Below are 56,036 nucleotides of genomic sequence, written 5' to 3' on the forward strand. Positions count from 1 at the left end.
GGTGGCGGCGGCCGTCGCGGTCGCGAACCTGAAGCTGCTGCGCGACGAAGGCATCGTCGAGCGCGTGAAGACCGACACCGGCCCGTACTTCCAGGCGCTGATGCGCGAAACATTCGCGCGTCATCCGATCGTCGGCGAAGTGCACGGCCACGGGATGGTCGCGAGCCTGCAACTGGCCGAAGCGCCGGCCGAACGCCGCCGCTTCGCGAACGGCGGCGACGTCGGCACGATCTGCCGCGACTTCTGCTTCAACGGCAACCTGATCATGCGCGCGACCGGCGACCGAATGCTGCTGTCGCCGCCGCTCGTGATCTCGCGTCAGGAAATCGATGAACTCGTGTCGAAGGCGAAGAAGGCCGTCGATGCAACCGCCCAGCAACTGGGTATTTCGTAACGGCCTTGCCTACGGGCGTGCGGCGGGCGCCGCACGCCGCCACAACCAGGGGAACTCCACCATGCGTGCCTGTATTCTTCGCCAAGCCTGCTCCGTCGCCGCCCTCGCCGCCGCGGCCGCGCTCACGTCGGTCGCCAGCCCGTCGGCGCATGCCGACGAGCTGAACGTCTACAACTGGTCCGACTACATCGCGCCGGACACGATCCCGAACTTCCAGAAGCAGACGGGCATTCACGTCAAGTACGACAACTACGACAGCGACGACACGCTTCAGGCGAAGCTGCTGGCCGGCAGCTCCGGCTACGACATCGTCGTGCCGACGTCGAACTACATGGCCAAGCAGATCCAGGCCGGCGTGTACCAGAAGCTCGACAAGTCGAAGATTCCGAACCTCGCGAACCTCGACCCGCTGCTGATGAAGATGATCGCCGACGCCGATCCTGGCAACCAGTACGGCGTACCCTGGGCGTACGGCACGGACGGCATCGGCTACAACGCCCAGGCGGTGAAGAAGGTGCTCGGCGACAAGGCGCCCGTCGACAGCTGGGCGCTGGTGTTCGATCCGGCCAACATGGAGAAGCTGAAGAGCTGCGGCGTGTCGTTCCTCGACCAGGCCGTCGACGTGTTCGCCGCCACGCTGCAATACATGGGCAAGGATCCGAACAGCAAGAACCCGGGCGATTACCAGGCTGCATTCGAAGTCCTGAAGAAAGTCCGCCCGTACATCACCCAGTTCAACTCGTCCGGCTACATCAACGACCTCGCGAACAACGACGTGTGCGTCGTGCTCGGCTGGTCCGGCGACGTCGGCATCGCACACCGTCGTTCGGCCGAAGCGAAGCGCTCGTACGACATCAAGTTCGCGAACCCGAAGGAAGGCGGGCTGCTGTGGTTCGACGTGATGGTGATCCCGAAGGATGCGCCGCACCCGGAAGCCGCGATGAAGTGGATCAACTACGTGTCCGATCCGAAGGTCAACGCGGCGATCACCAACACGGTGTTCTACCCGACCGCGAACAAGGCCGCGCATCAATTCGTCACGCCGGCCGTCGCGCAGGACCCGACCGTCTACCCGCCCGAAGACGTGCTGAAGAAGATGGTGCTGATGAAGCCGATGCCGGCCGACATCCTGCGCCTCGAGAACCGTCTGTGGGCTCAGTTGAAGACGGGCCACTGATCGCCGTGCATCGCGGCGGCGCAGGCATCGCGGTACGCCTGCCCGCCTGACATTCGCGGACCTCCGTCCGCCCGCGCGCCGCGCGCGCTGTTCCATCCGGCACGAGCCGTCGTCCGCGAGTCGCGTTGCGCGCCTTGCGCGGGGACGCTCACGCCTGCAATCCGTGAAGAACGAATGGTGACTCCCATGCAATCGATACCCTCTTCCGCTGCCGCACGACAGACCCAACCGGCCACGGCGCCCCGTACGCAAAACGACGCGTTCGTGCGCATCGAAAACGTCGTGAAGAAATTCGGCGACAGCACGGCCGTCGACAACGTGAACCTGACGATCGCGAAGAACGAGCTGTTCGCGCTGCTCGGCAGCTCGGGCTGCGGCAAGTCCACGCTGCTGCGCATGCTTGCCGGGCTGGAAACGGCCACCTCCGGCAAGATCTTCGTCGACGGCGAGGATCTCGCGTCGCTGCCGCCGTACCGCCGCCCCGTCAACATGATGTTCCAGTCGTACGCGCTGTTCCCGCACATGACGGTCGAATCGAACGTCGCATTCGGGCTGAAGCAGGAAGGCACGCCGAAGCACGAGATCAGGGAGCGCGTGGCCGACGCGCTCGCGCTCGTGCAGATGAGCAAGTACGCGAAGCGCAAGCCGCATCAGCTCTCGGGCGGCCAGCAGCAGCGCGTCGCGCTGGCCCGCTCGCTCGTGAAGCGCCCGAAGCTGCTGCTGCTCGACGAGCCGATGTCCGCGCTCGACAAGAAGATTCGCCAGAGGACCCAGCTCGAACTCGTGAACATCATCGAGAAGGTCGACGTGACCTGCGTGATGGTCACGCACGACCAGGAAGAGGCGATGACGATGGCGAGCCGCCTCGCGGTGATGAGCGAAGGCAAGATCGTGCAGATCGGCTCGCCCGGCGAAGTCTACGAATACCCGAACAGCCGCTTCTCGGCCGAATTCATCGGCTCGACCAACCTGTTCGAGGGCCGCGTCGTCGAGGACGAGCCCGATCACATCTTCGTCGAAAGCGACGACCTCGAAGCCCGCATGTACGTGAGCCACGGCGTGACCGGCCCGCTCGGGATGCCGGTCGGCATCTCGGTGCGCCCGGAGCGCGTGCACGTGTCGCGCGAGAAGCCGGGCTCGAAGCACAACTGGGCGCGCGGCGTCGTCACCGACATCGCGTACATGGGCAGCTATTCGCTGTACCACGTGCGTCTGCCGAGCGGCAAGACGGTGGTGTCGAACCTGTCGAGCTCGCACCTGATGAACGACGGCGCGCCGGCATGGAACGACGACGTGTTCGTGTCGTGGTCGCCGGCCAGCGGCGTCGTGCTGACGCAGTGAGGACGCCGCGATGAGAACCTCCGCTTCCACGCCTTCCGCGCCGGTGTCGACCGGCGCGCCCGCCGCCACGCCGGCCACCCGGCGCGGCAACCGCTTCGCCGCGCTGTCGCGCTTCCTGCCGTCGGGCCGCAGCGTCGCGATCGGCGTGCCGTTCCTGTGGCTCGCCGTATTCTTCGCGCTGCCGTTCGTGCTGGTGCTGAAGATCAGCTTCGCCGACCAGGTGATGGGCATCCCGCCGTACACGTCGCTCGTCGAGATCAAGGACGGCGTCGTGCACTTCGCGCTGCAACTGTCGCACTACGCGTTCCTGCTGCAGGACGACCTGTACATCGCGACCTATCTCAGCTCGCTGAAGATGGCCGCCGTGTCGACGGTGCTGTGCCTGCTGATCGGCTATCCGATGGCGTACTACATCGCGCGTTCGGAGCCGAACCGCCGCAACGTGCTGATGATGGCCGTGATGCTGCCGTTCTGGACGTCGTTCCTGATCCGCGTGTACGCATGGATCGGCATCCTGAAGGACGACGGCCTCCTGAACCACACGCTGATCGCGCTCGGCATCATCCACACGCCGCTGCGGCTCTATCACAGCGATGCGGGCGTCTACATCGGGATGGTCTATTCGTACCTGCCGTTCATGGTGATGCCGCTCTATGCGCACCTCGTGAAGATGGACCTGACGCTGCTCGAAGCCGCGTACGACCTGGGTGCCAAGCCGTGGGTCGCGTTCACGCGCATCACGCTGCCGCTGTCGAAGAACGGGATCATCGCCGGCAGCCTGCTGGTGTTCATCCCGGCGGTGGGCGAGTACGTGATCCCGGAGCTGCTCGGCGGCGCCGACACGCTGATGATCGGCCGCGTGATGTGGGATGAATTCTTCAACAACATGGACTGGCCGATGGCGTCCGCGGTGACGGTCGCAATGGTGCTGTTGCTGCTGGTGCCGATGGCGCTGTTCCAGTACTACCAGGTCAAGGAACTGGAGGACGCGAAATGATCAAGCCGAGCAAACCGCTGTCGACGGGCGTTCTCGCCTTCGGCTTCCTGTTTCTGTACATCCCGATCGTCAGCCTCGTCGTGTACTCGTTCAACGAGTCGAAGCTGGTGACGGTGTGGTCGGGCTTCTCGCTGAAGTGGTACGCGGCGCTGCTGGACGACGACGAGCTGCTGACCGCCGCCTGGCTGTCGCTGAAGATCGGCCTGTTGACGGCCACCGCGTCGGTCGTGATCGGCACGTGGGCGGGCTTCGTGCTCGCGCGTTTCGGCCGCTTCAAGGGCTTCACGCTGTACACGGGGATGATCAACGCGCCACTGGTGATTCCGGAGGTGATCCAGGGGATCTCGCTGCTCTTGCTGTTCGTCGCGCTGGAACAGATGTTCGGCTGGCCGAAGGGGCGCGGGATGGCGACGATCTGGATCGGCCACGTGATGCTGTGCGTGTCGTACGTGGCGATCATCGTGCAGTCGCGCGTGAAGGAGATGAACAAGTCGCTCGAGGAGGCCGCGCTCGACCTGGGCGCGACGCCGCTGAAGGTGTTCTTCGTGGTGACGCTGCCGCTGATCTCGCAGGCGCTGCTGTCGGGGTGGCTGCTGTCGTTCACGCTGTCGATCGACGATCTGGTGCTGTCGGCGTTCCTGTCCGGGCCGGGGTCGACGACGCTGCCGCTGGTGGTGTTCTCGCGCGTGCGGCTGGGGCTGAACCCGGAGATGAATGCGCTGGCGACGCTGTTCATCACCGCCGTGACGATCGGCGTGATCGTCGTGAACCGGACGATGATCGCGCGCGAGCGGCGCCGGATGGCCGACTTGAAGGCGGCGTTTGCGGCGGCGTGACGGGCCGCCTCCGCTTCGAAGACAACAAGCACTGCAGACAAGCATGACGCGCGGCCTCAGGGGGGCGCGCGATTCGATCCCGATTTGACAGGCGCACGACTAGGAGAATCCGCAATGAAGAAGAAACTGATCTGCCTGCTGGTGGCCGGCGCGTTGCCGGGCATCGCGCTGGCCGGTTCCACCTCCGCCGAAATCAAGGCGCTGCAGGCGCAGGTCGCGGCACTGCAGAAACAGATGAAGGCCATGCAGGCGCAACTCGCCGCGAAGCCGGGCGGCACGGCGGTCGCGACGTCCGGCGCGAGCGGCGGCATGGCCGGCGGCGGCGCCGTCGCGGTCACCGCCGACCCGGGTTCGCCGGATTACGGCAAGGCACGTGCGACACTGACCAACGACGAGGTCAGCGAAATGAAGCAGCAGATCGCGAACCAGCAACTGAAGGTCGACTCGCTGACCGACGCGGCCACCACGGGCCCGCTCGCCGGCCTGTCGGTCACCGGCTACATCGATCCGACCTACATCTACAACCGCGCGGCCGGCACTTCGTCGTTCCTGTTCGCGAACCACGAGAACGCGTACAACTATTTCAACAGCACGTTCGGCGATCTCTACCTCGACATCAAGAAGACGTTCGGCGTCGGCCCGATGGCGCCGTCGGCCGAAATCACGTTGATGCCGAACCGCGGCAACGGCATCACGCTGCTGCAGAACTCGCGCGGCTCGATCACCGACAACCTGCTGAACACGGCGGTCGTCAACGTGCCGATCACCGCGGAAACGACGCTGGTCGCCGGCCTGATCCCGAGCTTCGGCGGCTACGAAGTGCAGCAGTCGAACCAGATGCTCACGCTCACGCACAACCTGCTGTACGATTTCTCCGATCCGGGCAGCTACGTCGGTGTCGGCGCAAACTACACGAAGGGCAACTGGGCGTGGAAGTTCTTCCTCGGCAACGAGCAGTACCGCACGTACGGTTCGGTCACGCAGACGGGCACCAATGCGCTCGGCGACCCGATCACCACCAGCAACAAGGTGCCGACCTTCACCGCGCGTGCGGACTACACGTGGTCGAGCGCGCTCGATCTCGGCGGCTCGTTCAACATCGGCCGCCAGACGCTGTCGAGCGCGATCGACGAGAACGGCGTCGTCCACTACGGCCCGGGCGGCGCGGCGCCGAGCGGCTACGGCTCGTTCTTCTTCGGCGAACTCGATGCGACCTACACGCTCGCCGACGTGCAGTACAACGCCGAAGTCGACTACGGCCGGCAGCAGCATGCGGCGTTCAACGGCGGGCTCGCGCAGTGGTACGGGCTGTCGCTGCTCGCGCACCGCAAGTTCAACGCGCCGGTGGTCGGCCGCATGGGCGTGACGCTGCGCTACGACCTGCTCGCGAACTCGAAGAACGGCGGCGGCGGCGGCGGCATCGCGCTGAACGGCAACGGGATGGACCCGAGCAACGGCTTCGGCGTCGATGCGGACTGCCTCGCGATGTCGAAGGCCGGCGGCGGCCTGGGCTTCGAGTGCAAGGGCGCGGTGCGCCAGGACGTCGCGCTCGACCTGCTGTTCTATCCGACCCAGCAGATCACCGTGAAGGTCGAATATCGGCACGACTGGGCGAACAACAAGGTGTTCCTGCGCAACGACGGCTCGTACGGCAAGTCCAACGATCTGCTCGCGACGCAGTTCATCTATTCGTTCTGATGCAGGACGCGCGGGGCGCCGTGCCGCACGCACGGCGTCCCGCGCCGTATTGCGAATGGCTGCGCGCCGTTGCAGCCTTGTCGAGGGAGTCGGTTTCATGACGCAGTCTTTCACCCGCCGCGCCGATGCGCTCGCGCGCGACTCGTACTACGAAGCCACGGCCACGCGGCCCGTCGCCGACGATCCGATGCTCGACGCGGCGATCGACGTCGAGGTCTGCGTGATCGGCGCCGGCTTCGCGGGCCTGTCGACGGCGCTCGACTGTCGCGCGCACGGGCTGTCCGTCGCCGTGCTCGATGCACACCGGCCCGGCTGGGGCGCATCGGGCCGCAACGGCGGCCAGGCGATCACCGGCTTCGCGAAAGACGAGGTGATCGAGAAACAGCTCGGCGCCGACGGCGCGCGCGCCGCGTGGTCGCTGTCGCTCGACGGCGTCGCGCTGATCGCCGATCGCATCGCGCGCTACGGGATCGATTGCGACTTCACGCGCGGCTACCTGACGGTGGCGACGAAGCCGCGCCGCATCGACGACCTGCGCGCATGGATGAACGCCGCGACGTCGCGCTGGGGCCATCCGTCGCTCGCGTGGCTCGATACCGGCGAGATCCAGGCGCGCATTGCATCGACGCGGTACCTGGCCGGCGTGCACGATCCGCTGTCGGGCCATCTGCATCCGCTCAAGTACTGCCTCGGCCTCGCGGATGCCGCGCGCCGCGAAGGCGTCGCGCTGTACGCGCACACGCCGGCACTCGACGTCGTGCGCGGCGCGCGGCCCGTCGTGCGCACGCCGTCGGGCGAAGTGCGCTGCCGTTTCGTCGTGTCGTGCTGCAACGCCGGGCCCGGCGGCGTGCTGCCCGCCGCCACCGCCGCACGCATCGCGCCGATCGCGTCGTACATCATCGCGACCGAGCCGCTCGGCCGCGCGCGCGCCGACGCGCTGATCGCGCGGCGCGAGGCCGTGTGCGACAACAACTTCTTTCTCGACTACTTCCGGCTGTCGGCCGACCACCGGATGCTGTTCGGCGGCCGCGCGAATTCGGCCGGCGCGTCGCCCGCCGCGCTCGCCGAAGCGATCCGGCAGCGCATGGTCGGCGTGTTCCCGCAGCTCGGCGACGTGCGCGTCGAGCACGCGTGGGGCGGCTTCGTCGACGTCACGCGCAACCGCGCGCCGGACTTCGGCGCGATCGATCCGAACTTCTTCTACGTCCAGGGCTTCAGCGGACACGGCGTCGCGCTCACGGGAATCGCCGGGCGCGCGGTCGCCGGCGCGATCGCGGGCGACACGCGCGCGTTCGACCTGTTCGCCCGTTTGCGCCACCGGCGCTTTCCCGGCAGCGACGCATGGCGGCAACCCGCGCTCGAACTCGGGATGCTGTACCACCGCGTGCGCGAGCTGTTCTGAACCCTCTTGATACGTGTTCCCCATGCAGACATTCGCCAACCAGCCGCACGTCGCGTCGTACTACGCGGCGACCGCCAACGACACGACCCGCCACGCACCGCTCGCCGGCACGACCGACGCCGACGTGTGTGTGATCGGTGCGGGCCTCACGGGCCTGTCCGCCGCGCTCAATCTCGCCGAGCGCGGCCATTCGGTGGTCGTGCTCGAAGCGTCGCGCGTCGGCTGGGCGGCGAGCGGCCGCAACGGCGGCCAGTTGATCGGCGGCTTCGCGTGCGACATCGACACGTTTGCGCAGTTCATGCCGGAAGCCGACGTGAAGCGGATCTGGGACATGGGGCTCGAAACGCTGTCGCTCGTGAAGTCGCGCATCGCGCAACACGACATCGACTGCGCGCTGGTGCCCGGCTACCTGACCGCGGCCAACACCGAACGCGACGCCGATGCGCTGAAACGGTGGCGCGACGAAGCCGCGAAGCGCTTCGGCTACGACCGCTTCCACTTCGTCGAAGCCGACGAACTCGGCGACTACGTGCAGTCGGCCCGCTATTGCGGCGGCCTGTACGACCCCGACAGCGGCCACCTCCATCCGCTCAACTACACGCTCGGCCTCGCGCGGGCGGCCACCGCTGCCGGCGTGCGCATCCACGAGGACAGTTGCGTGACGCGCGTGCGCGACGTGTCCGGCGGCCACGTCGTCGAGACGAGCGGCGGCAACGTGCGGGCGCGCTTCGTGGTGCTCGCCTGCAACACCTACGTCGGCACGCTCGCGCCTGCGCTGGCGAGGAAGATCATGCCGGTCGGCACCTACGTGATCGCCACCGAGCCGCTCGGCGAAGCGCGCGCCGCCGCGCTGATGCCCGCGCGCGCGGCGATCTGCGACAGCCGCTTCGTGCTCGACTATTTCCGGCCGGCGCCCGACACGCGGCTCGTCTGGGGCGGCAAGGTCAGCTATTCGACGCGCGAGCCGCGCGACCTCGCGGCGGCGATGCGCGCCGACATGCTGAAGACGTTCCCGCAGCTCGCGGACGTGAAGGTCGACTATGCGTGGGGCGGCTTCGTCGACATCACGATGAACCGCGCGCCGCATTTCGGCCGCATCGCGCCGACGACGTACTTCGCGCAGGGGTTTTCGGGGCACGGCGTGAACACGACCGCGCTGGCGGGCAAGCTCATCGCCGAGGCGATCGACGGCCAGGCGAGCCGCTTCGACGTGTTCGACAAGATCCGGCATCGCGACTTCCCCGGCGGCGAGGCGCTGCGCACGCCGGCGCTGGTGCTCGCGATGAGCTGGTACCGGCTGCTGGACGCGTTCGGCGTGCATTGAGCGGCGCGCGGCATTGCCGCGCAGAAGCAAAACGGCCGCTCGTTTCGAGCGGCCGTCCGGACGACAGGCGTGGCGTGACGCCGCAGCGCGTCAGTCGGTACCGTACTTCGGCGAGCGCGGCCCGTACAGCAGCCCGTTCGGCGGGCCGGCCGACAGCAGCCGCGTGCTCGTCAGCCCGGCGACGTCATGCGCTTCGTCGGTCAGCGAATGCGCGACCTGCTTGACGGCCGCCTGCACGAGCGCCCCGACGATCCCGAACGTATTGACGCTCATGTTGTTGCCGACTTCCTTGCCGGTCGCCCGGCCCTCGCCCTGCCACAGCACGTCGCCGCTCTTCAGGTCGACGAGCTTTGCCGACGCGGAAACGATCGTCGTGCTGTCGATCAGTTGATAGACGGAGCCGTACTGCGTGACCTTCGAATACAGCGCGGCGTCCGCGCCGAAGATCTCGCGCAGTTTCGCCGGCGACGTAGCCTGGATATCGGTCGCGTTCGTCAGGCCGTTCTGCTTGAACGTCTCGTCCATCACCGCAACGGGCACCACGTAGTAGCCGGACTCGGCGAGCGGCAGCGTCATTTGCGACAGCACGCCGTAGGTTGCGCCGACGTCGGTGGTTTCGTTGACCGGCGGCAGCACGAGAATCGAACGCGGCTGGCTCTTCTTGAACGCCGTGTAGTCGGGACGTTGTACCGGCTGCGCACACGCGCTCAGCAGCGCGGCGATCGACAGTACGGACAGCAGCTTGAATGAAAGTGTCTTGAACATGGCAGGCGTGTCACTGTTTGGCGGAATTCGAATCGGCATTCTTCTGACCGGCAACGGTCTGGCCGGCGGCCGCCGGATTCGCGGTTTTCGATGCACCGGCCTTCTTCTTCATCAGGAAATCCATAAACGCCGTGGATTCCGGGAACAGTTGCTTCTCGGCCTGCAGTTCCTGCTCGGCCTGCTGCTCGTTGCCGACGCTCGCATACAGCATCCCGAGATGCGCATGGAAACCCGGCGGCGGCGTATGGCCCTTCGCGCGGATCTCCTGCAGCGCTTTTTCGAGCGCATCGATCTGCTGCTGCGGCGCTTGCTGCCCCTTGAAGTATTCGTACACCTGCGGCTGATAGCCGGTCCACTGATACAGCGGCGGCGTGGTCGGCGCCGCGCAGCCCGCGAGCAGCAATGCAGCCGCCGTCGCCGGCAGCCAGATTCCCCGTTTCATGGTCTTGTCTCTTCTGGTGGGTGAAATGATTCGTGCGTGTCGTATCGCGCGCGGCATTTACTGCGCCGCCTTCAGCGCGCCGGCGTCGACCTGGTCGACGAGATGGTTCACGGCCTCCTGGATCGCGAGGTCCAGCACCTTGCCGTTGAGCGTCGAGTCGTAGCCGGCCGTGCCGCCGAAGCCGATCACCTCGCGGTTCGACAGGCTGAACTCGCCTGCGCCCTGGCTCGATGCGACGACTTCCGACGTGGTCGTGTCGACGATGTTCAGGTTGACCTTCGCGTACGCGACCTGTGTCTTGCCGCGGCCGAGAATGCCGAACAATTGATGATCGCCGACGTCCTTGCGGCCGAACTCGGTCACGTCGCCCGTCACCACGTAGTTCGCGCCCTTCACGGCCTGCGCCTTCTTCATGAAGCCGGCTTCCTGCTTGATCTCGTCGAGGTTCTCGCGATCGAGCACGTTGAAGCGGCGGCTCTGCTGCAGGCGCGTGACGAGGATCGTCTTCGCCTGTCCGCCGAGGCGGTCGATGCCGTCGGAGAAGATGCCGCGCATGTAGCTCGAGCGGTTGTCGAACTTGCCGACGGCGATCGCGACGGGCTTGCCCGCGTACGGCTTCTGCGCGCTGCTGACGGCCGGCACGTCGAGCGTGCGCGACGATTCGGTCGCGCAGCCGGACAGCGCCGCGACGACCGCTGCCGCCACGAGGACGGTGCGTCGTGTCTGAATGTTCACTGCTGGTCTCCTTGCTGGAAAAGATGCCGCTGCGCGAGGCTCATGCACGCGCTCATCGCCGGTTCGGCGATCGCGGCAAGTCAGGGAAGGGGGCGCGCAACGGGTGCGTTACGGCAAAAGACGGAGGGAAATGCGATGCGCGCCTGGATCGCGCACACGAATGATTTCGTTATTCTGGTTACTGCACTGTTGATTGCGCATGGTCGGCCCCGTATATGATTTTTCGCGATCATATCAAGCCTGTTTATCAAGACGGAGTATCTTGATAATAATTGACGATTTTCGCACTTATATTAAATACGCCGCTTATTCGTGCGCGAAGCGTTGCACGCGTGGGCTCGCGCGGCACGCGACCGGTCTGCGCCGGTCTTCCGTGTCGATATCGCCGGATTGACGATCGATCCGGCGATATCGACACACGTCATTCGCGCCGTCGATCCGAACGGCCGATATCCCGACAATAAGCCGTCCGGCATTCCAGCCGCACACGCGCATACGGTTTCCGCTAATCGGCCACTTTCTGTCGCATCGTCACGAATTCCTCGGCCGCGGTCGGATGAATGCCGATCGTGTCGTCGAACTGCGCCTTCGTCGCGCCCGCGCGGATCGCGATCGCGATGCCCTGGATGATCTCGCCCGCATCGCGGCCGACCATGTGCGCACCGACCACGCGCTGACTGTCGCGCGCGACGACGAGCTTCATCAGCGTGCGCTCGTCGCGGCCCGACAGCGTGTGGCGCAGCGCCTTGAACGACGTGCGGTAGATATCGACGTCGCCGTGCGCGTGCCGCGCATCGGCTTCGCTCAGGCCGACCGTCGCGACCTCCGGCTGGCTGAACACGGCCGACGGCACGTACGCGTGATCGACCGCGACGCGCGATCCGCCGAACAGCGTGCGCGCGAGCAGCCCGGCGTCGCGCGTCGCGACCGGCGTGAGCTGCGGCCGCGACGTGACGTCGCCGATCGCGTGGATCGACGGCACCGACGTCGCCGAATACGCATCGACGGCAATCGCGCCGCGCGCATCGAGCAGGATGCCCGCCTGCTCGAGCCCGAGCCCGTCGACGTTCGGCACGCGGCCCGTCGCATAGAGCACCTGATCGTACGGCCCGTGCCGCACGTCGCCGACGTGCACGAACAGCGTGCCGTCGCTCGCGCGCTCGATCGATCCGATCACCGCGCGTGCATGAATCGCGACGCCCTGCTTGGTCATCTCGTCGGTCAGGAACCGGCGCACGTCGTCGTCGAAACCGCGCAGGATTTGGTCGCCGCGATAGAACACGTCGACGTGGCTGCCGAAGCCGTTGAAGATGCCCGCGAACTCGACCGCGATATAGCCGCCGCCGACCACCGCGATACGCCTGGGCAGCGCCGCGAGCGACAACGCCTCTCGCGACGTGATCGCATGCTCGATGCCGGGCCGCGGCGGCAGCGACGGCCGCGAGCCGGTCGCGATCGCGATGTGGCGCGCGCGGAACGTGCGTGCGCCGATCGCGACCGTGTGCGCATCGACGAGCGTCGCGCGGCCGGCGTGCATCTCGACGCCCGATTGCAGCAGCAGGTTGATGTAGATGTCGCTCAGCCGGTTGATCTCGCGATCCTTCGCGGCGATCAGCGCCGGCCAGTCGAGCTTGCCGGCGCCGAAGGTCCAGCCGAAGCCCTTCGCGTCGTCGACTTCGTGCGGGTAGTGCGATGCGTAGACCAGCAGTTTCTTCGGGATGCAGCCGCGCAGCACGCAGGTGCCGCCGATCTGCTCTTCTTCCGCGATGCCGACGCGTGCGCCGTACGACGCGGACATGCGCGCGAGCCTCACGCCGCCCGAGCCGGCGCCGATGACGAACAGGTCGTAGTCGAAATCCATCGCATCCCCTCATCGCAGTTCGAATGGAGGCACGATAGCAAGATTCGGGAATTCGTGCGGCGCATGGCGCGCGTCGCGCGCCCAATAAAAAACGGCGAGAGACGACGCCTCTCGCCGGTCAAACCGGCCGGCGGTTGTGCCATGCGTCACCGATCGACCGCATGCCCGACCTGCCGATTGCGCGGCACCGGTCGACCCGAGCGCGCGAAGGGCGCACCCGCGGCCGGACCGGCCGCCATGCTCATGCCTGCGACGTGTCGCTGCCGTCCGTCGCCTGCGTATCGTCCGCCGCCTGTTCGGGCTTCTCTTCCTTCTTCTCGAGCATGCCCTCGATCGCCTCGGCGCCCTTGAAACCCGCGACGGCCGCGGCCGCCTTGGTCAGCAGGCCCGCGTCCGGATCCAGCTTTTCCGCGCCTTCGACGGCGGCGATCGCGCCGGCGATTTCACCCACGGTGTTCAGGATACCCATCGTCATCCCCTTTCAAGAAAATCGTGAGCGCATCGTCCCACGAAAGAAACCGGCGGACCGCGTTTGTCATCGCCGGATACACAAGTTACGCACCAGGCCGGCCGCGCGCGCCGAGCGCCATCGGAACGACGCACGCGCACGCCAGACGGCATGCCACGAGCGATGCACGCAGCGTAGCGGAAAGCATGCGCGCGCACTGTAAAAGTATGTTCTGGATTGCCGACGGATCGCTTACGGTGCGGGACTTCCGCAATGGAGCGCCTGCCGAATAGTCGGGTGCGCGTATGAAGGTCGCGCGACGAAAAAAAAGAGGCTCCTCGCGGAGCCTCTTCGATGCGCGCCGGACGAAGCCGGCGCATGCGTTCCGGCGTTCGTCAGAAGATATTGCGCAGGCCGATCGCGATGCCCGTCTGGTTGCTGCGGCCGGGCAGCTCCACGTTCGCCGCGCCGTTCGTCTTGTTGAAGTCGACGGTGCCGTAGATCTCGGTGCGCTTGCTCAGCGCGTACTCGGCGATGCCGACGATCGCATAGCGGTTGCCGCTCGCGAGCGTGCCGTTCGTGGTCATCGCGTTGCGCATGTGGTCGTAGTAGAACGCGCCCGTCAGCGTCAGCGGCGCGCTGACCTGCCAGCTCACGCCCGCGAACGGGCCGTCGTCGATCCGGCCCGTGCCCTTCGCGACCGGAATCGTCTGCTGCGCGAGCAGGCTGTCGACGAAGCCCGTATCGTCCTTCGAGCGCAGGTAGCCCGCGTAGATCTTCGCCTTGCTGAACGCGTACACGACGTTCGCGTGATAGATCGTCTGCTTGCGCGCCGAGTTGTCGCTGTTCTGCTGCGCGCCGGCCGCGATGCTGAGCGGGCCCATCACGTACGACAGCGACACGCCCCACGCATTGCCCTTGCCGAGCGAGCCCGGGATCTGGCCCGAGAAGCCGCCCGCGCCGGTCGATTCGTAGTTGGTGCCGGTCGAGTACATCGCCTTCGCCGTCAGGCCCTCGAACTTGCCCGTGTACTTGATCTGGTTGTCCGCATACAGGCCGGCGCCGAGTGCGACCGGCAGCCATGCGTTTTCAAGGTAGTTGCCGACGGTGAGCGGATCGTAGGTATCCGACAGCAGGTCGAACAGCGGCGTCTTCTGGCGGCCGAGGGTCACCGTGCCGTACGGGCTCTGCAGGCCGACGTACGCCGCGCGGTTGAACAGGCGGCCGCTGTCGGCGAACGCGCCGTTCTGCAGGTTCACGCCGCTCTCGAGGTTGAACACGGCCTTCAGGCCGCCGCCGAGGTCTTCCGTGCCGTAGATGCCGAAGCGGCTGTTCGTGATCGCGCCGTTGGTCATCGACAGCAGGCCGTCGTTCTTAGCGTTGGCGTTGGTCAGGTAACGGATGCTGGCGTCGGCGACGCCCCAGAGCGTGACCGAGCTTTGTGCCGATGCGTACTGGCTGGCGAAGGCCAGCGCCGCGCCCCCTGCGATGACTGCGAGTCGGGTGGTCTGCTTCATGAGCTTTCCTTTTTTAGGTGTCTCCATTCATGACCGGCCGCGTGCGCAGCCGGGTGGCGATCGCGAACGTTCATGGCGGGCGCGATGTGGGCTGAATCATAAGACGAGTCCGAACGCTGAAAGAAATTGAAATACGCGGCAATCGCGCGATTGTCGTCCGGGAACAACGTTTCCCGCGCCAGGTCTCGTTCGCCCGGCGGCGGGACGGGGCGCGGCGGAGTCGGCGGGCACGCGCGGCGCTGTAAGGTTCGATGGTGCGGCGCGCTCACGCGGATCGTGGCGAAATGGTCGGTGTGGTCGGTGTGGTCGGTGTGGTCGGTGTGGTCGGTGTGGTCGGTGTCGTCGGTGTCGTCGGTGTCGTCGGTGCGCTCGGTGCGCTCGGTGCGCTCGGTGCGCTCGGTGCGCTCGGTGCGCTCGGTGCGCTCGGTGCGCTCGGTGCGCTCGGTGCGCTCGGTGCGCTCGGTGCGCTCGGTGCGCTCGGTGCGCTCGGTGCGCTCGGTGCGCTCGGTGCGCTCGGTGCGCTCGGTGCGGCGGCCTGCGGCCAGCCGCTTGCCACGCCTGCCCTGCCCTGCCGTCAGACCGTTTGCGTCGCCCCGTCGCTGCCGTTGCCCGCGCCGCCGTTGCCGCCCGCGTCGCCTGCACCGCCGTTCCCCGCGCGACGCCATGCACGTCGCACGATCTCCGCGAATGCACCGACGAGCAGCAGCACGGCGCCCCACAGCGCGATGTCCGGCGCGAGCCGCGTCACGAGCCCGCCGACCACGGCGCCGGCCAGGAAACAGAAGCTGATCGTCGCGAGCAGCGCCGAATCGTGCAGCGCCCCCGCGTCGTAACGCGGAATCAGCCCGACGAACAGCTTCTGCGCGGCACGCCGCAGGTTGCCGGTCGTCATCACCGACGTGTACGACAGTTCCTCGAGATGGGTGAACGACAGCGTCTGCAGCGTCGCGACAAACGAGATGCCCGGAATCAGCCACGCGCTCGACACGCCGACGAGGCCGCTCGCGGCGACCCCGAGAAACGCGATTTCGACGATCAGGCTCGCGAACGCCGTATGCCGCATCCAGCCGCGCTGCGCGGCGAGGCCGAGCAGGTGCGCGACAAACACCGCGATCACGAAGCCGACGAGCGGCGGCACGTGATGCAGCGCGGCGGCCCATTCGCCGGCCGACAGGTTGATGCCGAGCAGCGCGACGTTGCCGGTCATCGTGTTCGCGAACACGTGGCCGTGGCCGACGTACGTATACGCGTCGAGATAGCCGCCGGACAGCGTCAGCAATGCGGCGACAGTGAGATTGCGGCTGGCGCCGTCGAGATCCATCGATCCTCCGTGGTGGGCGCCGCCCGGCCGCGCGCGGCGGGCGGTGCGAATGTCGGCCGTGCCGGCAGGTGCGCCACCGGCACAGCGCGGCCCGGCTTCGCCGCATGCCGCGCGTCAATATAATGTTTGCCGTCGGGGGACGGGCGAGCGCCGCGCATCGCAGCCGGCCGAAGCGTGCCGACCGCGCGATTCCCGCCGCCGCAAGACCGGCCGAGTATACCGGGCCGACCGGCGCCGGCTGCGCCACGCGCGCCGCGCCGCCTTTCTTCACCGAGCCTTCGAATGACACCCGCGAAGTTCTTCCTGCGCTACACGGTCATCCCGTTCGCCGCGATCGTGCTGGTGGCCGTCTGGACGTTCAACCGCGAATCGGGCGAGATCGATGCGCGCCAGTATGCGGCGCTGGTGGCCGCGTATCCGTCGTTCACGCCGAAGCTGAAGCACGAGGTGGCCGACGCGTTGCGCGGCGGCAGGCTTGCGAAGGCCGATTACGGCACGATCATGCGCGACGAGCTCGACGCGGGGTTCGTGATCGACTGGCCGGCCCCGACGGACGACGTCGGCAGCGAACGCGGCCGACTGCTCGGCCTCGTGAATCGTGACCTGCCCGCATCGCGGTAGCCTGCGGCCACAGCGGGTTGCGGGTTGCGGGTTGCGGGTTGCGGGTTGCGGCGAGCGACACGATAAGCCGCTCACTGCCCGATGCCCGTGAGCCCGATCAGCGCGCCGCCCGCGAGCAGCCACAGCGGATGGATGCGCGTGCGCCATGCCAGCACCGCGCACGCGGCCGTGATGCCCCACTGGATCGCGGTGCGGTTCGACGCCTCGGAAATCAGCACCGCGCTCGCCGCGACGAGCCCGGCCGTCACCGGCATCATCCCCTGCTGCACGTAGCGGCGCCACGGCCGGTCGCGAAAGCGCTCCCACGCATGCAGCACGAGCACGGTGACGATCGACGACGGCCCGAACTTCGCGAGCGACGCGACGAGCAGCCCGGCCCAGCCGGCCACGTGCCAGCCGACCAGCGACACGATCATCATGTTCGGCCCCGGCGCCGCCTGGGCCAGCGCGAACAGCGCGGTGAACTCGTGCGCGCTCATCCAGTGATGCACGTCGACGACCTGCCGCTGCATTTCCGGCAGGATCGTGTTGCCGCCGCCGAACGCGAGCAGCGACAACTGGCTGAAGATCGTCGCGATGGCGATCAGCGTGTCGCTCATGGCCGGCCCTTCCGTTGCGAGTCGGGCGAGTCGGACGTGCCGGGCGCGGCGGCCGGCGCCGGCCGCGGCGTGCCCGCGTCGCGGCGGCGCGACGCGAGCCAGATGCTGACGGGCGTCAACACGAGCATCGTGGTCAGCAGCGGCATGCGCAGCACCGCGATCGCGACGAACGCGACGACCGCAATCGCAGCGGCCGTGCGCGGCGCCCGGAGCAGCGGCTTCGCCACCTTCACGGCCATCGCGACGAGCAGGCCGGCCGCCGCGGCGGCGAGCCCCGCGAACAGGTGCTGCACGCGCGGATCGCTCTGGGTCTTCGCGTACAGCACGCCGAGCGCGACGACGACGAGCGTCGGGCCCGCGATCAGCCCGAGAATGCCGGCGAACGCGCCGGCGACGCCGCGAAAGCGCATGCCGACGGCGACCGACAGATTGATCACGTTGCCGCCGGGGAGGAACTGGCACAGGCCGAGCAGATCGGTGAATTCGTCGGCGGAGAGCCACTTGCGCTCGTCGACGATCGTGCGCCGCGCGAACGGCAACGCGCCGCCGAACGACATCAGGCCGAGCGACAGGAAACCTGTGAACAGCTCGGCGAGGCCGACGCCGCGCGAAGATGCGGCAGGCGGCGGGGAGGCAGGCGGCAAAGCGGATTGCATGGGGCTCCTCATCAAACGATGAATCGAGGTTACCGCCGTTCGGGATTCCGGCAAAACGATTTTATCGGCGCGCCCTTGTGATCTAGAATCACAAGCATGGCACGCGATCTCCCGCCCTTTTCCGCGCTTCGGGCCTTTGAAGCCGCGGCACGACATGAAAGCTTCAGCGCCGCCGGCGACGAGCTGCATGTGACTCACGGTGCCATCAGCCGGCAGATTGCCGGGTTCGAGGCGTGGCTCGGCAAGCCGGTGTTCCACCGCTACGGCAAGCGCGTGAAGCTCACCGACGAAGGCCGCCGCTACCTGGACACCGTGCGCGCGGCGTTCGACAGCATCGCGCACGCGACCGAGCAATTGCGCAACACCGGCGCGGCGCGCGTGCTGCGCATCAACGCGCTGCCGACCTTCGCGATGAAATGGCTGCTGCCGCGGCTGTCGCGGTTCCAGCGCGACGTGCCGAACGTCGAGCTGAAGCTGTCGACGTCGAACGCGCCGCTCGACACGCTGAACGGCTTCGACGTCGCGATCCGCCGCGGCCCCGGCCACTGGCCGAACTGCACGAGCGGCCACTTCCTCGACGAAAGCGTGATTCCGGTGTGCAGTCCGGCACTGCTCAAGCGCGCGCCGATCAGCCGCGCGGACGATCTCGCGCGGCACGTGCTGCTGCATTCGGATACGCGGCCGGAAGGCTGGCGCGACTGGTTCGCGGCGGCCGGCGTCGCGATGAAGGGGCGCAAGCGGCAGTCGTTCGACCACTTCTACCTGGCGCTGCAGGCGGCCGTCGACGGGCTCGGCGTCGCGCTCGGCCCGTTGCCGCTGATCGACGACGAGCTCGCGAGCGGGCGCCTGGTGATGCCGCTCGACGGGCCACGCATCGCGACGCGCAGCTACTGGTGGATCACGCCGGGCGCGCCGGCCGACGATCCGCTCGTCGCGCAATTCTGTGCGTGGCTGCAGGGGCAGTCGAATACCGGCGCATGAAGGCGCGCGGGCGGGCGGCATTGCACCGCCCGCTGTCGAATCACACCACCGGCCCCGGTTCCTTTTCCTTGCGCAGGATCGCGTACAGGATGATCGCGCCGAAGGTCGCGGTGCCGATCCCGCCGAGCCCGAAGCCGCCGATCTTCAGCGAGAAGTCGCCGGCGCCGAGCACCAGCGTGACGGCCGCGACGATCAGGTTACGATTGTCGGAGAAGTCGACCTTGTTGACGACCCAGATCCGCGCGCCCGTCACCGCGATCAGCCCGAACACGACGATCGACACGCCGCCGAGCACGGGGCCGGGAATCGTCTGGATCACCGCGCCGAACTTCGGCGAGAAGCCGAGCCCGATCGCGATCAGCGCGGCGAGCGCGAACACCAGCGTCGAATAGATCCGCGTGACGGCCATCACGCCGATGTTCTCCGCGTACGTGGTCACGCCCGTGCCGCCGACGCTGCCCGACACGATCGTCGCGAGCCCGTCGCCGATGAACGCGCGGCCGACGTAGCGGTCGAGGTTGGTGCCCGTCATCGCGCTGACGGCCTTGATGTGGCCGAGGTTCTCCGCGACCAGGATCACCGCGATCGGCGCGAGCATCAGCATCGCGTGCGGATCGAACACCGGCGCGCGGAAGCTCGGCACGCCGAACCACGCGGCCTGCGCGACGATCGCGAAATCGATCGGCTTGCCGAGGCCCATCCCGTTGGTCGCGATCGCGTAGATCACGTAGGCGATCGCGAGCCCGACCAGGATCAGCAGGCGTTGCATCATCCCGCGCGCGAACACCGCGACGCCGCCGACGCACAGCACCGTGACGAGCGCCATCACCGATTCGAAGGTCGAGCCCGACACGCCCTTGACCGCGATCGGCGCGAGGTTCAGCCCGATCACCGCAACCACCGCGCCGGTCACGACGGGCGGCATCAGCGTCTCGATCCAGCGCGTGCCGATCGCCTGCACCAGCGCGCCGAGCGCGACGTACACGACGCCGCACGCGACGATCCCGCCGAGCGCGACCGGAATGTTCGGGTTCGGCCCGCTGCCGCCGTAGCCCGTCACCGCGATCACGAGGCCGATGAACGCGAAGCTCGAGCCGAGATAGCTCGGCACGCGGCCGCCCACCAGCACGAAGAAGAGCAGCGTGCCGATGCCCGACATGAAGATGCACAGGTTCGGGTCGAAGCCCATCAGCAGCGGCGCGAGCACGGTCGAGCCGAACATCGCGACGACGTGCTGCACGCCCATCGCGACCATCTGCGGCCACGCGAGGCGCTCGTCGGGGCCGACCACGCGCGAGGCCGCGCCGGTCGGTCGGACCCGCCAGCGCGGGAAGTAGGAATCGGACATGGGGAAAGCGCTCCTGTCGGTCGTCGGTCGCCGGCTGCCAGGGATGCGCCGGTCTGGAATCTGGCGCGAGTTTACGGAGCGGAAATGGGGCTGGCAAGCGAACCGGTACGCGGAATCGGCAAGCGGTGCAGCAAGGTGCGCAAACGTCCGGCCGCGCGAGAGAACCGGCGCGCGACCGCGCGGCCCGGCGAAGTGCCCGCCCGGGCGCGATGCGCGCGGGGCGGCCAGCGCCGGCGGCGAGGTAAGCGTGCGCTCACATCGCAGCCGGCGTATCGTGCATCAGGGGTTGATGTACTGGAACAGCGACAGGTTCTGCAACTGCGCGTACGCCTTCTGCGAGCCCGTCAGCGCGTTCTGCATCTGCAGGAACTGGCTGATCGTCGCGACCATGTTGGTGCTCGTGAGGTCGGCCAGGTTGCTGCTGACCTGCAGCGTGTTGGTCTGGTTCACGGCCTGCATCGCCTTGATTTCCTGCTCGCGGCCGCCCACCGACGCCTGCACGGTGAGGACGTTCGTCATCATGTTGTTCAGCTTCGTCGTGCCGGTGGTCATCGCGTTCGCGAGCGCGGTCGCGGCGGCCGTGTTGCTGCTGATCGGCACCTTCAGCGCGGCGATCATCGTGTCGAGCGCCGCGAACACGTCGGTGCCGGCCTGCGGCGCGGGCGTGACCGTGAACGTGTCGCCCGGCGCCGGCTTGCCCGACACGGGCACCGACAGGCCGTTGCCGAGCGCGATCCCGGCGCCGTCCGAATACGGCTGCGCGGGGGTCGTGGTCGGCGGCACGACGGTGTTGTCGGTCACCGTGTACGTGGGCGCCGCGGCCGTGCCGCCGAACGCGATCGTGAACTGGTGCGCGTTGGTCGCGGCCGACGGGCTCGTGATCGTCACGCCGCCGATCGTGCCCGTGCCCGTGTTGCCCGCGCCGGCGAGCGGCACCGGCTGGCTGCCGAGCATCGGCACCGACAGGAACACGTTCGCGCCGTTGTCGCCCTGTGCGATCGAACGCGTGTCGGCGATCTGCACCTCGCGCGAGCCGGTGTCGCCGCTGTAGGTCACGCCGCCGCCCGGCGCGTTCGAGAACGGCGCAGTGGCCGTCTTGAAGCCGGCGAACAGGTAGTTGCCCGCGCCGTCGGTCGAGTTCGCGAGCGTCAGCAACTGGTCGCGATAGCCCTGCAGTTGCGTCGACAGCGCGGAACGATCGCTGTCCGACAGCGAGCCGTCGCCGGCCTGGATCACGACCGTGTGAATGCTGTTCAGCAGGTTGTTGACGCTGATGAGCGTCTGGTCTTCCTTCTGCAGCGACGACAGCGCGGCGTTCTGGTTCGACGCGTACTGCGACAGCGTCGCCGACGTCATCGACAGCTGCACGGCCTGCGCCGCGCCGAGCGGATTGTCGGCCGGCGTCGCGAGGCTCACGCCGCTGGAGATCTGCTGGTACAGCTGCGAGAGCTGCGCCTGCTGGTCGCTCATTTGAGCGACGTTCATCTGGTAGAACTGCGCAGTGGAAATCCGCATCGCTTCGGTTCCGAAATTAGTTGAACAGGCCGAGCACGGTCTGGAACAGCGTCGACGCGGTCTGGATCACCTTCGCGTTCGCCTGGTAGAGCTGCTGGTACTGCATCAGGTTGGCCGCTTCCTCGTTCTGGTTCACACCCGACACCGACTGCTGCGCCTGCGTGATCTGGCCGACCAGCGCGGTCTGCGCGGCGCTCGACGACTTCAGCTGGCTCGCCGTGTTGCCGATGCCGTTCACGTAGTTCGCGTACGCGCCCGTCAACGTGGTCGAGCCGTTGCCGAACGCCTTCGAGTTGACGAGCTTCGACAGCGCGAGCGCGTTGCTTCCGTCGTTCGTGCCGCCCGTGTTCGGCGCGACCTTGAACGTGTCGCCCACCGCCGGCGTGCCCGATACCGTGACCGTGACACCCGCCGTCAGCGTGATCGGCGAGCCGGACTGGTACGGCTGCGCGGCGCTGGTCGTCGGCGGCACGGCCGTGTTGTCGGTGACCGTATAGGTCGGCGCGGCCGCGGTGCCGCCCATCGTGATCGTGTAGTTGTGCGCGTTGGCCGCGGCCGTCGCGCTCGTGACCGACAGCCCGCCGATCGTGCCGTTGCCGGTGTTGGTCGTCGTGGCCGACGGCACGTACGGCGCGGCCGCCGCGATCGCGGAGCCGTTCGACGTCGCGAGGCCGAAGCCGTTCAGCGCGCCGCGCGTCGGCTGCACGGTGAACTTGTCGCCGGCGCTCATCGAGCCGGACGAGAACGAGAAGTTCAGGCCGCCGATCGATGCCGGCATCGACGTCGACGTGCCGACCACCGTGCCGCTCGCGCGGTCGGTCAGCGTGTAGTTCGTGCCGTCGTACGCAAGCGTGTAGTCGCTGGTGGTCGGCTGCGCCGCGTTCGCGAACGACACGGACAGCGCCGCGTTGCCGGTATTGCCCTGGTTCGCGTAGGTGATCGGCGCGCCGGTCGAAAACAGGTTGCCGCCCACCTTGCCCGACAGGTCGATGCCGAGCGCGTTCTGCGCGTTGACCTGCGCGGCGAAGCTGGTCGCGATCGCGCCGAGCTGGGCCTCGGCCGGGTCGAGCGTCTGGCTGCGGAACGCGAGCAGGCCGCCGAGCGTGCCGCCCGACAGCGACGCGTCGGACAGGAACTGGTTCGGCCCCGGCGGGTTCGCGCCGGCGATGCCCTGCGACACGACGGTCAGCTCGCTCGGATCGGACGGCGACGTGACGGTCGCGAGCTGGTAGCTCTTGTCCGCGACGACGAGCGGCGTGCCGCCCGACATGAACACGCTGTAGCCGTCGCTGTTGCGCACCACCTGCACGCCCGCGAGATTCGACAGGTTCGACACCGCGAGGTCGCGCTGGTCCATCAGCTGGTTCGGCGGCTGGCCCTGGCTGCTCGCCGCGGCGATCTGCTGGTTCAGTTGCGCGATCTGCGCGGTGTACGCGTTGATCTGCGTGACGGTGCTCGTGAGCTGCGTGTTCACGCTCTGGCGCAGCGCGTCGTACTGCTGGCCGGCCGCCGTGATCTGGTTCGCGAGCGTCTGCGCATTGCTCATCGCGGTCTGCCGCACCGACGAGTCGGACGCGCTGTTCGCGACGTTCTGCATGCCGGTGAAGTAGCTCGTGATCGCGGTCGAGATGCCGGCCGTCGGGCTGCCGATGTAGTTGTTCAGCTGCGTGACGAGCGAGTACCACGTCGACAGCGCGCCGCCCTGCGTCTGCGCGCCGTTCAGCTGGTCGCTCAGGTACTGGCTGTACTGCCGCTGCACGGTGACGGTGTTCACGCCCTGCGGCATGTAGCCGCTGCTGGTGTACTGCCCGCTTGCCTCGGCATAGACGGGGCGTTCGACCGAATAGCCCGGCGTCGCGGCGTTGCTGATGTTCTGGCCGGTCGTCGTGAGGCCCCAGAGCGCGGCATTCAAGCCGCTGACGCCGAGGTTCATGAGTGTGTTGGACATGCGCGATCCTGATGAGCCGGCCGCGCTGCGGCCGCCGGGTTGCGTGACTCCCGGTATAACGGCCGCGGATCGAGAAAATTGAGGAAAAAATGCACGCGCGACGCACGGGCGTGCGGCGCCGGTCGAGGCGGCCGGCGAGCCCGCCGGCCGCGCCGTGCGAGCGGCCCGTGCGGGGCCGCCCGCCAACTGCGCGTCAGGCCCGCGCGAGCGAGCGGCGCTTCATTTCGAGCTGCGTGATCAGCCGCTGCAGCGTGTTCTCCGCGCTGCCCGGCAGCGACATGTAGCGAAAGCCGAGCTGGTAGCGCCGCGACCCGTTCGGCATCTGCGTCGAACGCTGCGACACCAGTTGCAGGTCGAGCGACAGCTTGCCGTGGCCGGTCAGCTCGAGCTCGACGTCCGGCAGCAGCGTGCCGACCTCGAGCGCCTCGACGCGCTCGTCGGCCGTGCGCAGCCCCACGCCACCGAGCGACAGGTTGTGCACCTCGAACAGGAAGCTTTCGCCGTCCGGCAGCTTGCCGCGGCACAGGAACGGATCGACGATCGGCGCGTCGACGCGGAAATACTCGCGGCGCTGGATGCAGACCAGCACGTCGGGGAAATCGGCGACGAACGCGGGCAACCCTTCGTAGCGCGTTTCGCGCGGCGTGCCCGTGGCGAATTCGACGCGCACGCCCTCCGGCGCAGCCGCGAACGTGCAGTGCGACGCGCCGAGGATGCCGGCGTTCTGCTCGGACAGCGCGCCCCAGTCGAACGTGAACGTCCGCGCGCCGACGTCGACCTCGAGCAGGCGCGTGACGAGCTGGCCGCCCGGGTACTGGACGGTCAGGAAATCGCCGCGATTCACGAGGTTGCGCAGCTGCACGCCGATTTCCAGCGGATTGCGGCGGGCATAGTCGGGCCCGGAGTGGCCTGCATCCAGGCTGGGGTCCGTCGACGTTTCGATATTCATGGCTAGCCGGTCTTTCTTGTCATGGGCGCCCGGGGCAACCGGTGCGCGATAAAACCGGGCCAGAACGGGGGCCCGGTCGCAGGTCTCTCACACTTAGCGGCAGTGCTGACCGAAAGTTTAGATCGAAACGGCGATTTATTTCGCGCAAACGTTGAAACCGCGCGCGGCGGGGTGCCGGGCGCGGTCCGAAAGGGCGAACCGGTGGCGGGCGAGCCCGTCAGCCGATCTGCTGCATGATCGAGATCAGCTTCTTCGCGTAATTGGGGTCGGTTGCGTAGCCGGCCTTCTGCATGCCGTGCGCGAAGCCTTCGACGCTGCGGCTCGCGCTCAGCACGCCCGCGTAGCGCGGATTGTTCTTCAGCAGGTTCGCGTAATCGGTCATCGCGTGCTCGTACGAGTCGTACGCGCGGAATTTCGCGACCACGCGGCGCGGCGTGCCGTTCACGTATTCGGTGGTCAGCGCCGACACGGTGCGGCCGGTCCACCCCTTGTTCGCCTTGATGCCGAACACGTTGTAGCTGGTCGAGCCGTCCGCCGCGCGGATCTCGCGCTTACCCCAGCCCGATTCGAGCGCGGCCTGCCCGACGATGAAACGCGCCGGGATGCCGGTCGTCGCACTGGCCGCCTGCGCGGGGGCCGCGAGCCGGTCGACGAACGCATCCGCGTCCTGCACGCCGCTCGCGCCCTTCAGCGGCGGCGTCAGCGCGCTGCCGGCCGAATAGCCGCGCGCGCCGGCGAGCCCGCCGTTGTTCGCCGCGTTCGCATACGCCTTCGCCATCGCGTTCATCGCGGCGAGGCTGCCTTCGTTGCCGGCCGAGCCGAGGCCGCCCGCGCCCAGGCCGCCCGCGCCGACGTCGGCCGCCGTGTCGCTGCCCGCGCCGGCGCCCGCATTGCGAAGCAGCTGCTTCATCAGCGCGTCGGCGACGCCGATTCCGCGCGTCGACATCTGCTGCGCGAGCTGCTGGTCGAGCATCGACGTGTACATCTTCGACGTATGCGAATCGAACAGCCCGCCGTCGGGCGACGCGTCGCGCATGCTCTTGAGCATCATCTGCGTGAACATCGCGTCGAACTGGCCGGCCACCGCCTTCGCGCCGGCCTGCGGCGACTGCTTCGCCTGCGCGCGCAGCGCATCGAAACCCTGCACGTCGAGCGCGAAGCGCTGCGTGAGGTCGTTTGCGTTGGGGAGCGTGGCTGCCATTTAGATGATCTCCAGATCGGCGCGCAGCGCGCCGGCCGCCTTCATCGCCTGCAGGATCGACATCAGGTCCGCGGGCGTCGCGCCGAGCGTGTTCAGCGCCTTCACGACGTCGGCGAGATTCGCGCCGGCCGTCACCATCTTCAGCGCGCCGTTGTCCTGCTTGAGCTGGATCTGCGACTGCTGCGCCACCACCGTCTGCCCGTTCGAGAACGGCCCCGGCTGCGACACCACCGGCTGCGTGTTGACGACCACCGACAGGTTGCCGTGCGCGACCGCGCAGCTTTGCAGCGTGACCATCTGGTTCATCACGATCGAGCCGGTGCGCGCGTTCAGGATCACCTTCGCGGCGGCCTTGTCCGGGCTCACGTCGAGGTTCTGCAGCCGCGCCATGAACGCGACCTGCTGCGCGGAGTCGGCCGGCGCCGCGAGCTGGATCGTGCGGCCGTCGAGCGCCGTCGCGGTGCCCGGGCCGAAGCTCGAATTGACCGCGGACACGATCCGCTGCGCGGTGCCGTAATCCATGTCGTTCAGCTGCAGTTGCAGCATGCCGTTCATCTGCGCGACCGCGTTCGGCACCGCGCGCTCGACGATCGCGCCGCCGACGATCCGGCCGGCCGCGAGCTGGTTCACCTGCACGCGGCTGCCGTTCGCGCTGGCCCCCGCGCCGCCGACCGCCATGTTGCCCTGCGCAAGCGCGTACACCTGGCCGTCCGCGCCCTTCAGCGGCGTGAGCAGCAGCGTGCCGCCGCGCAGGCTCTTCGCGTTGCCGAGCGACGACACGGTCACGTCGAGCGCCTCGCCCGGCCGCGCGAACGGCGGCAGCGTGGCCGTCACCATCACCGCCGCGACGTTCTTCAACTGCATGTTGTTCAGCGACGACGGGCCGCCGTTGGCCGAACCGTTGTTGATCGAGATGCCGAGGTTCGCGAGCATGTTCGCGAGCGTCTGCGTCGTAAACGGCGTCTGCATCGTCTGGTCGCCCGTGCCGTCGAGGCCGACGACGAGGCCATAGCCGATCAGCGGGTTGTCGCGCACGCCCTGGATCTGCGCGAGATCCTTCAGGCGTTCCGCCTGCGCGGGCGCGGCGCCGAGCATGCAGGCAGCCACGGCCGCGAACGCGACGGCGAGCCGCGCGGCCGTCTGCGCGCGGGCCGACAGGCGGCTGAACAGGGTCGTCTGCATCGTCGTCACCACGGCGCGATGTTGAGGAAGAACCGCTGCAGCCAGCCCATCGTCTCGGCTTCGTTGATGTAGCCCTTCGACGAGTATTCGATCTTCGCGTCGGCGACCTGCGTCGAATAGACGGAGTTCGCGCCCGAGATCGTGTTCGGGTTGACGACCCCCGAGAAGCGCACGAATTCGTTGCCCTGGTTGATCAGCATCTGCTTCTCGCCGCTCACCACGAGGTTGCCGTTCGGCAGCACGTTGGTGACGGTCACCGTGATCGTGCCGTTGAACGTGTTCGCCGCGCTCGCGCCGCCGGTGGCCGCGAACTTGTTCGCGCCGGTGGCCGACAGGTTCGCCTTCGCGAACAGCCCGCCGAGGAAGCCGGCCGTCGGCACGTTGAAGTCGGTGTTGCCCTGCCGGTTCGTGTTCGCGCCCGACGACTTGGTCGCGTTGATGTTCTCCGCGATCATGATCGTCAGGATGTCGCCGACGTTGCGCGGCCGCTGATCCTCGAACAGCGGCCGCCCCGCGTAGCCGGGGTTGTAGATCGAGCCGGGCGCCTGCATCGACATCGGCATCGGCGGCTGCGCCGTCATCGGCTGCTGGATGATCGGATCGCGCGGGATCTGCGCGCAACCGGCGAGCGCCGCCACCGCGACCGCGCAGGCGGCGCGGACGGTGGCTGACGAGGGGAGGCGAACCTGCTTCATGGCGACGACGGGACGTTCCGGTTAGCTCTTCATCTGCGTGACGGTCTGCAGCATCTGGTCGGACGTCGTCACGGCCTTGCTGTTGATCTCGTAGGCACGCTGGGTCTGGATCATGTTGACGAGTTCCTGCACGACGTTCACGTTCGACGCCTCGACGTAGCCCTGGTTGAGCACGCCCGCGCCGTTCAGCCCCGGCTGCGACACGTTCGGCGCGCCCGACGACGTCGTTTCCGCGAACAGGTTCTCGCCCTTCGCCTCGAGGCCGGCCGGGTTGATGAAGGTCGCGATCTGCAGCGAGCCGATCTGGACCGCGTTGTTCGAGCCCGGCTGCGTGACCGACACGACGCCGTCCTTGCCGATCGTCAGCGACTGCGCGTTCTGCGGCACGGTGATCGCCGGCAGTACCTGGTAGCCGCTCGACGTGACGAGCTGGCCCTGCGCGTTGGTCTGGAACGAGCCGTCGCGCGTGTACGCGTTGGTGCCGTCCGGCATCAGCACCTGGAAGAAACCCGCGCCGTTGATCGCGACGTCCTTCGAGTTGCCGGTCTGCGTGAGGCCGCCTTGCGTGTACAGGCGCTCGGTCGCGACCTGCTGCACGCCGGTGCCGAGCTGCAGGCCCGACGGCAGCTCGGTCTGCTGCGTCGAATTCGCGCCGGGCTGGCGGATGGTCTGGTACAGCAGATCCTCGAACACCGCGCGCGACGCCTTGAAGCCGTTCGTGCTGGTGTTCGCGAGGTTGTTCGAAATCACGTCCATCTGCGCCTGCTGCGCATTCATGCCGGTGGCGGCGATGTAGAGCGAACGGTTCATGTTGAATCTTCTCCTGGTAGCTACGGCCTGGCCGCTCAGCTGAAGTTGAGCAGCTGGTTCGCCGTCTGCTCGTTCTGGTCGGCGGTCTGGATCAGCTTCGACTGAAGCTGGAACGCGCGCGCGTTGTCGATCATCGCGACCATCGCGGTCACCGGATTCACGTTGCTGCCTTCGAGCGAATTCGGCGTGACGACCACGTTCGGGTCGACGTCGGCCGGATTGCCGTCGGCGGTGCGGAACAACCCGTCGTTGCCGCGCGTGAGCGTGGCCGGATCGGGATTGACGAGCTTCAGCTGGTCGACGATCGCGACCGCCGTCGGCGGGTCGCCCGGCATCAGCGCGGACACCGTGCCGTCCTTGCCGATCGTCACTTCCGCGTTCGGCGGCACCGAGATCGGGCCGCCGTTGCCGACCACCGGCAGGTTGCTCGCGTTGACGAGCTGGCCGTTTTCGTCGACGTGCAGGTTGCCGGCGCGCGTGTACGCCTCGCTGCCGTCGGCCGTCTGCACCGACAGCCAGCCGGGGCCCTGCACGGCGACGTCGAGCGGATTGCCGGTGCGCGTGATCGGGCCCGGCGCGTAATCGGCGCCGGGCGTGGACGACAGCACGTAGGTGCGCGTCGTCGCCGGGTCGATGTTGCTGCCGTCGCCGAAATTCATCGGCACCGCGCGATACGTCGCGAGCTGCGCGCGAAAACCCGTCGTCGACGCGTTCGCGAGATTGTTCGCGACGATCGCCTGCTGGTCGAGCGACTGCGACGCGCCCGTCATCGCCGTATAGATCAGTCGGTCCATGGCTGCCGGTTATCCGCGCTTACAGGTTGATGAGCGTCTGGTCGACGGTCTGCTGCGTCTTGATCGTCTGCGCGTTCGCCTGGTAGTTGCGCTGCGCGGTGATCAGGTTGACGAGCTGCGACGTGAGGTCGACGTTCGAGTTCTCGAGCGCGCTGCCCTGCAGCGTGCCGTGGTTCGTGCTGCCCGGCGCCGAGATCTGCGGCACGCCCGACGCGGCGGATTCCGCGTACTGGTTGCCGCCGAGGTTCACGAGCCCGTTCGGGTTGTTGAAGTTCGCGAGCGCGATCTGGCCGAGCACGGCGGTCTGGCCGTTCGAGTAGTTGCCGGTCAGCTTGCCGTCGGTGCCGATCGAGTAGGTCGTCAGCGTGCCGCTCGCGTAGCCGTCCTGCGCGAGGTTGTTCACGCCGTCCTTGCCGCCGTACTGCGTCGTGCCGGTCAGGTCGAGCGTGAGCTGTTGCGGCGTCGCCGAGCCGTCGGTGTTCGGCACGGTGAACTGGAACTGGCCGAGCGATGCGGTCGGCGTGGCCGGCGTGCCGGTCGTCGTGCTCGAGATCGCCCCCGCCGAATTGAACGTGATCGTGCCGAGATCGGTCGTCGTGCCGCCCTGCACGCCCGCGTACGCTTCCCACGTGCCCGCCGCCGACTTCACGAAATACATGTTGACCGCCTGCGAACCGCCGAGCGAGTCGTACACCTGGATCGACGTCGAGTAGTTGTACGTCGTGTTGTCGGTCGCGCTGAACGGCGTCTTGGCCGGCACCGTATCCTGCGAGTTCAGGTTGAACTGCCCGTTGATCCTGGTCGTGGCGGTGGGCGCGATGTTGGTGGTCGGCGCCTGCAGCGGCACGGTCTGCGCGGTGTTGATCACGCCGTTCTTGTCGGCCATGTACCCCATCAGGTTCATGCCCTGCGCGTTGACGATGTAGCCGTTCTTGTCGCGCTGGAACGTGCCGTCGCGCGAGTACGTCGTCACGCCGTTGTTCGACATCTGGAAGAAGCCGTTGCCGTTGATCGCGACGTCGAGCGACGAGTTCGTCGTATTGATCGTGCCCTGGCCGAACTGCTGCTGCACCGAGTTCAGCGTCGTGCCGATGCCGATCTGCGTGTTGACCGACGTCGCGACCGAGTTCGCGTACATGTCGGCGAACTGCGCGGTGCTCGACTTGAAGCCGACCGTGTTCGCGTTCGCGATGTTGTTGCCGATCACGTCGAGCGCGTTCGATGCGCCGGCGAGGCCGCTCAGACCCTGTTGATAACCCATTTCGGTCTCCGTTACGAGAAAGCTCGATCAGTTGGTGGTGGTGTCGCCGGACGAGGACGACCGGGTGTTCGGGAAGATCGACGCAACCTGGGTGAGCCCCACCGTCGTGCCGTTCGACAGCACCAGCCCCGCGGTGCCGTCCGCCTGCTTGATCACGCTCTGCACCTGCGAGGCGGCCAGCACGGTCGGCGCGTAGGTCTTGCCGTCGGTGCCGGTGTACTGCGCGCTGACCGTGTAGTTGCCGTCCGGCAGCGCGTTGCCGGCCGCGTCGGTCGGCGTCCAGTTGAACGGCACGGTGCCGGCCGACTGCGCGCCCGCGTTGATCGTGTTCACGACGGCGCCCGCCGAGTTCTTCACGGTGATCGTCAGGTTCGACACGCTGCTCGTGAGCGACACGCCGAACGGCGACGCCGCGCCGCTCTTCACCGTGACGCCGTTGCCCGGCGCGAGCACGTTCGTGCCGATCAGCAGCGCGGCCTGCGTCTGCTGGCCGGCCGCGAGTTGCGTCGACAGCGACGTGAGCGACGTGTTCAGTTGCGCGATGCCGCTCACCGTGTTGATCTGCGCGAGCTGCGACGTCATCTGCGAGCTGTCCACCGGGCTCGTCGGATCCTGGTTCTGCAGCTGCGTGACGAGCAGCTTCAGGAACGTCGCCTGCAGGTCGCTCGCCGACGTGCCGTTGGTCGACGACACGTTGTTGGTGTTCATCGTGTCGGTCGGCAGCGTCGACACGCTGGTGCCGTTGCCGCCGATCGTCGTGTTGGAGGAAGTCATCCTGGGTGGCCTTGTGTCGGAACTGTCGGTCCGGGTCTCGGTATGGAAAGGTCGGGCGGCGCGCGGCTTACGAGCCGATCGTCAGCGTCTTGAGCATCAGCGTCTTCGCTGTGTTCAGCGTCTCGACGTTGGCCTGGTACGAGCGCGACGCCGAGATCATGTTCACCATCTCCTGCACCGGATCGACGTTCGGCATCTGCACGTAGCCGTTCGCGTCGGCGGCCGGGTTCGCCGGGTCGTACGTCGATTTCATCGGCGACGGGTCGTCCATCACCTTGGTCACGCGCACGCCGCCCACGCCCTGGCCGGACGCGGTGCGCGCGCCGCCGAGCGGATCGGTCGCGAACACGACCTGCTTGGCCTTGTACGGCTTGCCGTCGGGGCCGGTCGCGCTGTCGGCGTTCGCGAGGTTCGACGCGGTGACGTTCAGGCGCTGCGATTGTGCGGACAGCGCCGAACCGGCGACGCCGAAGATATTCATCAACGAAGGCATGGAAGCTCCTTGTGCTGGGGTCCGGATTCGGAAACGGCGCTTACGAGTTCGTCGTGATCGCGGCGATCATCGCCTTGATCTGCTGGGTCATCACGGTCATCCCGGTTTCGTAGTGCAGCGCGTTGTTCGCGAACTGCACGCGCTCGACGTCGAGATCGACCGTGTTGCCGTCGAGCGACGGCTGCAACGGCATCCGGTATTGCGCGCGGCCGTAGTCGTCCGACGGGCCGCCGGTCGGGATCAGCTTCGCGGTGCCGGCCATGTGGCCCGGCGCCGTCGACACCATCGACATGCCGCTCGTCACGCCGGCCGGCTGCGCCATCGGCAATTGCGCGGCATTGCTCGGCGCCAGACCGCCGCTCGCCTGCTTCAGCGAGCGCGCGAGCGTCGACGCGAAATCGACGTCGCGGGCCTGGTAGCCGGGCGTGTCGGCGTTCGCGATGTTCGACGACAGCAGTTCCTGCCGGTACGCGCGCACGTCGAGCGCCTGTCGGCCGAACGCGAATTCCGCATCGAGTTTGTCCAGCATGTGTGCGTCTCTCCGTATGAAGCGCTGCACGCCCCTCGCGCCGGATGGCGACCCGAGAGGCTTTTTTCCATGACAGCGATGGTAGGCGCGGGACGCAACCGGCAATCGGACGAATAACGCGGCAAAGCCCCCCTCTATTCATCGTTTGCGCGCCGCCCCCGCTCCCTAGAATGCGAAGCGGATCAACGGCTTCGAGGACACGGCGATGGCACGCAGCGCATTTCGCGAATACGCCGGACGCGGCACGCGCCTGCGCCGTGCGCTCGCGCTCGCCGCGGCGCTGTGGGCCACGGTGCCGGCCGCGCACGCGGACGACGGGATGATCGTGATTCCCGGCCGCGGCGAGACGGCAGAGACCGCGCTCGCGCATGCGAATGCGGCGAGCGGCGGGCAGTTCGGCGGGAAAGCGGGTACGGGCGCGGATGCGGCCATGGGTGGTGCGGCGGGTGTCGCGGCGGGCGGTGCCGGCGGCATGGTCGGCACGGCCGGTGCAGCCGCTGGCGGCGCTTCGGGCATGCCCGGCGCCGTCGGCATGGCCGCCAACGGCTACACGGCGCAGCCGGCCGGATCGATGGGGGTGACGAGCGTTCCGGCACCTGCACCGGTACCGGCGCCAGCACCACGCCCCGTCTACGCAGCAGCCCGCGCGAATGCCGCAAATGCCGCTTACGGCGCGCCGCGCGCTGTCGATCCCGGCGGCGTCGCGACCGTCGTTGCCGGCACCGGTGCCGCCGAAGCCGCGTCGAATCCCCGGCAGGCGCTTGCCGCCCGTATCGCCGCGGCGCGCGCCGCTTCATCCGCGCCGGCCCCGCGTGCGCGGGCGTCGGCCGAGCCCGCGGCACAGCCGACGCCGCCCGGCCGGCAAGACCCCGAAACGATCCGGCGCGCGGCGCTCGCATTCCTGCAGCAGCAGATCGCCGGCCTGCCCGGCAAGACCACCGCGACCGTCACGACCGCCTTTCCACGCGGGCTCGCCGCGTGCACGACGCTCGAACCGTTCCTGCCGACCGGCGCGCGCCTGTGGGGCCGCACGACGGTCGGCGTGCGCTGCGCCGGCGAGCGGCCGTGGACCGTCTATCTGCAGGCGAAGGTCGCCGTGCAGGCCACCTATTACGTCGCCGCGCGCCAGATCGCGCCCGGCGAGCCGCTGTCCGCGGCCGACCTGGTCGCGCGCGACGGCGACCTGACGGTGCTGCCGCTCGCGGTGATCACCGATCCGGCGCAGGCGATCGGCGCGACCGCGCTCGCACGCATCTCGGCCGGGCTGCCGCTGCGGCAGGACATGCTGAAGAGCGCGGCATCGGTGTCGGCCGGCCAGACGGTGCGGGTCGTCGCGACCGGCCCCGGCTTCACGATTTCGGCCGAGGGCAGCGCGCTCGCGAATGCGGCGCCGGGCCAGTCGGTGCGGGTGCGGATGGCGGCCGGGCAGATCGTCACGGCGATCGTCAAGGACGCCGGCACCGTGGAAATCCCGCTGTAGGGACGGATCGGCCGCAAGAATGTAAAGAATTGTTTATTCGGAGCATTTCGGGCTCGCGATGCTAAAGTTCGGGCCGACCCGGCCGTTATCTGGGTCAAACCGTACAGGAAACCCATCGTGAAGATCGATTCCACTCCGAAACCGAGCCCCCTCGCGCCGACCGGTACCGGCGCGGCCCGTGCGCAGTCCGGCACGGCCCAGTCGTCCGGGCAGGCAGCCGACGCAGGATCGACCGGCGGCGACACGACCGTGAACCTGTCGGGTCTGTCGGGCCAGCTGCGTTCGATATCCGCGTCGGGCGACGCCGATATCGACACGGGCCTGGTCCAGTCGATCAAGGACGCGCTGAACGACGGCACGCTGACGATCGACGCGAACAAGATTGCCGACGGCGTATTGAACACCGCCCGCGAACTGCTGCAGCAGCAGCGCCCGCAGGGCAGCTAATCCCGGCCTCGTGGCCGGTTCACCCGGTTTGCCGGCGCGCGCAGCACTGCACGCACCGGCGTGACGAGCATGACGCGATGAGAGAAGAGCTGCTGGCCACGGTCAACGACGAACACGCGACGGTCGAAGCGTTCGCGTCCCTGCTCGTCTACGAGGAAAAGGCGCTGACGACGGCCGAGCCGCTCGAGATGCTGCCCGGGATCGTCGAGAAGAAAAGCGCGCTGATCGACCGGCTCGCGCAGCTCGAACGCACGCGCGACACGCAACTTTCCGCGCTCGGCTTTCCGGCCGGCAAGAAAGGCATGGACCAGGCGGCCGAACGCGATGCGCGCCTCGCGAGCCGCTGGCAACTGCTGCAACAGGCCGCCGAACGCGCGCGCCAGGCCAATGCGAACAACGGGATGCTGATCCGGATCCGGATGGACTACAACGAGCGCGCGCTCGCGGTGCTGCGCTCGGCGCCCGCGCCGGCCGGCGTGTACGGCCCCGACGGACGCGTCTCGGCACTGACGCGCTGACGTCGCGCCGCACGGCCGCCCGGCGGCCGCGCCCCTGCCTTGCCCGTCGTTACAACAGCGGACACGCAGTGACCTGCGTGCCGCGCTCCACGCACAGCCGCTCGTAGTCGCGCAGATACGCACGCTCGGCGTCGTCCAGCAGGTCGAGATCGATCAGATCCCAGTCGTAGCCGACCGTCACGATGTTCTCGAACGTCACGGTGCCCGGCTGCGCGTCGTCCGGCCGCACGATCACGATGTTCTCGATCCGCACGCCGCCCTTGCCCGGCAGGTAGATGCCCGGCTCGACCGAAATCACCGCATTCGGCACCAGCCCGTACCGGGCGCCCGGCGCGAATCGCACGCCGCCCTCGTGTACGTGAATCCCGACGCCGTGCCCGGTGCCGTGGCCGAAATCGTAGCCATGATCGCGACACACCTGCCGCACCAGCGCATCGACGTCGCCGCCCGTCGCGGCGGCCGGAAAGCGCGCGACGAGCCCCTTGATGCAGGCCTTCAGCGCGACCGTGTAAATCTCGCGCTGCCACGGCTGCGCGACCGTGTCCGGCCGCGTGCGGCGCAGCACCACGCGCGTGCAGTCCGTCGCGAAGCCGGCTTCGTAATACGCGCCGCTGTCGAGCAGCACGAGTTCGCCTTCGGTCAGCTCGACGTCGGCGCTCGCCGCCGTGTAATGCGCGAAGGCGCTGTTCGCGCCATTCGCCGCGATCGACGGAAACGACAGCGCGACCGCCGAGCGTGCGCCGTACGCGTCGTTGATCGTGCGTGCGAGATCGTACTCGGTGTGACGCACGCCCGGCTCGCCGGTCTTCGCCCAGCGCATCGTTTCGGCGATCGCCGCGGAGCTGCGCGCGAACGCGTCGCGAAAGCGCTCGAGCACCGCCGGCGTCTTGCTCGCACGCATCGCCTCGACCGGGTTGAAATCGGCGTGCCGCGCGTGCGGCCACACCCGCTTCACCGCGTCGACGAGCGCGCAGTTCACCGATTCGAAGCCATAGCACACGTGCTCGACCGCGAACTGCGCGAGGAAGCGCTCGAGCGCCGCGACGTCGCGCCGGATCACGTGCAGCGCCGGATACGAAGCGAGCGCGACCTCGCAGCGGTCGCAGCCTTCCGGCAAAAACAGCGCCACCTGGTCGCCGATCGCGAACAGGAAGCCGAGGTGCGACGACGCATTCGGGATGTGATAGCCGCGGCTGTTCAGCAGATACGCGAGATCGTCCGATGCGCAGGTGAAGAACGCCGTCCTGCCGTCGGCCGCGCCGGTATGCGCGGCGAGCCGGCGGTTCAGCGCGTCGAGGTTTTGCGCGACGCTCAGGCCGGTCACCGTTGCCGGGATCTCGAAGATCGGCCGCTCGACGTTCCAGCCCGGCAGCGCGATCGCGCGATCGATCTCGCGATCGGCGAGGCTCGCCCAGTCGAGCGACGCGGCCTGCGTCTCATCGAACAGCCGGTTGCGCTGCGCGACGCTGATCCGTCGCGCGTCGTAGCCGACCCGCGCGAGCCGGCTCGCGTGCACGACCAGCCAGTCGGCCATCGCCTGCCAGATCGTCACGTCGATGCCGAGCTTCTCCACCCGCACGCGCGCCGGATCGCACTGCTCGTCGGCCTGGAAGTGATAGCGGCCGTCGACGAACAGCACGAACGGCGGCACGCCGAGCGCCTGCGCGGTCGCCGCGCTCAGGAAGATCCCGCAGCCGGCCGAGCCGTCGAAGCCGGACACCGCGTAGCGCGGGTTGTTGCTGCGCGGCAGGTACTCGGTCACGTATTCGTCCTGCGACGTGATCAGCACCGCGTCGAGTCGCGCGGCATCGAGCAGGCGCGACAGGCCGGCCTGGGTCTCGGCGACGGACGCGTCGTACGGGGGAAGGCCGGAAAAGCTGTATTTCAGTCGATCGATCATCGGATGCCCGTTATTCATTGTTGTCGGCGGGCGGCGGCGCGTCGCGGCATCGCGCCTGCTCGCCCGCACACGTCGCCGCGGCCCGCGCATGGCGCGACGCGCGGCCGGGCCGCGCCACGGTTCCAGCGGCCCGCCCTCGGGAAATTTTCGTCTCACTTAACTTTGTTTGATGCGCGACAGAATCTAGAGCAGGCCGAAATCGAGGTCAAGCCAAAATTTTCGTAGGACTAAAATCGGCGCGTAGCCTGCGGATCCCGGCACAACGCCGATTCGCCCGGCGATGCCACGCGGTACAATGCGCCGGCCTCCGCCCCGGCGACCGCCCCGTCGCTGCGCCCGCGCCCCGACTCGTTGCCACGAAAGAGATTCATGGATTCAGACCTCATGCGTATCGGCCAGCGCATTCGCCGCCTGCGCCGGGAAGCAAAGAAGACGCTGCTGGAAGTCGCGACCGAGGCGAAACTGTCGGTCGGGTTCCTGTCGCAAGTCGAGCGCCATCTGACGGGCATCTCGCTGTCGTCGCTCGTCAACGTCGCGAAGGCGCTCGGCGTGCCGCTCGGCACGCTGATCGCGCAGCCGCGCCAGACGCAGCCCGATTCGCACGAGGGCAGTCGCAAGCCCTATGCGCTCGACGCCGCGTCGCAGTGGTACGAGCGGCTCTCCACCACGTTCGACGGCAGCCAGATCAACGCACTGAAGGTGCAGATGATGGAAGGCTACCGGTCGGAATGGGTCGCGCACGGCGGCGACGAATTCGTGTACGTGCTGGCCGGCCGCATCTGCTACACGGTCGGCAAGAAGAATTACCCGCTGGCGCCCGGCGACTCGCTGCACTTCGACGCGCGCAAGCGGCATCGCGTGGCCAATGTCGGCGACGGGCCGGCCGAGCTGATCACCGTCAGCACGCTGCCGCTGTTCGACGACAGTTCGGCGGAATCCGTGTCCGCGACGGCGGAAATCAGGCAGTCGAAGCCCGGCAAGTCGCGCGAGAGCCGCCGTGCGCCGGCGTCCGAACGGGATGAGCGCGACGCCGCCGCGGCGCGGCCGTCCACGGTTGGCGCAGCCGAAAGGAAGGGGGCGGCGAAGCCGCGCGCCGCCGCCGGCAAGCGCCCGGCGGCCGCCACGTCGAAGCGCACGAAGAAACCGTAACCGCTGGCGGGCGCGCACGCCGCGCGCGCTGTTCCTCTCTACTCGTCGCCGATCGCGAGCGCCTGCGCGACGGCCTGGATCCGCGCGCGATGCACGGCTTCCTTGATCTTCTCCGTGTCGGCGCCGATGCCGCGCGCGATCGCGCCGGCGTCGACGCTACGCGCCGCCGCGAGCGCGACGCGCAGCCGCTCGGCCTGCGGATACGGCTGCGCATCGAGCCCGAGCCGGCCGCGCGCATCCGCTTCGCAGGCCTGCAGCAGCTCGGCGAAGCGCGCCGGCTTGCGCAGCGCGTCGCTGCGCTCGAAGAGCCGCACCAGCGCGGCCGCGCCCATCTCCATCACGCGATGCAGGTTGCCGTGCTCGCGCGCGACCACCAGCGCGAGATCGCGGCATTCGTTCGGCACGCGCAGCCGCTCGCACAACGGCTTGAGCAGCTCGACGCTGCGGCTTTCGTGGCCGACGTGGCGCGGCAGCACGTCCGCGGGCGTCGTCCCCTTGCCGAGGTCGTGCGTGAGCGCCGCGAACCGCACCGCCAGCGAATAGCCCTGCTTCGCCGCGTAGTCGACGACCATCATCACGTGCACGCCGGTGTCGACTTCCGGGTGGTAATCGGCGCGCTGCGGCACGCCCCACAGCGCGTTCACCTCGGGCAGGATGCGCGCGAGCGCGCCGCAGTCGCGCAGCACCGCGAACATCCGCGACGGCTTCGCTTCCATCAGCCCGCGCGCGATTTCCTGCCACACGCGCTCGGGCACGAGCGCGTCGGCCTCGCCCGCGTCGACCATCCGCCGCATCAGCGCGAGCGTTTCGTTTGCGACCGTGAAATCCGCGAACCGCGCGGCGAAGCGCGCAATGCGCAGGATCCGCACCGGATCCTCGACGAACGCGTCGCTCACGTGCCGGAACACGCGCGCGCGCAGGTCGGCCTGCCCGTCGAACGGATCGATCACCGGGCCGACCAGCGCGCCCTCCGGGCTCACTTCGCGCGCCATCGCGTTGATCGTCAGATCGCGCCGCGCGAGATCCTCGTCGAGCGTCACGTCCGGCGCGTAATGGAACTGGAAGCCGTGATAGCCGGCCGCCGTCTTGCGCTCGGTACGCGCCAGCGCGTATTCCTCCTGCGTCTGCGGATGCAGGAACACCGGGAAATCCTTGCCGACCGGCCGGAAGCCCTGCGCGGTCATCTGCTCGGGCGTCGCGCCGACCACCACGTAGTCGCGGTCCTGCACCGGCACGCCGAGCAATTCGTCGCGGATCGCTCCGCCTACTGCGTAGATGTTCATGGCTGGGGTTCGTAGTCGGCGATCACGTTGGTTTCGCGGCGCGCGGCGTCGATCCAGCGCTGCACCGCCGGCAGCGCCGTCACGCGCGCCGCATAGCCGGCCGCTTCCGGCGACAGCGCCGGCGCATACGTGTTGAAGCGCATCACGACGGGCGCATACATCGCATCGGCGATCCCGAATTCGCCGAACAGGAACGGGCCGCCCGATGCCTCGATGCATTCGCTCCACAGCGCGTCGATGCGCGCGACGTCGGCGAGCGCCTCGGGCGTCGCGCCGCGCCCCGGCATCGACGCGCGGATGTTCATACCCATCTGCGTGCGCAGCGCCGCGAAACCCGAATGCATCTCGGCGGATACGCAGCGCGCATGCGCACGCGCGAGCGGGTCGGCCGGCCACATCGGGAATTGCGGATAGCGCTCGGCGAGCGTCTCGGCGATCGCGAGCGAATCCCAGATCGCCATGCCGTGATCGTCGACCAGGCACGGCACCTTGCCGGTTGGCGAGTATTCGCGGATGCGCGCGGCCGAGTCGTCGCGGCGCAGTTCGACCACGATCTCGTCGAACGGGATGCCGAAATGCGCGAGCAGCAGCCACGGCCGCATCGACCACGACGAGTAGTTCTTGTCTCCGATGACGAGCTTCATGATGGGGTTCCGAAAAACGTAAAAAAGAAAAGGGCCGACCCGCGGCGCCCCGTGCGGATGCTAGCGACGCGAGCGGAACCAGTCGAACCGCGAGCGCCCGGTCGCTTCGCCGAGATACGCGGGTGCAATGCTTTCCAGACTCGCGGGCGAGATCCCGAGTTCCGGCGCGAGCGGCCCCGACAGCACATTGGGCACCGACATCGTCGCGAGATTGTCGCGCGTGAGCACCGGCTCGCCGGGCAGGCATTCGAACACGCTCGCCTGCAGCCGCGCAAGCGCGTCGGGCAGCCGCACGATGCGTGCCTGGCGGCCGACCAGTGTGCCGCAATAGCGCACCAGTTGCTCGAGCGTGTAGACGGTCGGGCCACCCAGTTCGTAAGTCTTGCCGTGCGCGGCCGCGAGATCGAGCGTGTTGACGAACGCGCGTACGACGTCGCCGACGAACACCGGCTGGAAGCGCGCGTCGGGCATCGCGAGCGGCAGCACGGGCGCCATGCGCTGCAGCTTCGCGAACGTGTTGAGGAATGCGTCGCCCGGGCCGAACACGACCGACGGACGGAAGATCGTCAGCGCGAGCGAATCGGTGGCCGCGACCGCATGCAACGCGGCTTCGCCGTCGCCCTTCGAGCGCTGGTACATGCTCGCGCCGTGCGAATCGGCGCCGAGCGCGCTCATGTGCAGCACGCGCCGCACGCCGACCTCGACGCATGCCGCGGCCAGCGCGGCCGGCAGCGCGACGTGCGCACGCTCGAAGCCCGGCCCGTACGGCGTGCCGCGGCCGCCGTGCAGCACGCCGATCAGGTTGATCGCCGCGTGCGCGCCGGCGACGAAGCGCGCGAGCGTGCGCGTATCGAGCGCGTCGAGTTCGACGATGTCGACCGGCAGCATCTGCAGGTGGCGCGCGTGGTCGCGCCGCCGCGTGCCGATCCGCACGTGCTTGCCGGCGTCGATCAGCGCATTGACGAGCCGGCTGCCGATGAAGCCGGTGCCACCCAGCAGCGCGACGGTCTGGCGATCCATGTTCGGGACCTCTAAGGGGCGGTTCACGCTAATAACGGGCTTGCGCTGGCCACCAGAAGGGCCGAGCGCAAGGATTGCGACGCAGCGAATACTCGACGTATTCGCAAGGAGCATGACGCAGCGATCGGCCCTTCTGGCGGCCAGCCCCATTCATGATTTTTTCCGGTCAGGGGAACGAGGCTGGCCGGCCACATTGCGGCGTCGCGCGTCGCTTGTTTGGCTCGGCCAAACGGCGCTCCTTGCTTCTTGCACTGCAGCCGGCCAGCCTCGTTCGCAAGCCGGTTATTAGCGTGAACAGCCCCTTAAACACTGCCGCGTCTCGCGCGGCAGTGTGAAGATTGCTTATCAGGGCGAGATCATGCCTAGACGTTTCTTCAACGACTGCGGTTTGCCCTCGAAGAGCGCCGCGTAATAGACGGTGTTCGACAGCACGTTCTTCACGTAGTCGCGCGTCTCGTTGAACGGAATCGTCTCCGCGAAGATCGCGCCTTCGACCGGCTGCGTCAACACCTGGCGCCACTGGCGCGGCCGGCCGGGGCCCGCGTTGTAGCCGGCGGTGGCGAGCACCGGCGAGCTGTCGAAGTTGTTGTAGATGTCCGCCAGATACCAGGTGCCGAGCTGGATGTTGGTGTCGATGTCGTGCATCTGCGCACGCGAGATCGTGCCCATGCCGAGCTTCTTCGCGACCATCTGCGCCGTTGCCGGCATCAGCTGCATCAGGCCGCCCGCGCCCACCGACGAACGCGCACTGATGATGAAGCGCGATTCCTGGCGGATCAGCCCGTACGCCCACTCGACGTCGAGGCCCGTCGACTGCGCGTAGCGCTCGACGGTCGTGCGGTACGGCGACGGATAGCGCAGCGTGAAGTCGTGCTCGGCCTTCGTGCGGTCGGCCGTGTTGACCGTGCGGTCGAGCAGCTCGACGCGCTTGCCGTATTCGGCGGCCGCGAGCAGCTGGCGATCGGTCATCCCGCGCAGCGGCCAGTTCCATTCGCGATTGCCTTCGAGGCGCAGGTTCAGTGCGTAGAAACGCTGCGCGAGCGCGAAGCCCGGGATCTTGCCCATCGCATCGACCTCGGCGTCGCTCACCTTCGTGCGCGGCGGGATCGTCGTGCGCTGGCCGAGCTCTTCGCCGGCCAACTGCCCGTAGAAGTTGAACTGGCCGGCGACCTGCTCGAATTCCTGGTTCGCCTGCAGCGTGTCGCCGCTCTGCTTGAGCGCGCGCGCATGCCAGTAGATCCACGCCGGATCGTTGCGCAGCGACGGCGGCATCTGCTCGATCGACCAGCGCACCATCGGCCAGTTGCCGGCGAGCAGCGCGGCGCGCGTGCGCCATTCGTAGCCCGGGTTCGACAGCGGCGCGTTCGCCGATTTCGCATACCAGACCGACGCCATCGGCGAGCGCTTGATCGCGCCCTGGTAGCCGATCGCGCCCCACGCGATCGCCTGTTCCTGCTTGGTCAGCGAAGGCGCGACCGTCGTCAGCATCCCGGCGGCGGCGTCCGGATCGTTGCGCGCCATGCGGCCGAGCGCGATCAGCGCGAGCTGATGCGACGCGGCATCGGGGCCGACGCCGCGCGCGAGATACAGCGGCGGCGCGCTCGTCGCCTGGTCGAAACCGGCCGGGCGCGGGCCGAGCGCATCGACGATCTTGCCGCCCAGCGTCGTGTAGTTCTGCTCGTACGCGAGGCGCGCCTGCTGCCACACGTCGTCGCTCGTGAACTGCTGGTTGACCGCGAGCGCGGTGATCAGGTCGACGCACGCGTCGCCGTAGTTCTTCGGCTCGACGAGCAGCGCGCGCGCCGCGTCGGCGACGTTCTCGTTGCGCGCCGCGCGCGATTCGAGCGCATAGCACTTGACCTGCGTGTCGTCGTCGAGCACGAAGCGCTTGTACTGGTCGTCGAAATTGCGCCAGTCGTGGCGCGCGCCGAGCACGAGCAGGTAGTCGTTGCGCAGGCGATCGGCGATCGCCTGGCCATCGTAGCGCTGCAGGAACGACTGCACGGGCGCATCCGGCGCATCGACGCGCGCGCGGCCCGTCGAATCGAACAGCTGCGGCTTGATCTGGAAATACTCGACGTAGGACGGAACCGGATAGTTCGGGATCATCGACGCGAGCTGCGCGGCCTTCGCGGCGTCGTTGCGGCGTGCGGCTTCGCGAAGCTGCACGAAGATCTGGTCATCCCCGGGAAGCGTGTCGTCGTTCGGTGCGGCGCACGCGGCCGTGCCCGCGACGAGCGCGCCGGCCGAAAGCATCAGCGCGACCGCGCGATATACTCGAAAAAGGCTGTTCGACATCGTTATGAATGGAGCACGAAGTGAGCGAAAGCATAGCACGCAACCCTGTGCCGAACCCGAAGGTTGCGCTGCGCAAAACGCTGTCCGGCGCCCGTCGCGACGCCGCGTCGCAGCCCGCCGCGAACGCCGCGCTCGACGCGCGGCTGCGCACGCTGCTCGACCGTCTGGCGCCGCGCACGGTCGGGTTCTACTGGCCGCTGCCGGGCGAATTCGATGCGCGCGACGCGGTGCTCGCATGGTGCGCGGCGGGTGCCGGCCGGTGCGCCGCGTTGCCGGTGATCGGCGAGCGTCACACGCCGCTCGCGTTCCACGCGTGGGACACGCACACGCCGATGCGCGAAGGCCATCACCGGATTCCCGAACCGGCGTCGGGAATCGTCGTCGTGCCCGATCTTTTGCTGATTCCCTGCGTGGGATTCGATCCGCAGCGCTACCGGCTCGGCTACGGCGGCGGCTACTACGACCGCACGCTCGCCGCATGGCCGGGCGACACGCTGCCCGTGACGGTCGGCATCGCGTACGAAGCGTGCCGCGTCGATGCGCTGCCGGCCGAAGCGCACGATCTCGCGCTGCGCTGGATCGTCACCGACGGGGCGCTTTACCCGGCCGCCGGATAATGCCGCGCACGGCGCCGCGATCGTCGCCGCCGGCCCGAGGGCGCGTCGCCGCGCCCGAGCGTTTCCGCCCGCGCTTACAGCGATGCCGCCGCGCGCGCGGCCGTGTCGTAGAGGCCCGATGCGTGGCGCAGCAACTGCGCCGCGTCGCCGATCTGCTCGTTGGTGAGGCCGCTGTCCTTCAGCGTCTCGATCAGGCAGTGCTCGCGAACCTCGCGGTACTTCAGGCACAGGTCGCGGCCCGCATCGGTCGCGAAGAAGAACACTTCCTTGCCGCTTTTCTCGCTCTTCACGTAGCCGCGGGCGATCAGTTTTTTCAGCGCATAGGTCGCGACGTGCGTATCCTCGATATTGAGCACGAAGCAGATGTCGGCGAGCTTCTTCTTGCGTTCGCGATGGCTGACGTGATGCAGCAGCGAGACCTCGACCGCCGTCATGTCCTTCGCCCCCGCCGCCGACATGCAGCGCACCATCCAGCGGTTGAACGCGTTGCCGGCCATGATGAGCCCGTATTCGAGCTCCGACAGCTCCGCGCTCGAATCGGAAACGAGGTGTTCGGATGACACGATCTTGGTCGCAGGACGCTTCATGGAAAGGCGGCGCAAGCCGGATGACAGGATGTGCCCGAGTGTACGCCAGAAGCCCCGGCCGACGGGCTAGGCAAAAACGCTTATTGATAAGTTGTCGATATTTTGTCGACAATGTGCGCTAACATTGCCGTCCGAACCGTGCCAGTCCGATGACGCAACCCCGCATTTATCCGCTCGGCGATGCCGCCCTCGTCTGCGAGGTGCCGCCGCCCGCCACGCTCGATTGCCAGCGCCGCGTCTGGGCCGTGGCCGAGGCCGCGCGCGCGTGGCCCGACGTGATCGACGTCGTCCCCGGCATGAACAACCTGACCATCGTGTTCGACGCGCTCGCCGTGACGGCCGACTCGCTCACGCCCGCGCTGCGCGACGCGTGGGAGACGGCCGACGTCGAGCACGCGGACGGCCAAGAGGTCGAGATCCCGGTCGAGTACGGCGGGGCCGCCGGCCCCGACCTGGCCGCCGTCGCCGCCCACACGGGCCTGTCGGCCGACGAGGTCGTCGCGCGCCACGCGGCCGGCACCTACGTCGTGTTCTTCGTCGGATTCCAGCCGGGCTTCGCGTATCTCGGCGGCCTCGACGCGTCGCTGCACACGCCGCGCCGCGCGGCGCCGCGCCTGGAGGTGCCGGCCGGCTCGGTCGGCATCGGCGGCGCGCAGACCGGCATCTACCCGGCCACGTCGCCCGGCGGCTGGCAACTGATCGGCCGCACGTCGCAGTCGCTGTTCGATCCGGCGCGGCCGCAGCCGACGCTGCTGCTGCCCGGCGACCGCGTACGCTTCACCGTTGCGGGAGTCGACCCACGATGACCCAGAGCCACGCACCGGGCACCATCGAGGTCGTGCGGGCCGGCCCGCTATCGACCGTGCAGGATCTCGGGCGCCGCGGCACGCGCCATCTCGGCGTCGCGCAAGGCGGCGCGCTCGACGGCCTCGCGCTCGAGGTCGGCAACCGGCTCGTCGGCAACCGCCCCGACGCGGCCGCCGTCGAAATCACGATCGGCCCCGCCACGTTCCGCTTCACACGCGCGACGCGCATCGCGATCGCCGGCACCGAATTCGGCGCGACGCTCGACGGCAAGCCCGTGTACTCATGGTGGAGCCTGCCGGTCCGCGCCGGGCAGACGCTCGTGCTGCCGGCCGCGAAACGCGGCATGCGCGGCTACTTGTGCATCGCGGGCGGCATCGACGTGCTGCCGATGCTCGGCTCGCGCAGCACCGATCTCGCGTCGCGCTTCGGCGGTCTCGGCGGCCGCGCGCTGCGCGACGGCGACCGGCTCCCGGTCGGCGTGCCGCCGGCCGGCGCGGGTTGCCTCGCGGCCGATGCGCCCGAATTCGGCGTGAAGGCGCCGGCGTGGTGCGCGTTCGTGCGCGTCGACGAGCCGCCGCGCCGTCACCGCCCCGCGCACGCACCGTGGGCGATGCCCGTGCGCGTGCTGCCGGGCCCCGACTACGCGTCGTTCGCGGCCGATTCGCAGCAGACGTTCTGGGACGAGGAATGGCTCGTCACCGCGAACAGCAACCGGATGGGCTATCGGCTCGCCGGCGCCGAGCTCGTGCGCGAGCGCCCGGTCGAGCTGCTGTCGCACGCGGTGCTGCCCGGCACGATCCAGGTGCCGCCGAACGGCCAGCCGATCGTGCTGATGCACGACGCCCAGACCACCGGCGGCTACCCGAAGATCGGCACGGTGATCCGCGCCGACCTGTGGAAGCTCGCGCAGGCGCGGCTCAACCTGCCGATCCGCTTCGTGCGCACGACGCTCGACGCCGCACGCGCCGCCCTCGTCGCGGAACGGGCGTACTTGCGGCAGATCGACGTCGCGATCGAGATGCGCGAGGAAGCGCGCCGCGCCGCCCAAACGCGCGCGGCGTGACAATGACGGAAGCGGCACGGAGGACGCGCCACGCAATCAGTGGACGAGGAACGTTATGGAAATCGATCTGAATGCCGATCTCGGCGAAGGATGCGGATCGGACGAGGCGCTGCTCGACCTCGTCACGTCGGCGAACATCGCATGCGGATGGCATGCGGGCGGCGCGAATGCGATGCGCGACTGCGTGCGCTGGGCCGTGCAGAAAGGCGTGTCGATCGGCGCGCATCCGAGCTTTCACGATCCGGAGAATTTCGGCCGCAAGGAAATGCAGTTGCCGGCCGGCGACATCTACGCGGGCGTGCTGTACCAGCTCGGCGCGCTGTCTGCGATCGCGCAGGCCGAGGGCGGGCGCATCGCGCACGTGAAACCGCACGGCGCGCTGTACAACCAGGCCGCACGCGATCCGATGATCGCCGACGCGGTGGTATCCGCGATCCACGACTTCGATCCGTCGCTCGCGGTGTTCGGGCTCGCGAACAGCGTGTTCATCGCGGCCGCGCGACATGCAGGGCTCGCGGCGGTGGAGGAAGTGTTCGCCGATCGCGGCTATCGCGCGGACGGCTCGCTGGTGCCGCGCAGCCTGCCCGGCGCGTTGATCGACGATGAAGATGCGGTGCTCGCGCGCACGCTCGACATGGTGCGCAACCGGCAGGTGCGCGCATTGAGCGGCGAATGGGTGCCGCTCAATGCGCAGACCGTCTGCCTGCATGGCGACGGGCCGCATGCGCTGGCGTTCGCGAAAAGGATTCGCGCGGCGCTCGAGGCGGCCGGCGTCGACGTCGTGGCGCCCGGCGCGCTGCAGGCCGACGAAGGCGCGTAACGAAGCATCCGGCGCATCGCCCACGTGTCGCGCGTTTTCGTCGCACCAAAGAAAAAAGCGCCCTCGTGGCGCTTTTCCGTTGGCGCAATCGCTGCGGCTTCGCCGTCTGTCGATTCGCCCCCCGAAACCGTCTTTCGACGGTGACCGGAAAAATATTCCGGATTAAAAAACGTCCGCCGCCGCCCGATCACTGCCTTCCCCGGTCAGACGGCGGAACGTCGCTTATGTGCAAGTCGGCCTGCATGCATGTGTTTTCGACGACGATTGGCCCCGCCGTGCATGCAGACTCTCCGCGGCCGGCACATGCTTCATGTGCCGGCGACGCTCACCCCGCGCTTTATTTCTGCTACCCCGTAGAACTTATCTATTCTTTTCATTTTTTCAACTTGTGGGGTGAAGAATAGATATCGGCCGAACGGGATGTCAATCGTTTTAAACGCTATTTTCCGACGATTCAAGGGTTTTCCTTATCGAGCGACGCCACCGCGAAGGCGCTGCGCGCCGTGCGTGCGACGTCGATCAAACAGGGGAAGATCGATACGGGCAGGCGGGCGCGATCAGTTCGCGTCGACCCGGTATCCTTGCTGGCGCAACAATTCGAGCACGCCGCGCGGGCCACCCAGATGCAGCGCGCCGATCGCGACGAACAGCGGCCGGTTCGGCGCGGCGATTGCCGTCATCCGTGCAACGAAGCGCCGGTTGCGTTCGTACACGATCTTGTTGTCGAGCGACGCCGACAACGCCTTCGAATGCGCGAGCCGCTCGCTCTTCGCGACGGCCCATGCGGAGATCGCATCGGCGTCGCCAATTCGCCACAGCCGGTGCAGCGCCTTGATGTCATCGGCGTTCTGCGCGGGCGTCTGCACCATGTCCTGCGCGAGCATCTCGCGCTGCTCGGCGAGCGTCAGCCCGGTGAACGCGCGCATCTGTTCGGCGAGCGTCTCGAGTCCGATCACGCGGCCGCCCTTCTTCTTCAGGAACACGTTCTGCAGTTGCGCCTCGGTGCCGTATTCGGTCTGCAGGCCCGCCGACAGCGAATCGTAGGTCTCGACGACGAGCGCCGCGAGCCACGGCCGCATCTTGCGGATCTCGGCGAGCGCGGCCGGATTGCCGCGCAGGCGCGCCGCGAGCCGCTGCCACAGCGGCTCGGGCAGCAGGCGCTGCAGGCACGGGTAGCGACACACGCCGTATTTCGACACGTCGTCCTGCGATTCGAGCAGGTCGTCGGGCGACAGTTCGAGCGCGAGCGTCGGCGACGCGGCGAGCGCCGCGAGGATGCGCGGCCGGAACGGCTGCGCGCTCGGGTAATCGGACGGATCGCCCGTGTGCAGCGTGCCGAGCACGTAGAGCGTGACCTTGCCCTTGGTCGCGACGTAGAACGGCATGCGCGCCGGCTGCACGCGCACGGTGCCGCGCGACACCGTGCCGTCCGATCCGGCCGGCGCATGGAAGCCCGGCAGGCTCATGCCGGGCGGCGGAACCTGCGACGGATGAATCGGCGAAGTCGCCGGCGCACGCCCTTCGGCGCGCGCCGGCTCGACGGGCACCACGACGCTGGCCGCCACGCACGCGCCGGCCAGCGCCGCGCCCGTGACGGTGCGCACGCTCCAGCGCCGCGCGTAGCGGTATGCGCGCATCGCGCGCGCGCCGCCTGCCCCCGCACGGCGCACGCCGGACACGCGCGCCGCCAACGCTTCAGGCATTCTCCTCCCCGACCTCCTCGGCGCGATGGCAGGCCACGCGCCGGCCGTCCACTTCACGCAATTGCGGCTCCTCGACGCGGCACCGCTCGACCGCGTACGGGCAGCGCTGGTGAAACGAGCAGCCCGACGGCGGATTGAGCGGCGACGGCAGCTCGCCCTGCAGCTTGATCTGCACGCGGCGGTCTTCCTCGAAGATCGCCGGCGTCGCCGACATCAGCGCCTGCGTGTACGGATGGCGCGGCCGTGCGTAGATCGTCGCCTTGTCGCCGAGCTCGGCGACACTGCCGAAGTACATCACCATCACGTCGTCCGCGACGTGCTCAACCACCGACAGGTTGTGCGAGATGAACACGTAGCTCGTCTTGAACTGCTCCTGCAGATCCATGAACAGGTTCAGGATCTGCGCCTGGATCGACACGTCGAGCGCAGACACCGGCTCGTCGGCGACGACGATGCGCGGATCGAGGATCATCGCGCGCGCGATCGCGACCCGCTGGCGCTGGCCGCCGGAGAACATGTGCGGATAGCGCTTCGCGTGCTCGGGCCGCAGCCCGACCGTGCGCATGATCTGCGCGATGCGCGCGGCGCGCTCGGCGGCCGTCAGGTTCGCGTTGATCTCGAGCGGCTCGGCGAGCGTCTGCTCGACGGTCTTGCGCGGGTTGAGCGACGCGAACGGGTTCTGGAACACCATCTGCACGCGGCGACGCAAGTCGGCAACCGTGTCGCGGCTCGCGCCGGCCACGTTCTTGCCGTCGATCGTCAGGCTGCCCGACGTGGGCGTCTCGATCATCGTGAGCTGGCGCGCGAGCGTCGACTTCCCGCAGCCCGACTCGCCGACGACGGCGAGCGTCTTGCCGCGCTTCAGCGAGAACGACACGCCGTTCAGCGCCTTCACCGTGCCCTGCCCGAACATCCCGCGCTTCACCGAATAGTGCTTCGCGAGGCCGTCGGCCACCAGGACGTCCTCGTCGTGCGACACGTGGCGCGTATCCTGGACTGCATTCATCGTGCGCCTCCCGTCAGGTCGAGGTTGGAAACATTGAGCGGCTTGATGCAGCGCGCGCGCATCGCATCGTTGCCCGGCACCAGCGTGTCGAGCGCCGGCCGCGCCTTGCGGCAATCGTCGACGACGTACTTGCAGCGCGGCGCGAAGAGGCACCCGGACGGGCGATCATCGCGGCCCGGCACCATGCCCGGCAATGCGGCAAGGCGACGCGCCCCCCGATTGTGCTCGGGAATCGCCGCGAGCAGCGCTTCGGTGTACGGATGATGCGGCGCGCGGAAGATGTCGGGCACGCGGTTGGTCTCGATGACCTCGCCCGCGTACATCACCGCGACGCGATGCGCGACCTCGGATACCACCGCCAGATCGTGCGAGATCAGCACGAGCGCCATCCCGCGCTCCTTCTGCAGCTTCACGAGCAGATCCATGATCTGCGCCTGGATCGTCACGTCGAGCGCGGTGGTCGGCTCGTCGGCGATCAGGAGCTTCGGGTTGCACGCGACGGCCATCGCGATCATCACGCGCTGGTTCATCCCGCCCGACATCTGGTGCGGGAACGACGCGATGCGGTTCTTCGCATCGGGAATGCCGACCTGGTCGAGCAGTTCGAGCGCGCGCCGGTGCAGCGCGTCGCCGCGCAGGCCTTCGTGCAGCTTCAGCACTTCCTTGATCTGGTAGCCGACCGTGTAGCTCGGATTCAGGCTCGTCAGCGCGTCCTGGAACACCATCGCGATGTCCTTGCCGACGATCTTGCGGCGCGCCTTCGGCGACGCCTTCAGCAGGTCGACGCCGTCGAACGTGACCTCGTCGGCCGTCACCTTGCCGGGCGCGTCGATCAGGCCCATCAGCGCCATCATCGTCACGCTCTTGCCCGAGCCCGATTCGCCGACGACGCCCACCACCTCGCCCGGCGCGACCGACAGGTTGATCCGGTCGACCGCGGGCAGGCCGTTGAAGTTCACCGCGAGATTGCGGATAGTCAGTAGATTTTGGGTCATGTCGTCCTCCGCCGGGCCGCCCCAAGGAGGATGACCGCCCCCTTGGGGGGCAACGAACGAAGAGAGTGTGGGGGTCGTTTCATATCACGCCATCCGCTTCAGTTTGGGATCGAGCGCGTCGCGCAGCCCGTCGCCGAGCAGGTTGATCGCGAGCACCGAAATCAGGATCGACAGCCCGGGCATCGTCACGATCCACCACGCGTTGTCGATGTAGTCGCGCGCGGACGCGAGCATCGCGCCCCACTCGGCGGTCGGCGGCTGCACGCCGAGACCGAGGAAGCCGAGCGCGGCCGCGTCGAGGATCGCCGACGAGAAGCCGAGCGTCGCCTGCACGATCAGCGGCGCCGTGCAGTTCGGCAGCACCTGCGAGAACATCAGGCGCAGCGTGCCGGCGCCGGCCACGCGCGACGCGGTCACGTATTCCTTCTGCAGCTCGCCGAGCGCCGACGCGCGCGTGAGGCGCACGTAGGCCGGCAGCGCGACGATCGCGATCGCGAACATCGTGTTGGTGAGGCCCGGGCCGATGATCGCGACGACCGCGACCGCGAGCAGCAGCGACGGCAGCGCGAGCAGCACGTCCATGATGCGCATCACCGGCGTGTCGGCCCACTTCTGGAAGAACGCGGCGATCAGGCCGAGCACGATGCCGGGGATCAGCGCGAGCACGACCGACACGAAGCCGATCCAGAACGACATCCGCGCGCCGAACATCAGCCGCGAAAGAATGTCGCGGCCAGCTTCGTCGGTGCCGAGGATGAATTGCCAGTTGCCGCCGGCGAGCCACGCGGGCGGAATCTTCACGTAGTCGCGGTATTGCTCGACCGGGCTGTGCGGCGCGATCAGCGGCGCGAACAGTGCGACGACGATCAGCACGATCACGACGATGCCCGCGCCGACGGCGCCGCGGTTGCGCGAGAAGTTGGCCCAGAACTCGCGCAGCGCGAGCGCACGGCCGCCGGCCGGCGCGGATTCGCTCGGCAGGGTGTTTTGCAGATTGCTCATGGAATTACCTCGTGTGGCGGATGCGCGGATTCAGCACGCCGTACAGCAGGTCGACGACCAGGTTCACGACGATCACGAGCGTCGCGATCAGCAGGATGCCGCCCTGGACGACCGGATAGTCGCGGCGGCCGATCGCGTCGATCAGCCACTTGCCGATGCCGGGCCACGAAAAGAGCGTCTCGGTCAGCACGGCGCCCGCAAGCAGCGTGCCGATCTGCAGGCCGATCACGGTGACGACCGGGATCAGCGCATTGCGCAGTGCATGCACGACGACCACGCGCACGGGCGACAGCCCTTTCGCGCGGGCAGTGCGGATGTAGTCCTCGCGCAGCACTTCGAGCATCGACGAGCGCGTCATCCGCGCGATCACCGCGAGCGGGATCGTGCCGAGCACGATCGCGGGCAGGATCAGGTGGCTCACCGCCGACTTGAACGAGCCTTCGTCGGGCGCGAGCAGCGCGTCGATCAGCATGAAGCCCGTCGGATGCGGAAAGTCGTATTCGACGGCGATGCGGCCCGACACGGGCGTCCAGCCGAGGTACGACGAAAACACCATGATGAGGATCAGCCCCCACCAGAAGATCGGCATCGAGTAGCCGGTGAGCGCGGTGCCCATCACGCCGTGGTCGATGACCGAGCCGCGCCGCAGCGCGGCGATCACGCCGGCCGGCAGGCCGACGACGAGCGCGAACACGAGCGCGCACAGCGACAGTTCGACGGTCGCCGGGAAGCGCGCGAAGAATTCGCCCGCGACGCTCGTGTTGGTGATGATCGACGTGCCGAGGTCGCCGTGCAGCGCCCGGCCGACGTAGTGGAGGTACTGCAGCGGCAGCGGCTCGTCGAGCCCGAGGCGTTTCATCGCCTCTGCGTGCATCGCGGGATCGACGCCGCGCTCGCCCATCATCACTTCGATGGGGTCGCCCGGTATCAGGTGAATCAGCGCAAACGCCAGGATGGTGATGCCGATGAAGGTCGGGATCACCATCCCCACGCGGCGCAACACGAATCTGAACATGATGCGTCTCGTATTTTCTTGTGGGAAATGTGCGACCGGCGACGGGAAGCTTTTGGCCTCCCGCCGCCGGATGAGTTAGCCGGTCTTCGCGACAGCTTACGACAGGCGTGTTACTTCACGCTAACCCCGTCGAAGCGGGCATAGCCGAGCGGTTCGATACGCATGTCGACCACGTTCTTGCGCACCGGCTGATAGACCGTCGAGTTCGCGATCGGGGAGAACGGCAGTTGTTGCGCGAAGATCTGCTGCGCCTGCGTGTAGAGCTTCGTGCGCGCGTCCTGGCCCGTCGTCGTGCGGCCCTTCTGGACCAGGTCGTCGAACGGCTTGTAGCACCAGTGCGAGAAGTTGTTGCCCTTGATCGCCTCGCAGCCGAGCAGCGTGCCGAGCCAGTTGTCGGGATCGCCGTTGTCGCCGGTCCAGCCGATCAGCATCGTGTCCTGCTCGCCGCCGTGCGCGCGCTTGATGTACTCGCCCCACTCGTACGTGACGATCTTCGCCTTCACGCCGATCTTCGCCCAGTCGGCCTGGATCATCTCGGCCATCAGGCGGGCGTTCGGGTTGTACGCGCGCTGCACCGGCATCGCCCACAGCGTGATCTCGAAACCGTTCGGATAGCCTGCCTTCGCGAGCAGCGCCTTCGCCTTCGCGGTGTCGTAGGCAGCCATCTTCAGGTTCTTGTCGTACGACCATTGGGTCGGCGGCATCGGCGCGGTCGCGGCCTGGCCGGCGCCCTGGTAGACGGACTCGAGGATCGCCTTCTTGTTGATCGCCATGTCGAGCGCCTGACGCACTTCGAGCTTGTCGACCGGCTTGTGCTCGACGTTGTACGCGAGGTAGCCGAGGTTGAAGCCGGCCTGCGACGGCATGTCGACGTTCGGATCGGCCTTCAGCGTCGCGATGTCGGCCGGGCGCGGATAGCTCATCACCTGGCATTCGTTGCGCTTGATCTTCTGCACGCGCACGCCCGGATCCGGCGTGATCGAGAAGATCAGCTTCGACAGCTTCACCGCGCCCTTCTTCCAGTAATCAGGATTGCCATCGAAGCGGATCGTCGCGTCCTTCGTGTAGCTGCGGAAGATGAACGGGCCCGTGCCGATCGGCTTCTGGTTGATGTCGGCGGCCTTGCCGGCCTTCATCAACTGGTCGCCGTATTCGGCCGACAGGATCGACGCGAATTCCATCGCCATGTTCTGGATGAACGGCGCGTTCGGCTCGGCCAGCGTGAACTTCACGGTATACGGGTCGACCTTCTCGATCTTCGTGATCAGCTTGTCGAGGCCCATGTCGGTGAAGTACGGGAACGACACCGGGTACGCCTTGCGAAACGCGTTGTTCGGATCGAGCATGCGCTCGAACGAGAACACGACGTCGTCCGCGTTGAACTCGCGCGTCGGCTTGAAGAAGTCGGTCGTGTGGAACTTCACGCCATGGCGCAGGTGAAACGTGTATACCTTGCCGTCGGACGACACGTCCCACTTCTCGGCGAGGCCGGGCTCGACCTTCGTGCCGCCGCGCTCGAATTCGACGAGGCGGTTGTAGACGGTGAACGTGGCGGCGGTGAAATCGACGCCGGTCGTGAATTGCGCGGAATCGAAACCCGCCGGGCTGCCTTCTGAGCAGTAGACGAGCGTTTTGTTCGGGATCTGTGCGAATGCAGAGCCCGCGACGCCGAGCGATGCCGCTGCCACGCCTGCCATGGCGGTAACACGCAGGGTGTGCAACAGACGGTTGTATTCCATGTTTCCTCCAGGTCTCCAGATCGGAACCGGTCCCGCCAGGGTCCGGCGTACGCGGATATTACTTGAGCTAACGATGTGGCAACAAGCTGGAGAAAAAACTCTTCTAGATGCCCGCCGGGTTTTTGCCGATTTTTAGTGTGGGTAAAAAATGCGACAACGCGCGCGAGCGACGATTCCGTTCATTTCGCGGCATGTTTCGTTCGACGACTAAACAATTCGGGTGCGAACACGAAGGGGGCGACGCACCGTTTCCCCCGCGTTCCGCAGCACATCATTGCGTTTTGCGAAACGATGCGATGACCGTCTTCGAATCGTCATGTCGTCACGCCGGCGCATCGAGATCGGCGCTGCGCGCGGGCACGAACGCGACCGCGACGATCGACAGCGCGAGCCCCGCCATCACGTAGTAGGTCGGCGCGAGCGGCGTGCCCGTGACCTTGATCAGCCACGTGACGATGAACTGGCCGAAGCCGCCGAACAGCATCACCGCGACGTTGTACGCGATCGACAGCCCGGTCGAGCGCACGTTGGCCGGAAAGAGTTCGGCGATCATCGCGCCGAACGGCCCGTAGTAGCCCGCGAGCGTCACCGACAGCACGGCCTGTACCGCGATCAGCCGCCCGATGCTCGGCGCCGCGTCGAGCCACGCGAACAGCGGATACATCAGCGCGAGCGTCAGCACGAGCGACCACAGCGACAGCCCTTTTCGGCCGATGCGGTCCGACCACGCCCCCGCGACCGGCGACAGCACCATCAGCAGCAGGTTGCCGACGATCACCGCGTAGAACGATTCCGCATAAGGCAGCTTCAGTTGCTTCACCGCGAAGGTCGGCAGATAGCTGATCAGCACGTAGATCGTCACCGTGAGCGCGATCACCGAGCCGAGCCCGCACAGCACCTCGCGCGGGTGGCGCGTGAACACTTCGCCGAGCGTCGCGCGGCGCGCGCTTTGCTGCGCATGCAGGAATGCTTCGGAATCCGCGAGATGGCGGCGGATGTAGAAGCCGATCGGGCCGATCACGAGCCCGAGGATGAACGGCACGCGCCAGCCCCAGCTGCGCAGCGCGTCGTGCGACAGCCCGCGCGTGACGGCCGCGCCGACGAGCGCGCCGATCAGCAGCGCGGCCGCCTGACTCGCCATCTGCCAGCTGCCGTAGAAACCGCGTTTCGAGAACGGCGCGGCTTCGATCAGCAGCGCCGTCGCGCTGCCGAATTCGCCGCCCGCGGAAAAGCCCTGCAGCAGGCGGCCGAGCACGATCAGGAGCGGCCCGCCGATGCCGATCGCCGCATAGGGCGGCGCGATCGCGAGCAGGAAGATGCCGGCCGTCA

Annotated in this window: 54 protein-coding genes (1 of these 54 running past the window's edge); 18 read left to right on the top strand and 36 right to left on the bottom strand. The window is 68.0% G+C overall.

Annotation, left to right across the window (positions count from 1 at the left end; all coding sequences use genetic code 11):
* From WT24_RS07135 to WT24_RS07170, 8 genes are all read left to right on the top strand, one after another.
* On the top strand, positions 1–394 hold a 394-nt coding region (locus WT24_RS07135), incomplete at its 5' end, for an aminotransferase class III-fold pyridoxal phosphate-dependent enzyme (protein WP_156441763.1).
* A gap of 61 nt (positions 395–455) precedes the next feature.
* Positions 456–1,571: a polyamine ABC transporter substrate-binding protein gene (locus WT24_RS07140; RefSeq protein WP_059500660.1), complete on the top strand. Its 1,116-nt coding sequence runs from the start codon at positions 456–458 to the stop codon at positions 1,569–1,571.
* Between the two features lie 186 nt (positions 1,572–1,757).
* Complete coding sequence (locus WT24_RS07145; protein ID WP_059500659.1) at positions 1,758–2,912, top strand: ABC transporter ATP-binding protein; 1,155 nt, start codon at positions 1,758–1,760, stop codon at positions 2,910–2,912.
* Positions 2,913–2,922: 10 nt separating this feature from the next.
* The gene (locus tag WT24_RS07150; RefSeq protein WP_059500658.1) at positions 2,923–3,909 is read left to right on the top strand and encodes an ABC transporter permease subunit; all 987 of its coding nucleotides are present in this window, start codon (positions 2,923–2,925) and stop codon (positions 3,907–3,909) included.
* Positions 3,906–4,745 (top strand): ABC transporter permease subunit, encoded by an 840-nt coding sequence (locus WT24_RS07155; protein ID WP_034208583.1) that lies wholly within the window; start codon positions 3,906–3,908, stop codon positions 4,743–4,745. The genes WT24_RS07150 and WT24_RS07155 overlap by 4 nt, the downstream gene beginning before the upstream one ends.
* Before the next feature lie 114 nt (positions 4,746–4,859).
* Positions 4,860–6,443: a DUF3138 family protein gene (locus WT24_RS07160; RefSeq protein ID WP_060032244.1), complete on the top strand. Its 1,584-nt coding sequence runs from the start codon at positions 4,860–4,862 to the stop codon at positions 6,441–6,443.
* A gap of 97 nt (positions 6,444–6,540) precedes the next feature.
* Positions 6,541–7,845 (top strand): FAD-binding oxidoreductase, encoded by a 1,305-nt coding sequence (locus tag WT24_RS07165; RefSeq protein ID WP_059500656.1) that lies wholly within the window; start codon positions 6,541–6,543, stop codon positions 7,843–7,845.
* Between the two features lie 22 nt (positions 7,846–7,867).
* Complete coding sequence (locus tag WT24_RS07170; protein ID WP_060032247.1) at positions 7,868–9,169, top strand: FAD-binding oxidoreductase; 1,302 nt, start codon at positions 7,868–7,870, stop codon at positions 9,167–9,169.
* 90 nt (positions 9,170–9,259) lie between these two features.
* Here the strand turns inward: WT24_RS07170 and WT24_RS07175 are convergent, their stop codons facing one another.
* The 8 genes from WT24_RS07175 to WT24_RS07210 form a co-directional block, all read right to left on the bottom strand.
* Positions 9,260–9,934, bottom strand: a complete 675-nt coding sequence (locus WT24_RS07175) for a DUF799 domain-containing protein (RefSeq protein WP_059500654.1) — start codon at positions 9,932–9,934, stop codon at positions 9,260–9,262.
* Between the two features lie 10 nt (positions 9,935–9,944).
* On the bottom strand, positions 9,945–10,376 hold the full coding sequence (locus tag WT24_RS07180; RefSeq protein ID WP_059500653.1) for a DUF4810 domain-containing protein: 432 nt from the start codon (positions 10,374–10,376) through the stop codon (positions 9,945–9,947).
* Positions 10,377–10,433: 57 nt separating this feature from the next.
* The gene (locus WT24_RS07185) at positions 10,434–11,105 is read right to left on the bottom strand and encodes a CsgG/HfaB family protein (protein WP_218921295.1); all 672 of its coding nucleotides are present in this window, start codon (positions 11,103–11,105) and stop codon (positions 10,434–10,436) included.
* 511 nt (positions 11,106–11,616) lie between these two features.
* Entirely contained in the window at positions 11,617–12,972 is a 1,356-nt protein-coding gene (gene gor, locus WT24_RS07190; RefSeq protein ID WP_060032250.1) for a glutathione-disulfide reductase, read from the bottom strand.
* A 241-nt stretch (positions 12,973–13,213) separates the two neighbouring features.
* Positions 13,214–13,441, bottom strand: coding sequence for a hypothetical protein (locus tag WT24_RS07195; protein ID WP_034208778.1), 228 nt, complete (start codon positions 13,439–13,441; stop codon positions 13,214–13,216).
* Positions 13,442–13,815: 374 nt separating this feature from the next.
* The gene (locus WT24_RS07200) at positions 13,816–14,937 is read right to left on the bottom strand and encodes a porin (protein ID WP_059790990.1); all 1,122 of its coding nucleotides are present in this window, start codon (positions 14,935–14,937) and stop codon (positions 13,816–13,818) included.
* Complete coding sequence (locus WT24_RS35075; RefSeq protein ID WP_060032254.1) at positions 14,934–15,602, bottom strand: hypothetical protein; 669 nt, start codon at positions 15,600–15,602, stop codon at positions 14,934–14,936. The genes WT24_RS07200 and WT24_RS35075 overlap by 4 nt, the downstream gene beginning before the upstream one ends.
* The gene (locus WT24_RS07210; RefSeq protein WP_059500648.1) at positions 15,512–16,258 is read right to left on the bottom strand and encodes a YoaK family protein; all 747 of its coding nucleotides are present in this window, start codon (positions 16,256–16,258) and stop codon (positions 15,512–15,514) included. Before WT24_RS07210 ends, WT24_RS35075 begins: the two co-directional genes overlap by 91 nt.
* A 282-nt stretch (positions 16,259–16,540) precedes the next feature.
* Here WT24_RS07210 and WT24_RS07215 point away from each other — a divergent pair, with 282 nt between their 5' ends.
* Entirely contained in the window at positions 16,541–16,879 is a 339-nt protein-coding gene (locus WT24_RS07215) for a hypothetical protein (RefSeq protein WP_060032257.1), read from the top strand.
* Positions 16,880–16,950: 71 nt separating this feature from the next.
* On the opposite strand, the gene WT24_RS07220 is transcribed toward WT24_RS07215, so the two are convergent.
* Both WT24_RS07220 and WT24_RS07225 read right to left on the bottom strand, forming a co-directional pair.
* Positions 16,951–17,478 carry a chromate transporter gene (locus WT24_RS07220; protein ID WP_053524657.1) on the bottom strand — a complete coding sequence of 176 codons (528 nt, stop codon included), beginning with the start codon at positions 17,476–17,478 and terminating at the stop codon, positions 16,951–16,953.
* A complete protein-coding gene (locus WT24_RS07225; RefSeq protein WP_373557223.1) occupies positions 17,475–18,122 on the bottom strand; it encodes a chromate transporter in 648 nt (215 codons plus the stop codon). The genes WT24_RS07220 and WT24_RS07225 overlap by 4 nt, the downstream gene beginning before the upstream one ends.
* A gap of 108 nt (positions 18,123–18,230) precedes the next feature.
* On the opposite strand from WT24_RS07225, the gene WT24_RS07230 reads away from it, so the two are divergent.
* Complete coding sequence (locus WT24_RS07230; RefSeq protein ID WP_059790997.1) at positions 18,231–19,115, top strand: transcriptional regulator GcvA; 885 nt, start codon at positions 18,231–18,233, stop codon at positions 19,113–19,115.
* 40 nt (positions 19,116–19,155) lie between these two features.
* Here the strand turns inward: WT24_RS07230 and WT24_RS07235 are convergent, their stop codons facing one another.
* The 13 genes from WT24_RS07235 to flgB form a co-directional block, all read right to left on the bottom strand.
* Positions 19,156–20,463 carry a solute carrier family 23 protein gene (locus WT24_RS07235; protein WP_059500644.1) on the bottom strand — a complete coding sequence of 436 codons (1,308 nt, stop codon included), beginning with the start codon at positions 20,461–20,463 and terminating at the stop codon, positions 19,156–19,158.
* 279 nt (positions 20,464–20,742) lie between these two features.
* A complete protein-coding gene (gene flgL / locus WT24_RS07240) occupies positions 20,743–21,978 on the bottom strand; it encodes a flagellar hook-associated protein FlgL (RefSeq protein ID WP_059500643.1) in 1,236 nt (411 codons plus the stop codon).
* Between the two features lie 16 nt (positions 21,979–21,994).
* Complete coding sequence (gene flgK / locus WT24_RS07245; RefSeq protein ID WP_060032263.1) at positions 21,995–23,926, bottom strand: flagellar hook-associated protein FlgK; 1,932 nt, start codon at positions 23,924–23,926, stop codon at positions 21,995–21,997.
* A 193-nt stretch (positions 23,927–24,119) separates the two neighbouring features.
* Positions 24,120–24,875 (bottom strand): flagellar brake protein, encoded by a 756-nt coding sequence (locus WT24_RS07250; RefSeq protein ID WP_034208598.1) that lies wholly within the window; start codon positions 24,873–24,875, stop codon positions 24,120–24,122.
* 217 nt (positions 24,876–25,092) lie between these two features.
* Positions 25,093–26,076 (bottom strand): flagellar assembly peptidoglycan hydrolase FlgJ, encoded by a 984-nt coding sequence (gene flgJ / locus WT24_RS07255; protein WP_059500641.1) that lies wholly within the window; start codon positions 26,074–26,076, stop codon positions 25,093–25,095.
* A complete protein-coding gene (locus WT24_RS07260) occupies positions 26,077–27,258 on the bottom strand; it encodes a flagellar basal body P-ring protein FlgI (RefSeq protein WP_060032339.1) in 1,182 nt (393 codons plus the stop codon). It abuts the gene before it with no gap.
* A 5-nt stretch (positions 27,259–27,263) separates the two neighbouring features.
* Positions 27,264–27,953 carry a flagellar basal body L-ring protein FlgH gene (gene flgH, locus WT24_RS07265; RefSeq protein WP_034208600.1) on the bottom strand — a complete coding sequence of 230 codons (690 nt, stop codon included), beginning with the start codon at positions 27,951–27,953 and terminating at the stop codon, positions 27,264–27,266.
* A 21-nt stretch (positions 27,954–27,974) separates the two neighbouring features.
* Entirely contained in the window at positions 27,975–28,763 is a 789-nt protein-coding gene (flgG, locus tag WT24_RS07270; RefSeq protein WP_034208601.1) for a flagellar basal-body rod protein FlgG, read from the bottom strand.
* Between the two features lie 35 nt (positions 28,764–28,798).
* Positions 28,799–29,557 (bottom strand): flagellar basal-body rod protein FlgF, encoded by a 759-nt coding sequence (flgF, locus tag WT24_RS07275; protein ID WP_059500639.1) that lies wholly within the window; start codon positions 29,555–29,557, stop codon positions 28,799–28,801.
* 19 nt (positions 29,558–29,576) lie between these two features.
* The gene (gene flgE / locus WT24_RS07280; protein ID WP_060032266.1) at positions 29,577–30,818 is read right to left on the bottom strand and encodes a flagellar hook protein FlgE; all 1,242 of its coding nucleotides are present in this window, start codon (positions 30,816–30,818) and stop codon (positions 29,577–29,579) included.
* Between the two features lie 27 nt (positions 30,819–30,845).
* The gene (locus WT24_RS07285; protein WP_059500637.1) at positions 30,846–31,592 is read right to left on the bottom strand and encodes a flagellar hook assembly protein FlgD; all 747 of its coding nucleotides are present in this window, start codon (positions 31,590–31,592) and stop codon (positions 30,846–30,848) included.
* Positions 31,593–31,659: 67 nt separating this feature from the next.
* Positions 31,660–32,085, bottom strand: coding sequence for a flagellar basal body rod protein FlgC (gene flgC, locus WT24_RS07290; protein WP_006477560.1), 426 nt, complete (start codon positions 32,083–32,085; stop codon positions 31,660–31,662).
* A gap of 40 nt (positions 32,086–32,125) precedes the next feature.
* Entirely contained in the window at positions 32,126–32,614 is a 489-nt protein-coding gene (gene flgB, locus WT24_RS07295) for a flagellar basal body rod protein FlgB (RefSeq protein ID WP_034208605.1), read from the bottom strand.
* 205 nt (positions 32,615–32,819) lie between these two features.
* On the opposite strand from flgB, the gene flgA reads away from it, so the two are divergent.
* The 3 genes from flgA (at position 32,820) to WT24_RS07310 (ending at position 35,059) form a co-directional block, all read left to right on the top strand.
* Positions 32,820–34,094 carry a flagellar basal body P-ring formation chaperone FlgA gene (gene flgA / locus WT24_RS07300; protein ID WP_060032269.1) on the top strand — a complete coding sequence of 425 codons (1,275 nt, stop codon included), beginning with the start codon at positions 32,820–32,822 and terminating at the stop codon, positions 34,092–34,094.
* A 117-nt stretch (positions 34,095–34,211) separates the two neighbouring features.
* Positions 34,212–34,541: a flagellar biosynthesis anti-sigma factor FlgM gene (gene flgM / locus WT24_RS07305; protein WP_059791006.1), complete on the top strand. Its 330-nt coding sequence runs from the start codon at positions 34,212–34,214 to the stop codon at positions 34,539–34,541.
* A gap of 77 nt (positions 34,542–34,618) precedes the next feature.
* Entirely contained in the window at positions 34,619–35,059 is a 441-nt protein-coding gene (locus tag WT24_RS07310) for a flagella synthesis protein FlgN (protein ID WP_006477557.1), read from the top strand.
* A 49-nt stretch (positions 35,060–35,108) separates the two neighbouring features.
* On the opposite strand, the gene WT24_RS07315 is transcribed toward WT24_RS07310, so the two are convergent.
* The gene (locus WT24_RS07315) at positions 35,109–36,959 is read right to left on the bottom strand and encodes a M24 family metallopeptidase (protein WP_060032272.1); all 1,851 of its coding nucleotides are present in this window, start codon (positions 36,957–36,959) and stop codon (positions 35,109–35,111) included.
* Between the two features lie 369 nt (positions 36,960–37,328).
* Between WT24_RS07315 and WT24_RS07320 the strand changes: the two genes are divergently transcribed.
* Positions 37,329–38,108 carry a helix-turn-helix domain-containing protein gene (locus tag WT24_RS07320; protein ID WP_060032275.1) on the top strand — a complete coding sequence of 260 codons (780 nt, stop codon included), beginning with the start codon at positions 37,329–37,331 and terminating at the stop codon, positions 38,106–38,108.
* Between the two features lie 38 nt (positions 38,109–38,146).
* On the opposite strand, the gene WT24_RS07325 is transcribed toward WT24_RS07320, so the two are convergent.
* From WT24_RS07325 to WT24_RS07340, 4 genes are all read right to left on the bottom strand, one after another.
* Positions 38,147–39,391 (bottom strand): multifunctional CCA addition/repair protein, encoded by a 1,245-nt coding sequence (locus tag WT24_RS07325; RefSeq protein WP_060032278.1) that lies wholly within the window; start codon positions 39,389–39,391, stop codon positions 38,147–38,149.
* Positions 39,388–40,035 (bottom strand): glutathione S-transferase family protein, encoded by a 648-nt coding sequence (locus WT24_RS07330; protein WP_059791012.1) that lies wholly within the window; start codon positions 40,033–40,035, stop codon positions 39,388–39,390. The genes WT24_RS07325 and WT24_RS07330 overlap by 4 nt, the downstream gene beginning before the upstream one ends.
* A gap of 60 nt (positions 40,036–40,095) precedes the next feature.
* Positions 40,096–41,055: a complex I NDUFA9 subunit family protein gene (locus tag WT24_RS07335; RefSeq protein WP_059500628.1), complete on the bottom strand. Its 960-nt coding sequence runs from the start codon at positions 41,053–41,055 to the stop codon at positions 40,096–40,098.
* Between the two features lie 345 nt (positions 41,056–41,400).
* A complete protein-coding gene (locus WT24_RS07340; RefSeq protein ID WP_060032281.1) occupies positions 41,401–43,353 on the bottom strand; it encodes a lytic transglycosylase domain-containing protein in 1,953 nt (650 codons plus the stop codon).
* Positions 43,354–43,361: 8 nt separating this feature from the next.
* Here WT24_RS07340 and WT24_RS07345 point away from each other — a divergent pair, with 8 nt between their 5' ends.
* Entirely contained in the window at positions 43,362–43,970 is a 609-nt protein-coding gene (locus WT24_RS07345; RefSeq protein ID WP_059500626.1) for a 5-formyltetrahydrofolate cyclo-ligase, read from the top strand.
* Between the two features lie 74 nt (positions 43,971–44,044).
* Here the strand turns inward: WT24_RS07345 and WT24_RS07350 are convergent, their stop codons facing one another.
* Positions 44,045–44,557 (bottom strand): winged helix DNA-binding protein, encoded by a 513-nt coding sequence (locus WT24_RS07350; protein WP_011546427.1) that lies wholly within the window; start codon positions 44,555–44,557, stop codon positions 44,045–44,047.
* 149 nt (positions 44,558–44,706) lie between these two features.
* Here WT24_RS07350 and pxpB point away from each other — a divergent pair, with 149 nt between their 5' ends.
* Genes pxpB through pxpA form a run of 3 tightly spaced genes read left to right on the top strand, consistent with a single transcriptional unit; the run spans position 44,707 to position 47,247 of the window.
* Positions 44,707–45,363: a 5-oxoprolinase subunit PxpB gene (pxpB, locus tag WT24_RS07355; protein ID WP_060032283.1), complete on the top strand. Its 657-nt coding sequence runs from the start codon at positions 44,707–44,709 to the stop codon at positions 45,361–45,363.
* Positions 45,360–46,427, top strand: coding sequence for a biotin-dependent carboxyltransferase family protein (locus tag WT24_RS07360; protein ID WP_060032286.1), 1,068 nt, complete (start codon positions 45,360–45,362; stop codon positions 46,425–46,427). The genes pxpB and WT24_RS07360 overlap by 4 nt, the downstream gene beginning before the upstream one ends.
* A 55-nt stretch (positions 46,428–46,482) precedes the next feature.
* On the top strand, positions 46,483–47,247 hold the full coding sequence (pxpA, locus tag WT24_RS07365) for a 5-oxoprolinase subunit PxpA (RefSeq protein WP_059791022.1): 765 nt from the start codon (positions 46,483–46,485) through the stop codon (positions 47,245–47,247).
* A gap of 557 nt (positions 47,248–47,804) precedes the next feature.
* Here pxpA and WT24_RS07370 read toward each other — a convergent pair.
* The 7 genes from WT24_RS07370 to WT24_RS07400 form a co-directional block, all read right to left on the bottom strand.
* Complete coding sequence (locus WT24_RS07370; RefSeq protein ID WP_059500622.1) at positions 47,805–48,950, bottom strand: TraB/GumN family protein; 1,146 nt, start codon at positions 48,948–48,950, stop codon at positions 47,805–47,807.
* Positions 48,943–49,956 carry a peptide ABC transporter ATP-binding protein gene (locus WT24_RS07375; protein ID WP_059500621.1) on the bottom strand — a complete coding sequence of 338 codons (1,014 nt, stop codon included), beginning with the start codon at positions 49,954–49,956 and terminating at the stop codon, positions 48,943–48,945. Before WT24_RS07375 ends, WT24_RS07370 begins: the two co-directional genes overlap by 8 nt.
* Positions 49,953–50,951: an ABC transporter ATP-binding protein gene (locus WT24_RS07380; protein WP_059500620.1), complete on the bottom strand. Its 999-nt coding sequence runs from the start codon at positions 50,949–50,951 to the stop codon at positions 49,953–49,955. Before WT24_RS07380 ends, WT24_RS07375 begins: the two co-directional genes overlap by 4 nt.
* A gap of 84 nt (positions 50,952–51,035) precedes the next feature.
* On the bottom strand, positions 51,036–51,953 hold the full coding sequence (locus tag WT24_RS07385; RefSeq protein WP_059500619.1) for an ABC transporter permease subunit: 918 nt from the start codon (positions 51,951–51,953) through the stop codon (positions 51,036–51,038).
* Positions 51,954–51,957: 4 nt separating this feature from the next.
* Complete coding sequence (locus tag WT24_RS07390) at positions 51,958–52,968, bottom strand: ABC transporter permease subunit (RefSeq protein WP_059500618.1); 1,011 nt, start codon at positions 52,966–52,968, stop codon at positions 51,958–51,960.
* A gap of 110 nt (positions 52,969–53,078) precedes the next feature.
* A complete protein-coding gene (locus WT24_RS07395) occupies positions 53,079–54,707 on the bottom strand; it encodes an ABC transporter substrate-binding protein (RefSeq protein WP_059500617.1) in 1,629 nt (542 codons plus the stop codon).
* A 322-nt stretch (positions 54,708–55,029) separates the two neighbouring features.
* A protein-coding gene (locus WT24_RS07400; RefSeq protein ID WP_034208629.1) for an MFS transporter crosses the window boundary here: on the bottom strand, positions 55,030–56,036 show its 3' portion. 301 nt of this gene lie beyond the right edge of the window; 1,007 of the gene's 1,308 nt are visible here — the last part of the coding sequence; its start codon lies off the right edge, out of view; it ends in the stop codon at positions 55,030–55,032.

It is taken from the genome of Burkholderia sp. MSMB1078WGS, from assembly GCF_001528895.1.
Taxonomy (GTDB): domain Bacteria; phylum Pseudomonadota; class Gammaproteobacteria; order Burkholderiales; family Burkholderiaceae; genus Burkholderia.

Excerpts from the sequence above, each read along its gene's own strand:
- WT24_RS07165 (WP_059500656.1), top strand. The coding sequence starts at position 6,541 with ATGACGCAGTCTTTCACCCGCCGCGCCGATGCGCTCGCGCGCGACTCG.
- WT24_RS07230 (WP_059790997.1), top strand. The coding sequence starts at position 18,231 with ATGGCACGCGATCTCCCGCCCTTTTCCGCGCTTCGGGCCTTTGAAGCC.
- WT24_RS07375 (WP_059500621.1), bottom strand. The coding sequence starts at position 49,956 with ATGAATGCAGTCCAGGATACGCGCCACGTGTCGCACGACGAGGACGTC.
- flgH (WP_034208600.1), bottom strand. The coding sequence starts at position 27,953 with ATGAAGCAGGTTCGCCTCCCCTCGTCAGCCACCGTCCGCGCCGCCTGC.
- pxpA (WP_059791022.1), top strand. The coding sequence starts at position 46,483 with ATGGAAATCGATCTGAATGCCGATCTCGGCGAAGGATGCGGATCGGAC.
- WT24_RS07315 (WP_060032272.1), bottom strand. The coding sequence starts at position 36,959 with ATGATCGATCGACTGAAATACAGCTTTTCCGGCCTTCCCCCGTACGAC.
- WT24_RS07320 (WP_060032275.1), top strand. The coding sequence starts at position 37,329 with ATGGATTCAGACCTCATGCGTATCGGCCAGCGCATTCGCCGCCTGCGC.
- WT24_RS07340 (WP_060032281.1), bottom strand. The coding sequence starts at position 43,353 with ATGTCGAACAGCCTTTTTCGAGTATATCGCGCGGTCGCGCTGATGCTT.
- WT24_RS07200 (WP_059790990.1), bottom strand. The coding sequence starts at position 14,937 with ATGAAGCAGACCACCCGACTCGCAGTCATCGCAGGGGGCGCGGCGCTG.
- WT24_RS07325 (WP_060032278.1), bottom strand. The coding sequence starts at position 39,391 with ATGAACATCTACGCAGTAGGCGGAGCGATCCGCGACGAATTGCTCGGC.
- WT24_RS07385 (WP_059500619.1), bottom strand. The coding sequence starts at position 51,953 with ATGAGCAATCTGCAAAACACCCTGCCGAGCGAATCCGCGCCGGCCGGC.
- WT24_RS07310 (WP_006477557.1), top strand. The coding sequence starts at position 34,619 with ATGAGAGAAGAGCTGCTGGCCACGGTCAACGACGAACACGCGACGGTC.
- WT24_RS35075 (WP_060032254.1), bottom strand. The coding sequence starts at position 15,602 with ATGGCGTCGCGCGGGGAACGGCGGTGCAGGCGACGCGGGCGGCAACGG.
- flgE (WP_060032266.1), bottom strand. The coding sequence starts at position 30,818 with ATGGGTTATCAACAGGGTCTGAGCGGCCTCGCCGGCGCATCGAACGCG.
- flgA (WP_060032269.1), top strand. The coding sequence starts at position 32,820 with ATGGCACGCAGCGCATTTCGCGAATACGCCGGACGCGGCACGCGCCTG.
- WT24_RS07370 (WP_059500622.1), bottom strand. The coding sequence starts at position 48,950 with ATGCCTGAAGCGTTGGCGGCGCGCGTGTCCGGCGTGCGCCGTGCGGGG.
- WT24_RS07180 (WP_059500653.1), bottom strand. The coding sequence starts at position 10,376 with ATGAAACGGGGAATCTGGCTGCCGGCGACGGCGGCTGCATTGCTGCTC.
- WT24_RS07210 (WP_059500648.1), bottom strand. The coding sequence starts at position 16,258 with ATGGATCTCGACGGCGCCAGCCGCAATCTCACTGTCGCCGCATTGCTG.
- WT24_RS07140 (WP_059500660.1), top strand. The coding sequence starts at position 456 with ATGCGTGCCTGTATTCTTCGCCAAGCCTGCTCCGTCGCCGCCCTCGCC.
- WT24_RS07330 (WP_059791012.1), bottom strand. The coding sequence starts at position 40,035 with ATGAAGCTCGTCATCGGAGACAAGAACTACTCGTCGTGGTCGATGCGG.
- WT24_RS07350 (WP_011546427.1), bottom strand. The coding sequence starts at position 44,557 with ATGAAGCGTCCTGCGACCAAGATCGTGTCATCCGAACACCTCGTTTCC.
- WT24_RS07160 (WP_060032244.1), top strand. The coding sequence starts at position 4,860 with ATGAAGAAGAAACTGATCTGCCTGCTGGTGGCCGGCGCGTTGCCGGGC.
- pxpB (WP_060032283.1), top strand. The coding sequence starts at position 44,707 with ATGACGCAACCCCGCATTTATCCGCTCGGCGATGCCGCCCTCGTCTGC.
- flgF (WP_059500639.1), bottom strand. The coding sequence starts at position 29,557 with ATGGACCGACTGATCTATACGGCGATGACGGGCGCGTCGCAGTCGCTC.
- WT24_RS07380 (WP_059500620.1), bottom strand. The coding sequence starts at position 50,951 with ATGACCCAAAATCTACTGACTATCCGCAATCTCGCGGTGAACTTCAAC.
- flgB (WP_034208605.1), bottom strand. The coding sequence starts at position 32,614 with ATGCTGGACAAACTCGATGCGGAATTCGCGTTCGGCCGACAGGCGCTC.
- WT24_RS07215 (WP_060032257.1), top strand. The coding sequence starts at position 16,541 with ATGACACCCGCGAAGTTCTTCCTGCGCTACACGGTCATCCCGTTCGCC.
- flgK (WP_060032263.1), bottom strand. The coding sequence starts at position 23,926 with ATGTCCAACACACTCATGAACCTCGGCGTCAGCGGCTTGAATGCCGCG.
- flgG (WP_034208601.1), bottom strand. The coding sequence starts at position 28,763 with ATGAACCGTTCGCTCTACATCGCCGCCACCGGCATGAATGCGCAGCAG.
- gor (WP_060032250.1), bottom strand. The coding sequence starts at position 12,972 with ATGGATTTCGACTACGACCTGTTCGTCATCGGCGCCGGCTCGGGCGGC.
- WT24_RS07260 (WP_060032339.1), bottom strand. The coding sequence starts at position 27,258 with ATGCAGACGACCCTGTTCAGCCGCCTGTCGGCCCGCGCGCAGACGGCC.
- WT24_RS07175 (WP_059500654.1), bottom strand. The coding sequence starts at position 9,934 with ATGTTCAAGACACTTTCATTCAAGCTGCTGTCCGTACTGTCGATCGCC.
- WT24_RS07145 (WP_059500659.1), top strand. The coding sequence starts at position 1,758 with ATGCAATCGATACCCTCTTCCGCTGCCGCACGACAGACCCAACCGGCC.
- WT24_RS07390 (WP_059500618.1), bottom strand. The coding sequence starts at position 52,968 with ATGTTCAGATTCGTGTTGCGCCGCGTGGGGATGGTGATCCCGACCTTC.
- WT24_RS07220 (WP_053524657.1), bottom strand. The coding sequence starts at position 17,478 with ATGAGCGACACGCTGATCGCCATCGCGACGATCTTCAGCCAGTTGTCG.
- WT24_RS07285 (WP_059500637.1), bottom strand. The coding sequence starts at position 31,592 with ATGACTTCCTCCAACACGACGATCGGCGGCAACGGCACCAGCGTGTCG.
- flgJ (WP_059500641.1), bottom strand. The coding sequence starts at position 26,076 with ATGGCAGCCACGCTCCCCAACGCAAACGACCTCACGCAGCGCTTCGCG.
- flgL (WP_059500643.1), bottom strand. The coding sequence starts at position 21,978 with ATGCGGATTTCCACTGCGCAGTTCTACCAGATGAACGTCGCTCAAATG.
- WT24_RS07235 (WP_059500644.1), bottom strand. The coding sequence starts at position 20,463 with ATGTCCGATTCCTACTTCCCGCGCTGGCGGGTCCGACCGACCGGCGCG.
- WT24_RS07360 (WP_060032286.1), top strand. The coding sequence starts at position 45,360 with ATGACCCAGAGCCACGCACCGGGCACCATCGAGGTCGTGCGGGCCGGC.
- WT24_RS07195 (WP_034208778.1), bottom strand. The coding sequence starts at position 13,441 with ATGGGTATCCTGAACACCGTGGGTGAAATCGCCGGCGCGATCGCCGCC.
- WT24_RS07155 (WP_034208583.1), top strand. The coding sequence starts at position 3,906 with ATGATCAAGCCGAGCAAACCGCTGTCGACGGGCGTTCTCGCCTTCGGC.
- WT24_RS07250 (WP_034208598.1), bottom strand. The coding sequence starts at position 24,875 with ATGAATATCGAAACGTCGACGGACCCCAGCCTGGATGCAGGCCACTCC.
- WT24_RS07345 (WP_059500626.1), top strand. The coding sequence starts at position 43,362 with ATGGAGCACGAAGTGAGCGAAAGCATAGCACGCAACCCTGTGCCGAAC.
- WT24_RS07335 (WP_059500628.1), bottom strand. The coding sequence starts at position 41,055 with ATGGATCGCCAGACCGTCGCGCTGCTGGGTGGCACCGGCTTCATCGGC.
- WT24_RS07150 (WP_059500658.1), top strand. The coding sequence starts at position 2,923 with ATGAGAACCTCCGCTTCCACGCCTTCCGCGCCGGTGTCGACCGGCGCG.
- WT24_RS07395 (WP_059500617.1), bottom strand. The coding sequence starts at position 54,707 with ATGGAATACAACCGTCTGTTGCACACCCTGCGTGTTACCGCCATGGCA.
- WT24_RS07170 (WP_060032247.1), top strand. The coding sequence starts at position 7,868 with ATGCAGACATTCGCCAACCAGCCGCACGTCGCGTCGTACTACGCGGCG.
- flgC (WP_006477560.1), bottom strand. The coding sequence starts at position 32,085 with ATGCCTTCGTTGATGAATATCTTCGGCGTCGCCGGTTCGGCGCTGTCC.